We start from the raw sequence: 56,211 nt of genomic DNA, 5'->3' as shown, positions 1-56,211 counted from the left end.
GCCGCCTGGATCGTGGACGCCGTCAAGGTGTGGCCTATCGAGTCGTGCAACTCCTGAGCCAGCCGGTTCCGTTGCGCCAGCAGGTTCATCTGCGCCTCGGCGGCGGCCAGCCGCTCGCCGGGCCGGTGGCCGAGGAACACCGGCGCGAGCGGCCGGAGTACGGCCGCGCCGCCGAGAGTGACCGCGACCGCCAGCGCCAGACACCCCACGGCCGGCAGCAACGCCCATGCTCCCCGCCATCCCTCCCCGATTCGCAGGGACAGCCCGAACACGGCCATGCGCTCCTCACCGCCCAGCCAGACCGAGGGAAACGCAACGACTCCGAACGCGGCCGAGCACGAGATCGCCGTCACCACCCCGCCGAGCGCCATGTGCGGCACCAGCCACACCGACGTGCGCAGCCGGTTGACCCAGTGCCGCCCCATCGTGTCCACCGGCGCGGGCAGAGCGGCCCCCAGCAGCCCGTTGGCCAGCCGCACGCTCGCGCGCCTGGCCGTCAGAGGAGCGCCCATGGCCACGGTCACCACGGCGAACGCGAGCACGAAGCCCAGCACACGGAGCCCCGCCGGCCACCTCGGCGGTGCGAACAGCACCGCCACCGTCAGCGGCGGAAGGCTCATGGCCGCGCCCAGGGCCGCGTAAACCCAGTCCCGGAAGATAGACCCGCGCGAAGGCGGGCGAATTGATTTGCGCACGGTCGGACCGTACCTCCGCGCCTCGCCCGGTCGCCTCCCCCGAAAGAGCCAGAACGCATCCCTGCAACGAGGGAAAAGTAATTCACTCATGGTGGGGATACGCATCCTGTTGCCGGATGCAAGGGTTGGGAACCGTAATCCCCACGTGGGCACCGCAGTTGCAGAAGTCGAAAGGCGAACACGTTTGTGCTCTCCAACAACTCGAAACCTGTCGCCCGTAAAGGCGTGACGGCCTTCCTCATCATCTCCTTCGCCGGGACGTGGCTGTGGCTGTTGTTCGCGCGAGCGGTCCTGGGCCTGTCCCCGTTGAACCCACTCCTGCAACTCCCCAGCTTCTGTATGCCCGGCATTGCCGCGGTGGCCGTCCGCCGCTGGATCACAAAGGAGGGGTTCGCCGACGCCGGACTAAAACTCCGCCTCAAGGGTGCCTGGCGCTATTACGTCACAGCCTTGCTGGGGCCGCCGCTCATCGTGGCGGCCACCCTCGCTCTTGCCGCGGCGACAGGCCTCTGGGACCCGGACATGTCCGGCCCGGGAGGGATACCCGGAACGAAAGAACTGGCCTCCGTTTTCGGCCTCATGGTTGTGGCCCTGATCCTCAGCCCTCTCTACGCGGGCGAGGAATTCGGCTGGACCAGCTATCTCAGGCCGCGCCTTTTCGGCGGCCGCACGGTGCCGTCCGTCATCGCCACGGGTCTCATCTGGGCGGTGTGGCACTTTCCACTGGCCTTCATCGGCTACGTCGAATTCACGAACGTGGTGATCGGCCTGGCGGTATGGACACTTTCATTCCAGCTCCAGGAAATCATGCTCATGTGGCTGTACCAGCGCAGCGGCAGCGTCTGGGTCGCGAGCCTGGCCCACGCGGGGAACAACATGGTCCTCTTCCTGATCCTCGGTGAAGTGCTGGACGAAACGGACGGCTTGGGAGCAGCCACCCCCATGCTGCTCGCCCTCGTCCCCATGGCCGCCATCTGCCTGTGCATCGTCGGCGGCCGAAAGCTGACACGTGAACGCCGGATCATTCCGGACCCGATGCCCGCGGGGCACGGCGGCGGAACGGACTGAGGGCAATCGCGGACGCGCGCCACCGGTACTCGCCACCGCCGAGCTCGCCGAGCCGCGGGGCCTGGCGCCCGAGGACCGACGGAGTGTGACGAGACATCTCGATCGGACATGTCTCGTGCGCGGCTGTCTCGCGTTCCCGGACCCGGCCGGCGAGGAGGGGGCACCGGTCGGGTCCGGGGGTGATGAGCAGCCGCAGTGGTCCGGGCGGCTTGGGCGGTCTCGTCTGCTTACCGGATGCGGTAGCCGTGGCTCCTCCTCGGCCGCTCAGTGACTTCTCTCGCCGCCGTGCCAGGGGTAAGCCCGGTCGCGGTGGGCTCGGAGGGTGCGGAGGGCTCGGAGGGTCGAGCCTGGGCCGGTCGGGCTCAGCAGGTGGCCAGCATGTCCTTCAGGGCGGCCTTCTCCTCCGTGGTGACCGTCAGCTTGTAGTGGTGCTTCACTTCGATCCAGTCCGTCGAGTACTGGCACCAGTACGACTTCAGTGGCGGACGCCACTTGTCCGGTGCCTTGTCGCTCTTCGACTGGTTCACGTTGTCCGTAACCGCGAACAGTTGGGGGTTCGTCAGGTCGTTGGCGAACGCCTGACGTTCCGCGTTCGTCCATTTCTTCGCTCCGCTGACCCAGGAATTTCCGAGCGGCACCATGTGGTCGATGTCGACATCGGACGGGTCCGTCCACGTCGCACCGTCGTACGGACTCTTCCAGGTGCCGCTGGTCGGGTAGCAGTCGCTGCCCGTCTTGACGTCCTTGCCGTCGCGTTTGAGGACGGCTTCCCGCGTGTTGCAGCTGTCGCCCTGATCGATCCAGTGGGGGTACTTGTCGCGGCTGTAACCGTCCATCGATCCGCGAGCCGCCACGGTCAGTTCGTCCAGTTGCTCACCCGGACCGGCGGCCGCCTCCACCGCTGAAATGGAGTCCGCGGGCGGCTGCTTGTCGTCGGTGGAGCTGGTGGCCGAACTGCTGCATGCGACCAGCGCCGAGAGGGCGACGGCGGCCGTGGGAAGTACACGCTTCATTTCTTGTCTTCCTCCGAATGGTCGTTCAGGGGAGTCGCGCGCCGCCATGTCACCGGTATGTCGGTGACGGAGCTGTCGGCGGACAGGCCCGACTACGCCGTCGCAGGTGCAGACAGCACGTGGTCGATGTCCAGATCGGATGCGGCGGTCCAGGTGGCGCTGTCGTACTCCGAGTGCCGACTGCCGCTGACCGCGGCGCGGCTGGAGTCCTGCGGCTTGCCCCTGCCGTAACCGCTGGGCGGGCCCTCGGCGTTGACGTTCGGCCGGCTCAGATGCGTGCGGGCGGCGGATACGGCGAGTACGGCTGTGCGACGCGCGTAGACACCTGGCATGCGAACTCCCTTGATGTGGGGGGATGGTGGACGGGCTGTCCGGGGCGGCCCGGCCATCGTGAGGGCGCCCGGTTTCCGTGGGGTGGGCGCCAGGTAACAGCGTGGCGGCATGGGCACGTCACATCAAGGGGTCCGGAGGTGAGGCCGGTCGTACGGGGGGCGTGCGCAGCCGTGTGCGCGGGCGCAGAGAGCCGAGAGGGCGCCAGTTCCGGGGCGCGGTAAGGGTTCCGGCCTGCGCGGGAGCACATGCGTACGGCCCCCACCCGGTGCGGGTGGGGGCCGTACGGCCGTTCGTGGTGCGGGTGTGCGGTGGGGCGTCAGCCGCCCCGGCGGGTGGTTACCGCGCGTCGATGTGCAGGGTGATCGCGCCGTCGGCCGCCGCTTCCACCCGGAGGTGGGTCAGGTCCTCGACGTGTGCGTCGGGGGAGAGGGCCGACGCGCGCGGGCCGACGCCGACGACGCGCATGCCGGCCGCCCGGCCCGCCGCGATGCCCGCCTCGGAGTCCTCGAAGACGATGCAGTCCGCCGGTGCGAAGCCGAGTCCGGCCGCGCCCTTGAGGAAGCCCTCCGGGTCCGGCTTGCTGGCGCCGACGCCCTCGGCGGTGACGCGGAAGTCGGGCATCCGCAGTCCGGCCGCGGTCATCCGGGCCGTCGCCAGCTTCAGGTCGGCCGAGGTGACCAGGGCGTGCGGGAGGGCGGCGATGGCGTCCATGAAGGCGGGGGCGCCGCCGATCGGGACCACGCCGTCGGTGTCGGCGGTCTCCTCGGCGAGCATCACCCGGTTGTCCGCGTAGTTCTGCTCCATCGGGCGCTCGGGCAGCAGGACCGCCATCGTGGCGTACCCCTGGCGGCCGTGGACCACCTTCAGCGCCTCCTCCGGGTCCAGGCCGTGCCGCAGCGCCCAGCGCCGCCAGCAGCGTTCCACGACGGCGTCGGAGTTCACCAGGGTGCCGTCCATGTCGAGCAGGAGGGCGCGGGCGGTGAGGGCGGTGGCCGGCATGGGCGGGCTCCAGAACGGGGAAGCGAACGCCGCCGGGGAGAGCGGCGCGGGAAGAGATCAAGCGGCCCCCGCCCGCCGGTCAGGGTGTGCGCGCGGAGGCCACTTTGTTCCTCCACGATACAAAAACCGGCCCATGAAAGCGAATCACCCCGGCGCCCGGAGTGTGCAGGTCCGGATGTCGGGAGCATTCGCGCAGGTCAGCGCGTGGTCGACATGGGTCAGCGGCGACCACGCCCTGTCGTGACCGCCTCAAGCCTGCGCCGGGTGCTCGGGCCGTAGACCCCTTCCGGGTCGCCCGTGATGTTCCACCAGGTCTGGAGATCGCGTACGGCCTGCTCCACCCGGTCCGAGTAGTCGGAGTCGACCGCGGCGTTGTACACCCAGACCTCCCGGAGGCGGTTCTGCAGCTCGGCCACCTCCGGGCCGTGGTCGCCGCGCCGCAGCGTCGAGGAGTCGCCCGGCGACTCGGGGGGCGGGGCCACGCCCTGCGGCGGACCGCTGCTCTCCGCCGTGGCCACCGGGGACGAGGGGGCGCCCGCGCCCGACGCCGATGCGGAGGCCGTGGCGGAGGGGGGCGTGGAGGCGGTCGCCGAGGGGGACGCGGACACCGAGGCGGAGGCGGACGCGGAAGCGGAGGGGGAGAACGAGCGGGACGGCGTGGCGGAGGCGGAGGACGTCGTGGACGGCGAGGGCTCGGGGCTCTCCTCGGGGAGGCTGGTCACCGTCGAGGGCAGGGCCTGGTCGAGGTCGACCTCCCCCTTGTCGTCCCCGTTGAACAGCCCGCCGATGAAGGCCGCCGTGCCGACCACCGTGACCACGGCCGCCCCCGCGACCAGGGCGGCGAACGGCTTGCGGCGGCGCGGCGACACGGGGTCCCGGCCGGTGAGGAGGAGCGCGGTGGGCGAGGCGTCGGCCGGGTCCTTCGCGTCCGGCACGGGGCCCGCCGGGTTCAGGAGGAGCGGCATCGTGGTGGCGGCGTCGCCCTCGGGTCCGGGTCCGGGCCCGGGTTCGTAGCCCTGCGGGCCGTGCGGGCCGTCCGGTGCGGGAGGCGTGGGCGCCGCCGCGGTGTCGTCGCCCAGGGTCACGTACGGGCGGATGCGCAGCGGGTCGAAGTCCTCCGCCGCAGCCATCTCCGCCGACCGGCCGGCGTGGTGCGCCTCGGTGATGCGCTGCTGTTCGGCGGCCCGCTCCCGGTCGGTGGCGTACCGCGGCGCGCGGTTCGCGCAGGCGCAGCCCGGACCGGTGCCCGATCTGCTGTCCGTACCGCACTCCGGGCATATATGTCCGGCCATGGTCGGTCCCCTCCCCTTGAACTGGTTGCGATTATGCAGCCCGCCGCTGAGAAGCCCAATCATGTGGCCCCTCGGCAGGCCATAACGGGACAGAGCAGACAGGATGGGGGTGTAGCGGATCATCCGAGGAGATGTTTCATGGCCCAGCAGCTGAGCCCGACGGCCCAGGCCCCCGGCGGGGGCCGCTCCACACGGTCGGTCCTGGTGGCGATCGGCGCACTGCTTCTCGGCATGCTGCTCGCCGCGCTCGACCAGACCATCGTCTCCACCGCGCTGCCCACCATCGTCAGCGACCTCGGCGGGCTCGAACACCTGTCGTGGGTGGTGACGGCCTATCTGCTGGCCTCCACCGCCGCGACCCCGCTCTGGGGCAAGCTCGGCGACCAGTACGGGCGCAAAAGGCTGTTCCAGATCGCGATCGTCATCTTCCTGATCGGTTCCGCGCTCTGCGGCGTCGCCCAGAACATGCCGCAGCTGATCGGCTTCCGCGCCCTCCAGGGGCTCGGTGGTGGCGGTCTGATGGTGTTGTCCATGGCGATCGTCGGTGACATCGTCCCGCCGCGCGAACGTGGCAAGTACCAGGGCCTCTTCGGTGCCGTGTTCGGCGCGACGAGCGTCCTCGGCCCGCTGCTCGGCGGCTTCTTCACCCAGCACCTCAGCTGGCGCTGGGTCTTCTACATCAACCTCCCCATCGGGGTCGTCGCCCTCGTCGTGATCGCCGCCGTGCTGCACATCCCGGTCCGCCGGACGAAGCACACCATCGACTACCTGGGCACCTTCCTCATCGCCTCGGTCGCCACCTGCCTGGTCCTCGTCGCCTCACTCGGCGGCACCACCTGGCCCTGGGGCTCGGGGCAGCTCATCGGCCTCGCGGTGCTGGCGGTGCTGCTCCTGCTCGCCTTCGTGTACGTGGAGCGGCGCGCCGTCGAACCCGTCCTGCCGCTGAAGCTGTTCCGGATCAGGACCTTCACCCTCGTCGCGGTGATCAGCTTCGTCATCGGCTTCGCGATGTTCGGCGCGATGACCTATCTGCCGACCTTCCTCCAGGTGGTCCACGGCATCACCCCGACGATGTCCGGTGTCCACATGCTGCCCATGGTGTTCGGGCTGCTCATCACCTCGACGGCGTCCGGGCAGATCGTCAGCCGGACCGGCCGCTGGAAGGTGTTCCCGATCGCCGGCACCGGCATCACCGCCATCGGCCTGCTGCTCCTGCACCGGCTCACGGTGTCCAGCGGCACCTGGGAGATGAGCGCCTACTTCTTCGTCTTCGGCGCCGGGCTCGGCCTGGTGATGCAGGTCCTCATCCTGGTCGTGCAGAACGCCGTCTCCTACCAGGACCTCGGCGTGGCGACCTCGGGGGCGACGTTCTTCCGGTCCATCGGCGCCTCGTTCGGCGTAGCGATCTTCGGCACCATCTTCACCAACCGGCTCACCTCCGAACTCGGCGCGGCGCTCGCCGGCCGGTCGCTGCCGCCCGGTGCCGACGCGAAGGGCCTGGCCGCCGACCCGCGCGCCATCGGCCAGCTGCCGCCCGCCGTACGGGGGCCCGTGCTCCAGGCGTACTCGACGTCGATCACCGACGTGTTCCTGTACGCGGCGCCCGTCGTCGTGGTCGCCTTCCTCTTCGCCTGGTTCCTCAAGGAGGACAAGCTGCGCGGTTCGGTGACGGCGCCCGATACCAGCGAGACCCTGGCGCCGAACCCGGTCGAGCGGTCCTCGTACGACGAGTGCGCGCGGGCCCTGTCCGTCCTGGCCACCCGGGAGGGGCGGCGCGAGGTCTACGTCAAGATCACCGAGAAGGCGGGCTTCGACCTGCTTCCGGCCGCCGGCTGGCTACTGCTGCGCATCAAACGGCACGGCACCGTCGAGCCCGCCCGGCTCGCCGAGGTGGCCCCCGTACCGCTGCAGGTGATCAACGAGGCGGCCCGGCAGCTGGAAGGGCGCGGCCTCGTCCGGCGGGTCGGGGTGCAGATGGTGCTGACCGAGCCGGGCGCGGAAGCCGTGGTGAAGCTCGCGCAGGCCCGCGAGGACTCGCTGGCCGAGCTGCTGGGCGACTGGTGGGGGCCGGACCGGCCGACCGACCTGGTCGCGCTGGTCTCCGAGCTGACGGCGGAGACGAGCGGTTCGAGCAAGGAGCGCCCGCACAGCCCGGAGCCGAAGCGCGACCACGCGGCCCGCCACCCGCGCCGGGCGGAGTGACGGGGCGTTACGCCGCCCCCAGCTCCTTCGCGAACCAGCGCTCGGCGTACGGGGAGCGGTGGTGGAAGGCCGGGACCTCGCGGTAGCCGTGCTTCGCGTACAGGCCGCGCGCCTCGACCAGGTCGTGACGGGTGTCCAGGCGCAGCAGGCTCAGGCCCAGGGCCCGCGCCCGGGACTCGACCGCCGCGAGCAGCAGCCCGCCGCCGCCCGTGCCCCGGAGCTCCGGGCGTACGAACACCCGGGTCAGCTCCGCGACCTCCGCTTCCACGAGGACCAGCCCCGCGCAGGCGGCCGCCCGGCCCCCGAAGCGGCCGACGACGAAGTCACCGGTCGGGGCCGTGAGCAGCTCGGCGCCGTCGTCGGTGAGCCCGTCCTCGATCTCCTCGGCCGTCGCCGGACGCCCCCAGTAGCGGCCGGCCACCTCGGCGTAGTAGTCCCGCCGCAGCCGGGCGGCGTCCGCGGAGTCGAAGGGTTCGGGCGTCACGGTCCAGGTCATTGGGCCATTCTGGCTACCGCACACGTGTGTGAACCAAGCGATTTTTGAGGGGGCGGCGCGGTGGCGCAGGAGAACGGGGCCGGGGCGGTCCAGCGGCTGGGCGAGCGGTGGATACGGGAGCTGGCGCGGCCGGGCGGCGGGAGCTTCGTCTGCTCGCCCGCCGGGCTGTGGCTGGCCCTGGCGGCGCTCGCGGCGGGGGCGCGCAAGGAGACCGCCGACGAGCTGCGGGCCGTACTCGGGGTGGCCGAGTGGGAGGCGGCCCGGGCCGCGACGGCCGCGGCGCGCGAGCTGGCGGCCACGGACGGGCTGGGGGTGGCGACGCGGGTGTGGACCCGGACGCCCGTGTACCGGGAGTGCCGGGAGGCGCTGCCGGACATCGGCTTCGGCCCCGTGGACCCCGACGGGATCGACGCGTGGGTGCGGGAGGCGACCGGCGGGCTCATCGAGCGGCTGCCGCTGGCCGTCGACGACGACATGCTGCTGGTGCTCGTCAACGTCCTGGCGCTCACGGCGTGCTGGGAGGAGCCGTTCGACCCCGCGGAGACCCGGGAGCGGCCGTTCACCGACGCGGCCGGGGTCGGCCGCGACGTACCGACCATGCACGGGACGCCCGCGCCGTGGGACGTCTGGATGGTCCGGGGCGCGTTCGTGGTCGAGCTGCGCTGCCGTACGGGTCGGGACGGGCGGACCCCGGCCCGGGTCCGGCTGGTGCTGGGGAGGCCCGGCGAGGGGGCGGCGGACGTGCTGCCCGCGGCCTGGGCCCCGGCGGCGGCGCGGGTCTCGCTGGACGCGGACGCCGTGACCGTCGCGGTTCCGCGCCTCACCCTTCGTACGCGCATCCTGGCCACCGCCCACTTGCAGGCGCTTGGGATTCGCCTCTCCACGACCCCCGCCGCCGACTTCTCCGGGCTCTCGCCGACCCCGCTCATGCTCTCCCAGGTGGTGCAGGAGGCCGTGGTGAAGGTGGCGGAGGAGGGCGTGGAGGCCGCGGCCGTGACGGTGCTGCCCGCCCCGGCCGGGGCGGCGCCCGCACCGCCCCGCCGCGTCCTGCACCTCGCCTTCGACCGCCCCTTCGGCATCGTCGTCCTGGACGGCGGCGGAGAGGTCCCGCTCTTCACGGCCTGGCAGGCGGACATCCCGGCCGAGGAGTGAGGACGGGCGGGGGAGCCCGCCCCCGGGCCTCGGCCCCGGGCCCCCGGGCCCGGGCCCCCGGGCCCGGGCCCCCGCCTCCGCGCTCACCGCATCCACCTGGTCCGCGTACGCGACCTCCGGGGGCCGCCCCGCCGATCGCGCCGCGCGGTTCCATGCGGTGGTCCGCCAGCACGTACGGGCCCAGCGACTGCGGGGCGGCGGCGAGCCCGGACAGGCGCATCGGGTAGACCGGCCGGTCACTGGCGAACATCAGGGCCGGTGAGAGCGCACGCGCCGCCCCTCCGCGCCCACTACTCCCCGCCCCGCGTTCTCCCCCCGCGCGCCGCATGCCCCGTTCCTCCCGTCGTCGCTGGTCACGGGCTCAGACGAGAGCGGGCCCCGCCGGCCCGTACGGGACGGCAGGGCGGGCAGGCTTTCGGGCAAAGCAGGATGACAGTCAGGCGAAGAGCGGGTTGATTGGGTCTACCTCATAGCGCAATGCGAAGGTTTCACACATGCCGGACAACTGGCCGGCGACAGTTCTTGGGAGGGTCGGCGCAGGGTGGCGAACGCGGAGCACAGTGGGAGCGGAAGCACGACGGCGGGAGCGAGGACCGGAACGGCACGGGCGGTGCTCTGGCTGGTCGTCGCCGCGCTGGCCGTCCGGCAGATGGCGGTGGTGCTGCGGCAGCCGCCGGGCGAACGGCTCACCGATCTGGAGACCTGGATCGGTGACAACGGTGTGCTCCATGTGACCGGCTCGCTCTACGACACCGACCGGTTCACCGGCACCCCCTTCGCCGGACTGGTCCTGAAGCCACTGACCCGCACCGCCGAGCAGAGCCTCGGCGTGGCCTGGACCTTCGGCTCGCTGCTCCTCGTCGCGGCCCTCGGCGTCGTCGCGGCCCGCGCCCTGCCGGGGCCCGTCGGGCGGCGCACGGCCCTGTTCGCCGCGCCCGTCGCGATCAGCCTGCTCATGCTCTCGCTGCCGGTGCGCAACGCCCTCCACCTCGGCCAGGTCAGCATCCTGCCCGTCCTCCTGGTCCTCGTCGGCCTCTTCGTCGTCCGGGGAGAACGCAAGGCCGGCGTCCTCATCGGGGTGGCCGCCGCTCTCCAGCCGACCGTGCTGCTGTTCGCCGCGCTGCTCTGGCTGACCGGCAGACGCCGGGCGGCCCTGACCGGCGGCGCCGCGTTCGCCGCCTGCACGGCCCTGGCCTGGGTCGCGATGCCGCACGACTCGTGGACGTACTGGGTGCACCACGTCGCCGGGTCCGGCCTCGGCGACCAGGCGGACAGCCTCGCCAACCAGTCCCTGCACGGCGCGCTGCTGCGCCTCGGCCTGGAGGGGCCGCCGGAGATCGTGCTCTTCCTGGTGCTGGCCGCCGCCGTCTGCTTCGTGGGCCTGCGCCGCGCCGTGCGGTACGCGCGCGACGGGCAGCTGCTGCTCGCGGTGGCCGTGACCGGCTGCGTGGCCGTCGCCGTGTCGCCGACCGCCTGGCAGCACCAGCTGCTGTGGGTGCTGTTCGCCGTGGTCGGCCGGGCCGGCCGACGGGCGTCGGACCGGCTGGTGTGGCCGGCCGTCGTGGTCCTCGTGACCACGTTGCCGGGCACGATGCTGCTGCCGAACGTCGGGGCGGTGTTCCCGGTACGCGACAACGTGCTGCTGATCGCCGCGCTCGGGGCCGCCTGCGCCGCCCCGTTCCTGCCGCGCACCTCCCCGTACTGGCAGCGGCCCGTGCCCACCGACTACGCGGTGCCGGTTCCGGCGCGCTGGAGCCGGGTGCCGCTGCTGCCGCTGTGGCGGCGGGTGCTCAGCCGGCCCAACCTGCTGCTGGAACTCCTGCTGATCCGGGTCGTCTACTCGGCGTACGCGCACGTCAGGCTGGCCGCGACGGCGGGGCGGGCCACCGCCGAGCGGCACGGCCGGCAGATCCACTCGATCGAGCAGTGGCTGCACATCGACGTCGAGCACCGGGTCAACCACGCGGTCGCCGGTGTCGGCCGGCTGCGGGACTTCTTCGACTACTACTACTCGACGTTCCACTTCATCGTGCCGCTGGCGATCCTCGCCGTGCTCTACGTACGCCGCCCCGCCGACTACCGCTGGGCGCGCAGCACCCTCGGCTTCGCCACGCTCCTGGCCCTGGTCGGCTTCTGGCTCTACCCGCTGGCCCCGCCGAGGCTGATGCCCGGGCTCGGGTTCATCGACACGGTGCACGGGGTCCAGGACTTCGCCAAGCCGGACTACGGGGCGCTGACGGCGATGACCAACCAGTACGCGGCGATGCCGTCGCTGCACTTCGGCTGGTCCCTGTGGTGCGGGGTGGTCATCGTGATGCTCGCCCCGAAGGTGTGGATGAAGGTGCTCGGGGTGCTGCATCCGCTGTTCACGGTCTCCGCGATCGTCGCGACCGCCAATCACTGGGTGCTGGACGCGGTGGGCGGGGCGACGGTCGTCGCGCTCGGCTTCCTCATCGCGTACGTGCTCGCCGGGCCGCGCAGGCTGCGGGCGTCGGAGAAGGAGCCGGAGGCGGGGGCGCCGGAAGAACCGGGGGCGGACGGCGGGGCGTTGCGGGGGAAGGCGGCCCGGGTGCCCGGCCCGGCACCGGCTCCCGCCGCCGAGGCGGACGGCGAGGCGGTGGCGGGCAAACCGTAGCCGTCGGCGTACGGACACGACCGAAGGGGTGCGGAGACGTGAAAACGTCTCCGCACCCCTTCGGCCTGTGGATCGTCGCCCCTCCAGCATCCGTCCGCCGCACCCGCCCCGCCACCCGAACGGCTCACGGCCCCAGCGCCCGGGTGGCCACGGAAGGCGTGACCGCCGACACCAGGGTGGACACCACGATCGCCCGCCGCGATTCTCGAACCTCTGTCCGATATGTGCACGGGGGTGGGAGGGTCATGGGGGGATCATGGCGTCCTCAGCCGGCCGACGTGGTCACCTGGAGCTGCTTGATGCCGTTGAGCCAGGCCGAGCGGAGCCGTCGCGGCTCGCCGGCCGGCCGCAGGCCGGGGAGCACGTCCGCGATCGCGTTGAAGATCAGGTCGATCTCCATCACGGCCAGGGACTTGCCCAGGCAGAAGTGCGGGCCGCCGCCGCCGAAGCCGAGGTGCGGGTTGGGGTCGCGGGTGATGTCGAAGTCCTCCGGCCGCTCGAAGACCTCGGGGTCGTTGTTGGCCGAGGAGTAGAACAGGCCGACCCGGTCGCCCTTCCTGATCCGCTGCCCGCCCAGCTCGGTGTCCTGGGTCGCGGTCCGCTGGAAGGAGACCACCGGGGTCGCCCAGCGGACGATCTCCTCGGCGGTCGTCCCCGGCCGCTCGCGCTTGTAGAGCTCCCACTGCTCGGGGTGGGTGAGGAAGGCGTGCATGCCGTGGCTGATCGCGTTGCGCGTGGTCTCGTTGCCGGCCACCGCGAGCAGGATCACGAAGAAGCCGAACTCGTCGGAGGAGAGGTTGCCCTCGCCCTCGGCGGCGACGAGCTGCGAGACGATGTCCTTGGCCGGGCACTCCTTGCGCGCCGCCGCCAGGTTCATCGAGTACGAGACGATCTCCATGGCCGCCTCGGTGCCGACCTCCTCGGTGATCGCGTACTCCGGATCGTCGTACGCGGCCATCTTGTTCGACCAGTCGAAGATCTTGGCCCGGTCCTCCTGCGGTACGCCGATCAGCTCCGCGATGGCCTGGAGCGGCAGTTCGACGGCGATGTTGGTGACGAAGTCGAACGAGCCGTCCTCGCCGGCCGCGGCGAGCGCCGTCTCCACGATCGAGCGCGCCCGGGTCCGCAGCGCCTGCTCCAGGGAGCGCACGGCGCGGGGGGTGAAGCCGCGCTGGACGATCTGGCGGACCCGGGTGTGCTCGGGCGGGTCCATGTTCAGCATGATCAGCTTCTGGACGTCGATCTGGTCCCGGCTGATCGACTCGTTGAAGCGGATGACCGCGGTGTTGAGGTGCGAGGAGAACAACTCCGGGTGCGTCGATACGTACTTGACGTCCGCGTGCCGGGTGACGGCCCAGTAGCCGTCGTCCTGGAAGCCGGAGATGCCGGTGGGCTGGCTGCACCACCAGACCGGCGCGGTCTCCCGCATCCGGGCGAACTCCGGGTGCGGCACCCGGGATTGGAGCAGGTCGGGGTCGGTGAAGTCGAACCCTTCGGGCAGATGGGGGCAGGGCATCGGCAGCTCCAGGTCGAAGACTCCGGGTCGGTCCGAGAGCCGCCGCACGGCATCTGACGACACCACAGCTGACGACCCATCAGAAGATGCCCGAAAGGTAGTAACGAGTTCTACAACTCACAAGGGGCACGCCCCGATCTGTTGCGCGCCGCGCCTGTGCCAATGGCCGATTCCTGTCGGTTGTGGGGCATCTTGTGCGGCCGCCGTGGGTGCACGACCCTTGCGTACCGGGGGTAAGCCTCATAAGACTGCTTGCAGAACTAGAACGTGTACTAGTTCCTTCCGCGGGGCGCCGGGACGCCTCTGCGGGAGCGCGAGGAGAGGACGAGCTCATGGCCGCGGAACCCGTCATCGTCGAAGCCGTACGCACTCCCATCGGCAAGCGTGGAGGCGCGCTCGCCAATCTGCACCCCGCCTACCTGCTGGGCGAGACCTACCGTGAACTTCTCGGCCGGACCGGCATCCACGCCGACTGCGTCGAACAGATCGTCGGCGGCACCGTCACCCACGCCGGCGAGCAGTCCATGAACCCCGCACGCAACGCCTGGCTCACCGTCGGACTTCCCTACGAGACGGCCGCGACCACCGTCGACTGCCAGTGCGGTTCCTCGCAGCAGGCCTCGCACATGGTGGCCAACATGATCGCGGCCGGTGTGATCGACGTCGGCATCAGCTGCGGCGTCGAGGCCATGTCGCGGGTGCCGCTGGGCAGCGGCTCCAAGCACGGACCCGGCAAGCCCTGGCCCGACGAGTGGAACGTCGACCTGCCCAACCAGTTCGAGGCCGCCGAACGCATCGCCCGCAGGCGCGGCCTCACCCGCGAACGCGTCGACGCGCTCGGCCTGCGCTCCCAGCGACAGGCGGCCGCCGCCTGGGCCGAGGAGCGGTTCAAACGGGAGACGTACGCCGTCCAAGTGCCGACCACCGAGGAGGAACAGGCCGCGGGGCAGGGCATGTGGCGGCTCGTCGACCACGACGAGGGGCTGCGCGACACCACGATGGAGGGGCTCGCCGGCCTCAAACCGGTGATGCCCACCGCCGTGCACACCGCCGGCAACTCCTCCCAGATATCGGACGGCGCCTGCGCGATCATGTGGTCCTCCAAGCGGATGGCCCGCGCCCTCGGGCTCAGGCCGCGGGCCCGGATCGTGGCCCAGGCGCTCGTCGGCTCCGACCCGCACTTCCACCTCGACGGACCCGTCGACGCCACCCGCGCGGTGCTCGGCAAGGCGGGGATGTCGCTCAAGGACATCGACCTGGTGGAGATCAACGAGGCGTTCGCGTCCGTGGTGCTGAGCTGGGCCCAGGTCTTCGAGGACGACCTCGACGGCCTCGCGAAGGTCAACGTCAACGGCGGCGCCATCGCGCTGGGCCACCCGGTCGGCGCCACCGGGGCCCGGCTGATCACCACCGCCCTGCACGAACTGGAGCGCTCCGACAAGGAGTTCGCCCTGATCACCATGTGCGCGGGCGGCGCGCTGGCCACCGGCACGATCATCCAGCGGCTCTAGTCCCCCGACCAGGGATGAGCCCCCGGCCGTAGGCGGCATCCGCGTGCGCCCCCGGCCGGGGGCGCACGCGGATGCCGGCGCGAACCGGCCACGGGGGGCGCGCTCCGGGTACGCCGAAGCCCCGGCCGCGGCGCGGTCGGGGCTTCGGTGCTCACTGGCTGACGGGAGTCGGCTCAGTACCAGCTGTTGGCCTGCCAGAAGGACCAGGCGGCACAGGGGCTGCCGTAGCGGGAGTTCATGTAGTCCATGCCCCACTTGATCTGGGTGCCGGGGTTGGTCTTCCAGTCGGAACCGGCGGACGCCATCTTCGAGCCGGGCAGCGCCTGGACCAGGCCGTAGGCACCGGAGGAGGCGTTGGTCGCGCTCGGGTTCCAGCCGCTCTCGTGGCTGACGATGTTGCTGAAGCACTGGAACTGGGCGTCGTCACCGATCATCTGCTTCGCCGTGGCCTGGGCACTCGCGGTGGCGGACGTCGGCGCGGCGGACGGGGCCGCCATGGCCGGGGAGACACCCAGGCCCAGGCCGGTGGCGCCCAGCAGTACGGCGGCGCCGGCGACGACGGTCTTGCGACGGGCGGTGCGGGGCTGGGCGAGGAGGTTACGGGCGAACGACACAGGGAACCTAACGGTCGGGTACGGGGGAGTCGCGGGCTCGGTCCGAATCCTGCGTGGACCGGCGCTCGTTGACCGCGATCCGTGCGATGGACCCTGCGGTGCTCGGCGACGGGTTCCAGTCTTAGCGGCGCCGATCAGCCGTGGCAACGACCCCCGATACGACCCCGCCTCGCACCCAGGGCCGAAGGTCCCGAACCGTCCCAAAACGCGTCATAGCAGGTCGGAGGGGTTGGAGCGGGGGGCCGCGGGCCGCCCGTGCGGCTCCTATTCCGCTTCGTAGGGGACCAAAGACCTGTGGGTGCCCTCACTCCCCACGGGCGTCGAATGTGACCTGGGCCTCGAAGGCGGCCCGCCTGGTGGCCCTCCGCAGCGCCTTCAGCAGCGGCGCCCCGACCGTCAGCGTCAGCACGACGGTGAGCACGGCCCGGCCCAGGTCCCAGCCGAGCGACGTCGTCGCGCAGTACACGAGGAACCGCACCAGGTTCTCGCCCAGCGGGTCGCCGGGGTGGAAGGAGATGCCGGAGGCGAGGCCCGGCACGATCGTCCACCCGTACAGGTTCATGACCGTCCCGTACGCGAACGACGCCACCGCCCCGTACGCCGCGAGCATCAGCAGCTCGCCGCGCCCGCGCAGCCGGTCCGGGCCCGGCAGCAGGCCCGCGCCCATCGCGAACCAGCTCATCGACAGCATCTGGAACGGCATCCACGGCCCCACCCCGCCGGTCAGCAGCGCGGAGGCGAACATCGTCACGGAACCGAGCACGAAGCCGAAGCCCGGCCCGAGCACCCGGCCGCTCAGCACCATCAGGAAGAACATCGGCTCCAGCCCCGCCGTACCCGCCCCCAGCGGGCGCAGCGCGGCCCCGACCGCCGCCAGCACCCCGAGCATCGCCACCGCCTTCGCGTCGAGCCCGGCGTCCGCGATCATCGCGACCACCACCCCGACCAGCAGCGGCAGCAGCGCGGCGAACAGCCACGGCGCGTCCTGCGCGTGCGCGAGCCCCGAGTCCGGGCCCGCCAGCAGCGGCCAGCCGAAGGCGGCCACCCCGATCGCGCTGATCAGCACCAGCGCGGCGATCGCACGCGGGCCGAGCCGGACCGGACCGCCGCCGCGCCCCGTCGTGCCGCTCACACGCCACCCCCGAGCGCCGCGCGCACCTGGGAGACGGTGAGCCATTCCTGCGGGGCGAGGATCTTCGCGGTCTGCGGGGCGAAGGCGGGCGAGGACACCACGACCTCGGCGGTCGGCCCGTCCGCGACGACCTCCCCGTCGGCGAGGATCACCACCCGGTGGGCCAGCTCGGCGGCCAGCTCCACGTCATGGGTGGCCAGCACGACGGCGTGCCCCTCGGCGGCCAGCGCGCGCAGCACCCGGACGAGCCGGGCCTTCGCCGCGTAGTCCAGCCCCCGGGTCGGCTCGTCCAGGAGCAGCAGCGGGGGCCGGGCGGTGAGCACGAGGGCGAGCGCCAGCGCGAGGCGCTGCCCCTCGGACAGATCGCGGGGGTGGGTGTCGTCCGCCACCCCGGGTAGCAGCTCGGAGACCAGCGCCCGGCAGCTGCCCGGCTCGGCCTCCGCGTCGGCGTCGGCCGTCGCGCACTCGGCGGCGACCGTGTCCGCGTACAGCAGATCGCGCGGCTCCTGCGGTACGAGGCCGACCCGGCGCACCATCTCGCGCGGCGGGGTGCGGTGCGGGGTCCGGCCGCCGGTCAGGACGGTGCCGGAGGTGGGCTCGACCATGCCGACGAGGGCGCCGAGCAGGGTCGACTTGCCGGCGCCGTTGCGCCCCATCAGCGCCACGGTCTCGCCGGCGCCGACGGTCAGCGACACCCGGCGCAGCGCCTCGATCCGGCCGCGCCGCACCCCCAGCCGCTCGACCCGGGCGGCCGCGTCGGCGACGGGCTCCGGGGCCGGGGCCTCCTGCGGGGCGCGGCCGAACAGCCGGGCGAGGACGCCCCGGCGCGGCGTGCGAAGAGGGGGCGGCGGCGGGAGAAGCTTCTGGTTCTCGCCACCGCCGACCGGGCCGGGAGTCGTGTCCGCCAGCCTTTCGCGCAGCCCGGACGCCCGCCGCCGGGCGTCCCGGACCGAGAGCGGCAACGGCTCCCAGCCCGCCAGCCGCCCGAGCGCCACGACCGGCGGGTGCACCGGGGAGACCGCCATGACGTCGGCGGGCGCCCCCATCACCGGGGCGGCGCCCGGCGACGGCAGCAGGACGACCTGGTCCGCGTACTGCACCACGCGCTCCAGCCGGTGTTCCGCCATCAGGACCGTCGTACCCAGGTCGTGGACGAGCCGCTGGAGCACGGCCAGGACCTCCTCGGCCGCCGCCGGGTCCAGCGCGGACGTCGGCTCGTCCAGCACCAGGACCCGGGGGTGCGGGGTGAGGACCGAGCCGATCGCGACCCGCTGCTGCTGGCCGCCGGACAGGGTGGCGATCGGGCGGTCGCGCAGCCCGGCCAGGCCCAGCAGGTCAAGGGTCTCCTCGACCCGCCGCCGCATCACGTCCGGGGCCAGCCCCAGCGACTCCATGCCGTAGGCGAGCTCGTCCTCGACCGTGTCCGTCACGAAGTGCGACAGCGGGTCCTGGCCCACCGTGCCCACCAGATCGGCCAGCTCCCGGGGCTTGTGCGTCCGCGTGTCGCGCCCGTCCACGGTGACCCGCCCGGTCAGCCGGCCGCCCGTGAAGTGCGGTACGAGCCCCGAGACGGCACCCAGCAGCGTCGACTTGCCGACCCCGGACGGCCCGACGAGCAGCACCAGCTCGCCTTCCGGGACCGTCAGATCGACCCCCGACAGGGTGGGGCGCTCCACACCCTCGTACCGCACCGAAACATCGTCGAACCGGATCACACCTGCTCCTCGAAGCCTGTGGGGGAAGGCGGGACGGGCGCGACCAGTGCCGGCAGCAGCCCGAGCAGCACGGCGGCGGCCGGCCAGAGCGGCAGCACGGGAGCGGTGAGCGGTACGACCCCGGGGTGCAGCGCCGCAGGATCGGCGCTCCCGGCCCGGATCATCGCCGCCGCGACCACCGCGCCCGACCCCGCGACCAGCCAGGCCCGCGCCCCCCACCGGTCGGGCCGGTAGCGGGTGCGCACCGAACGCGCCCCGCCGAGCCGCAGCCCCGCCAGCGCGGCGGCCACCCCGGCGACCAGCAGCGGGAGCCCGTATCCCGCGCCCTCGGCCGCCAGCAGCCCGTACGTACCGGCGCACACGCCGAGCAGCCCGCCGAGCGTGAGGACGTTCGTGGTGTGCCGGACGGCGGCCGGAACCCGGGCGGTCCGCCCGTAGCCGCGCGCGTCCATCGACGCCGCCACGGCGACCGACCGCTCCAGCGCGCCCTCCAGGACGGGAAGGCCGATCTGGAGCACGGCCCGCACCCCGCCGGTCGGCCGGCCGCGCAGCCGCCGGGCGGTGCGCAGCCGCAGCACGTCGGCCACCATGTTCGGCGCGAACGTCATCGCGACGACGACGGCGACGCCGGCCTCGTACAGCGCGCCGGGCAGCGACTTCAGGAGCCGGGCCGGGTTGGCGAGGGAGTTCGCCGCGCCGACGCAGATCAGCAGGGCCGCCAGCTTCGCCCCGTCGTACAGCGCGAACAGCAGCTGCTCGGCGGTGACCCGGCCGCCGATCCGGACGCCCTTCGCCCAGTCGGGCAGCGGCACCTCCGGCAGCGTGCACACGACGTGCGTGCCCGGGATCGGGGAGCCGAGGAAGGCGGAGAAGAGCAGCCGCACCGCGATGACGAACAGCCCGATCCGGATGAACATCCCGTACGACCGGGCCCACGGCGCGTCGGTGCGGCGCGCGGCCACCACGTACCCCGCGACCCCGACCAGCAGGCCGAGCAGCAGCGGGTTGGTGGTCCGGGAGGCGGCGGTGGCGAGGCCGATCGCCCACAGCCACCAGGCCCCGGCGGGCAGTGCGTTGCTGCGGGTGGCGGCGGGGGCGCGCCAGGCGGGGAGCCGGTCCGTCGCGGGGTCCGTGCGGCCGGCCGTCGAGCCGGTCATCCGCGGCGGCGGCGGCGGGCCTGCGCGACTGCGGCGATGCCGAGGAGCAGGACGGCGCCGATCCCGACGAGGACCCCGGCGGACGGGCCGCCGCCGTTGCCGGAGGAGGAGCCGGCGGCGGACGCCGAGGTGGGCGCCCGGCTGCCGCCGCTGTCCGAGCCGCCGTCCCCGTTGCCGGAGACCTGCTCGCCGCAGCCGGCGGCCGGGTAGCCGGAGATCGCGCAGAGCATCGCACTCGTGTCGTAGCGCAGCGGCTTGGCCACCGCCGCCAGCGCCTCCGCGCTGCTCGCGTCCTTCGGGACGCGGGCGCAGGCGGTGCGCGGCGCGGGCGGGGTCTCCCCGTTCGGCGCGTCGGCCGCGACACCCGGGTCGATCACGACCGCGACCCGCTTGCTGCCGTCCTCGGCGGGTGTGTCCGCGCAGACCTTCGCGAAGTCGGGGGAGCGGCGCGGCTTCGACGCGTCTTCGGAGTCCGCGCTCACCGCGAACCGGAAGCCCTGCACCGAGCCGTCATCGGGCCGCACGAGCGACGGCCCCTGGGTGGCGTACGTCCAGCCGCTCGCCGAGCCCTCCCAGAACGACCAGTAGCGGTAGCCCGCCGCCTGGGCCGTGCCCGCGCCGAGCACGGCCAGCACGGCGGCGACCAGCAGCAGCGCGGTGGCCCGTGCGGTGCGGCTCACAGCTGCTGGTTCTTGCGGCGGCCGCTGATCAGGAAGCCGACGCCCGCGCCGACGGCGAGGCCGATCCCGACGAACCACCAGAGGCCGCCGATGCCGTCGCCGTCGCCGCTGTCCTTCTTCTCCTCGTCCTCGGTGGCCGTCGCCTTCGGCTCCTTCACGGCGGCGGGCTCCGGACCGGTCGCGTTCAGCTGGGCGACCAGGTCGGCGCCGCCGAAGTCGTGGACGTCGGTGCCGGTGGCGTGGGCGGCCAGGATCAGCTGGGCGTAGGCGGCGGGGCCGTTCTCCTTGGCCCAGTCGGCGGAGTTCTTCTCCAGCCAGGTGACGGAGGCGGCGGCCTTGTCCTTGTGGCCGGAGGCGGACAGGGCGACGACCGCGTCGGCGGTGTTGCCGAAGTCGGGCTGCGGGTCGCTGTCCTCCGCGCCGGGCATCGGCGCCGAGTCGAGGTGGCCGCTCTTCGCGAGGGCCGTGGCGAGGTAGGAGGCGCCGTTCTGCGCGGCCTGCTCGGGTTCGAGCGCGGAGCCCTTGTGGCAGGTGGGGTCCTTGACCGCCGCGTTGTTCCCGACGACGAGCCCCTTGCCGAGCGCGCCGAGGACTCCGGCCGCGGTGGCGTCGGCGTTGGCGGCGAGCTTGCCGGCCTTGTCGGGCTGGTAGGCGAAGGCGCCGCCGTCCTTGCCGCCGCAGGGGATGGCGAAGGTGAGCAGCGCGGCGTACGGGGTCCTGCCGCCGTGCGTCGTCACGTCCCCGAGCTTCTCGCCGGCCCGCGCGAGGGCGCCGATCACGATGGACGTGGAGTTCGCGTCGCTGGGGCTGCCCGCGGTGTAGCCCCAGCCGCCGTCCTCGTTCTGGACGGACTTGAGCCAGCTGACGGCGTTCGCGACGGCGTCCTGGTGCCCGCCGACGTCGCGCAGGGCCTGGGCGGCGGCGGCCGTCGCGTTCGTGTCGACCATCGTCTTGTCGGTGCAGGGCGCGGAGGAGTCCTCGCGGTACGCGGGGAACGCGCCGCTGTCGCACTGCTGACCGGTGAGCCAGTCCACCGCCTTCGCGGCGGGCGTGACACCCACGGCGCGCTGCGCGAGGAACGCCAGCGACTGCCGCCACACCCCGTCGTACGTCGGGTCCTTCGTGCCGTAGAGACCCGAGGGCAGTGCCGCGGAGGGGGAGGGGGACGGCGCGGCGACGGCGGCCGGGGCTGCGGCCGCGCAGAGCACGGCGGCGGTGGCGGCGAGCGCAGCGGCGCTGCGGCGTACGGTCATGGCGGCGGGGGCCTCTCCTGGGGGAACCGGGCACAGGCACACACAGGCACCAGGCTCCGGCTCCGTATACCTCGACGGTGCCGGCCGCCGGGGGTTCCCGACGGCACGAGCCGGTCACGACACGGACAGGGCATTCCGACTTCCGCCGGTGGCGGCGGTTCACGGAATGGGGTCTCCCCCTGCTCGAGCGAAGTCGAGAGCTCGGGGAACGGTCAGTGCCGGATTCGCACCGGCTTCCCCCTGAACGGGCATGATGACGACTCGCACACTCTACCGGGCGGGTCCTCGGGCGGCCCTGCCCGGGCGCCGCCGCCGGGGGAGAATGCGGGCGGACGGCGAGGCGGGACGGCCGGGACGGCCGGGGCGGCCGGGGCGGCCGGGAAGGGCGGGGGGTCGGGATGGATACGACGACGAGCGGCGGACCGAGGACACCGGAGCGTTGGAGGCTGCTGCTGCCGGCGTGGATCGGCCTGCTGTGCGTGCTGGCCGGTGCGGTGCTGCTGGCGCTGGTCCCGGGCACGGTCGACGACGTGGACGCGTACGCCGCCGCGCCCGCGTGCCGGGCCGGGCAGCCCCGGTCGGCCGGGTGCACGACGGCGGTGCCGGCGACGGTGCGGGCCACGGAGAACGTGTCCACCGGCCGGGGCGTCCGCTACTGGCTGACGGCCGCGGAACGGGACGCGGCGCCGGGCGCGGACGCGGTGCACCGCATCCACATGGTCGGCACGAAACCGGTGTACTCGGCCGTGCGCCCGGGCGACGAGGTGACCCTCGTGTACTGGCGGGGCGAGATCCGTACGGTGCGGTTCGGCGCGGTCACCCAGGAGACCAAGGCGTCGCCGTCCGAGGACTGGCGCTTCCCGGTGGCCTTCGGCCTGCTCCTCGTGCCCTTCGGCCTCGTCCTGCTGCACGCCGCCTGGTGGTACCGCTACCGCTACCCGTCCGCGACGCACATGGCGCCCATGCGGTTCATGGTGTGGCCCCTGACGTTCACGCTCGTGGCGGTCACCGGGTTCACGGCCGGCCTGGTGGGCAGCGGCATCGGGAACGCGTTCACGGTCACGGCGTTCGCCGTCGTGCCGTTGTTCGCGCTGTCCGCCGTCTGCGCGTGGTGGTTGCAGCGCCGTTCGACGCGCGCGGCCGACACGAGCGACATCGTGCCGGTGGCGGTGGAGGGCGTGCGGTGCGTGAGCGCGTCCGTCCACGGCGACGTCCCGTACAGCGTGGCCGGCTTCGGCACCCTGGTCCTCGGCGACGGCCGCCCGGCGGCGACCCCGGACCCGACGGGCCGCGTCGCCCGCAGGCCGCTGCCCGGGACGCTGACCGTGCGGGGCGTACGGGGGCTGCGGCCGGGCGACCCGGAGGCCTGGTACAGCGCCTACAAGTACGACGCGGCCGTCATCGAGTGCCGCGACGGTGACCGTACGGTCCTCATCGGCGCACCGCGCGAGGAGGCCGGGCTGATACTCGGAGCGCTGGCCCGGGCGGACTGACGCCGCCTCCCACAGCCGTTGGTTTTAGACTCGCTGCCGTGAGCAGTGAGGATGCCGCCCTTGAGGCGTTGGCCGTGCTGGCGGACCCGGTGCGGCGCGGGCTGTACCGCCATGTCACCGGCACCCCGGGCGAGGTGGGCCGGGACGCGGCGGCCGAGGCGGTCGGGGTCTCGCGGTCGCTGGCCGCGTTCCACCTGGACAAGCTGGTGGAGGCCGGGCTGCTGGAGGTGAGCTTCCGGCGGCTCTCCGGGCGCAGCGGACCGGGGGCCGGGCGGCCCTCGAAGCTGTACCGGCGGGCCGAGGCCGAGCATGCCGTCTCGGTACCGCCGCGCTCCTACGACACCGCGAGCAAGCTGCTCGCCGAGGTGGTCGAACGGGCCGGGCTCGACACGGAGTTGCAGACGGCGGCGCGGGCGGCCGGGGAGGCCGACGGCGGCGCGTCCGAGGACGCGGCGGACCCGGTCGAGGCGTTGCGGGCGCGCGGCTACGAGCCGTTCTGGGACTGCGACAAGCTCCGCCTCAACAACTGCCCCTTCCACGCGCTGGCGGACCAATTCCCCGCGCTGGTCTGCGGGATGAACCTGGCCGGTATCGAGGGCCTGCTCGCCGGGCTGCCCGGGGCGGAGGGCTGGAGCGCGGCGATGGACCCCCTCCCGGACGGCTGCTGCGTCGCGATCGAGGCACCCGAAGTCTAAAAAAGAATCCGTTGACTTTAGAAGGTTCACCCGGCCATGCTTGGGCCCGTGAACGACTTCCACCTTGCCCAGGTCAACGTCGGGCGCATCCTCGCCCCGATCGACAGTCCCCAGCTGGCCGGCTTCGTCGCACAGCTCCCCGAGATCAACGCCCTCGCCGACCGAGCCCCCGGCTTCGTCTGGCGCATGGTCGACGACGGCGGAGCCGACGCGACGAGCCTCCGCCCCAAGAACGAGGACGACCTCTTCCTGATCAACTGCTCGGTCTGGGAATCGGTCGAGGCGCTGCGCGACTACACCTACCGCAGCGACCACCTCCGGGTCCTCGCCCGCCGCCGCGAGTGGTTCGAGCGGCTTTCCGACCACCACCACGCGCTGTGGTGGGTGCCGGCCGGTCACCGCCCGAGCGTCCAGGAGGCGATGGACCGCGTCGCCCTGCTCCGCGAGCGGGGCGAGAGCCCCGACGCCTTCACCTTCCGCGCCCCGCACCCGCCGCCGACGGGGGCGGCGGTGGGATGACCGGGGGAGTGCCGCCCCGGCCGCACGCCGGCCGGGGCCTCTCCCGCCCCCGCACCTGACCGGGCTCGGGCACCGGGGCGCCGCGCGCGGGACCGGCCCGGGGCTCGGGCCCCGGGAGAGGAGGAGGCGGCGTCCCTCACACCGCCGCGTACGTCACCGGCTCGCTCCCCGCCACCGCCTCCGCGCGGCCCAGCTTCACCAGCCGGCGCAGATGCGCCTCGGCCTCCGACACGGCGATGTTCCGGGAGCCGTGGGGGATCTGCTCCCAGGGGCGGTTCCACTCCATGCGTTCCGCCAGCTGCCACGGCGTGAGGGGTTCGGCGAGGAGGGCGAGCAGGCCCGTCAGGCGCTCCTCGTGGTGGTCCAGGAGTTCGCGGACCCGGCCCGCCGCGTCCGCGAACGCGTGCTGGTGGGCCGGCAGCACCTCGGCCACGCCCAGGCGGCCGATGCGTTCCAGCGAGTCGAGGTAGTCGCCGAGCGGGTCGGTGGCCGTCGCGTCGTCCGGGTCCTCGTACAGGCCCACGTGCGGGCTGATGCCGGGCAGCAGGTGGTCGCCGGAGAAGAGGCGGCCCCGGCCGGGGAGGTTCGCCGGGTGGTCCTCCTCCAGGTGCAGGCAGACGTGGCCCGGGGTGTGGCCCGGGGTCCAGATCGCGCGCAGCGAACGGCCCGCCAGGTCCAGGAGTTCGCCCGGCACGATCTCGCGGTCCGGGAGGGCGGCCCGCAGGCCGGGCAGGGTGCGCATGCGGCCGCCCTGCTCGCGGGCGGCCAGCAGCGGGGCGATGTGGTCCTCGGGGGCGCCGACCGCCGTCAGCTTCGCCGCCAGGTACGACAGCCAGCTGCCGGGCTCCGACTCGCGGGTGCGGCGCACGATCGCCGTGTCCGCCGCGTGCATCGCGATCCAGGCCCCGGACGCCTCGCGGACCTGTCCGGAGAGGCCGTGGTGGTCGGGGTGGTGGTGGGTGATCACCACGCCGTGGATGTCCGCGACGCCCACACCCACCGCGGTCAGTCCCGCCGTCAGGGTGTCCCAGGCATCCGGGTCGTCCCAGCCGGTGTCGATCAGGACCGGGCCGCGGCCGGTGTCCAGGAGGTGGACCAGGGTGTGGCCCAGCGGGTTGTCCGGGATGGGGACCTTGATGCTGTGGACACCGCCACCGTGGTTGATCACCTGCGTCATGGACTCCCCATCTCTGCGCGGTATCGGCGGCGTCCGGGGTACGGCCACGACGCGCCGCGTCCACTCTAACGAGAACTTGTTCCAGTGGTAGCCCGGTCGACCACCCCGTCGTCTGCGGTGGTGCACGGGGTGGACTCCTGCAACGGGAACTGGTATCAGTTCTGACTACCAGTCAGATTCGGCCGCGGGGCGGGACGCCGAGCCGGATCACGTGCCGCGTCGCGGAAGGCAGCAGCCATGAGCGAGCTTGTCGAACACGGAAAACTGTTCATCGGCGGGGAGTGGGCCGATCCGCTCGGGCGGGACGTCATCGAGGTCGTCTCCCCCCACACCGAGCAGGTCATCGGCCGCGTGCCGCACGCCGCGGAGGCGGACGTGGACCGGGCCGTCGCCGCCGCCCGGCAGGCCTTCGACCACGGCCCCTGGCCCCGGACGAGCCTGGACGAGCGGATCGCCGTCGTCACCCGCATCAAGGACGCCTTCGCCGCCCGGTACGAGGAGATGGCCCGGGTCATCAGCGCGCAGAACGGCACCCCGTACACCTCCAGCGTCATGGTGCAGGCCCTCGCCGCGATGATGGTGTGGGACGCCGCCCTCACCGTCGCCCGCTCCTTCCCGTACGAGGAGCGCCGGGACGGGGCGCTCGGGCCGCTGCTCGTACGGCGGGAGCCGGTCGGGGTCGTCGCCGCCGTCGTGCCGTGGAACGTGCCCCAGTTCACCGCCGCCGCCAAACTCGCGCCCGCGCTCCTCGCCGGGTGCACGGCGGTCCTCAAGGTGTCGCCCGAAACACCCCTGGACGCCTACCTCCTGGCCGAGATCGCCGCCGAGGCCGGGCTGCCCGAGGGCGTGCTGTCGATCCTGCCCGCCGACCGCGGGGTCAGCGAATACCTGGTGGGGCACCCGGGCGTCGACAAGGTGTCCTTCACCGGGTCCGTCGCCGCCGGCCGCCGCGTCATGGAGGTCGCCTCCCGCAACCTCACCCGCGTCACGCTGGAGCTGGGCGGGAAGTCCGCCGCCGTGATCCTCCCCGACGCCGACCTGGACGCCGCAGTCGCCGGCATCGTGCCCTTCGCCTGGATGATCAACGGGCAGGCGTGCGTGGCCCAGACCCGCATCCTCGTACCGCGCTCCCGCTACGAGGAGAGCGCCGAGGCCTTCGCCGCCGCGGCCGGCGCGCTCAGGATCGGCGACCCGCTCGACCCCGCCACCGAACTGGGCCCGCTCGTCGCCCGCCGCCAGCAGCAGCGCTCCCTGGACTACATCCGCATCGGCCAGGAGGAGGGCGCCAAACTCCTGACCGGCGGCGGCCGCCCTGCCTCGCAGGAACGCGGCTGGTACGTCGAGCCCACGCTCCTCGGGGACGTCGACAACTCCATGCGCGTCGCCCGCGAGGAGATCTTCGGCCCGGTCATCTGCCTGCTGCCGTACGGGGACGAGGAGGAGGCCGTACGGATCGCCGACGACTCCGAGTACGGGCTCAGCGGCAGCGTCTGGACCGCCGACACCGAGCGCGGCATCGACGTCGCCCGCCGGGTCAGGACGGGCACGTACAGCGTCAACACCTTCAGCCTCGACATGCTCGGCCCGTTCGGCGGCTACAAGAACTCCGGCCTGGGCCGCGAGTTCGGGCCCGAGGGGTACGGCGAGTTCTTCGAGCACAAGATGATCCATCTGCCCGCCGGGTACGGGAGCGAGGGCTGATGGGGGACCGCTGGAGCGTCGAGGTCGACCGTGGTGTCTGCATCGGCTCGGGGATGTGCGTCAACCACGCGCCGGACGGCTTCCGGCTGGACTCCGCCCGCCAGTCCCACCCCGTCGACGCGGAGGCCGACGCCAACGAACGCGTGCTCGCCGCCGCCGAGGGCTGCCCGGTCGAAGCGATCACGCTCACCCTGGCCGGCACCGGAGAGGTGGTGTTCCCACCGGAGGAGTAGAGGCCCTAACGGCCGGCCCCCGACAGCAGATGCAGCCGCAGAGCCAGTTGCAGTTCCAGCGCCCGGTCCGGTCCGTTCCGGTCGCGGCCCAGCGGCACCCGGATGCCGTCCAGGCGCTGCACCACCGTGTTCACGTGCACGTGCGGCTCGTCCTCGGCCCGGATCGGGCTGCCGCCAGGCCCGCCGGGTCGCGGCCGGTGTCGGTGAGCAGGTCGGCGGTCAGCTCGCCGCGTATCCGGTTCTGCGTCTCGGATACGGTGCAGGGCACCCCACCTCGCCCCCGGGGCGTGTGGGCGCAGCACATGGGCAGCCGCCCGCCGGTGTCAGGCCGCCTGTGTCGGACCGCTGGCGCAGGCCGCCGGTGTCAGGCCGCCTGTGTCGGACCGCTGGCGCAGGCCGCCGGTGTCAGGCCGCCGGTGTCAGGGGGTCGCCTCCGGCGCCGACAGGTCGATGAGCCGGCACACCGTCTCGATGTCCGTGCGCACCTGCGCGATCGACGCCCGGCCCGAGAGCCAGGTGATCAGCGCGGAGTGCCAGGTGTGCTCGATCACCCGGACGGCCGAGAGCTGTTCCGGCGTCGGGTGGCCGGTCCCCATCGCGTCCAGGATGATCGCGGTCGTGAGCCGCGAGACGGTGTCCACCTCGGGGCTCACGCTGCGGTCCGCGAACGTCAGCGCCCGGACCATCGCGTCCGCGAGGTGCGGTTCCCGCTGCATCGCGCGGAAGGCCCGCATCAGGGTGTCGGTGACCCGGGCCGCCGCGTCGTCCCCGGCCGGGGGGCGCTTGCGGAGGGTCGTGTGCATGTGCTGGAGCTGGTCCTGCATGGTGGCGACGAGGAGATGGACCTTGGACGGGAAGTACCGGTACAGGGTGCCGAGGGCGACCCCGGCGGCCTCCGCCACCTCGCGCATCTGGACGGCCTCGAAACCGCCCTTGCCGGCGAGCTGGGCGCTGGCGTGCAGGATGCGGCGACGGCGGGCCTCCTGGCGTTCCGTCAGGGGCGGCGATGCCGGTCTGGCTTCCGCTGTCATGTGTCCCATCCCCGTGGCTTCTGTCCGCGTCCGCGAGGACGCGGCGGCCGGTCCGGCGGCGCACAGCATGCCAGGGTGTGTGCCGTGGCGCGAATCACCTGATCCGGCCGTTGCACCGACGCTACCTGCCGGTAGATTCGTAGCTCATTGAACGATCCAGTCTGAAACTTGTTCTAGATTAGCGTGAGCGGTTACGCTCCGGCGAACACGCAGTGAGAAGGGGGCCGAGTGTGACCGCTGAGGCCATAGAGTCGGGCCCCGGTGCGTCGGGCGCGGGCGACGGTGACGGCCCCCTGCGCATCGCGCTCCTCACGTACAAGGGCAACCCCTTCTGCGGCGGACAGGGCGTCTACGTACGCCACCTCGCCCGTGAACTCGCCCGCCTCGGCCACAGCGTCGAGGTCATCGGCGCCCAGCCCTACCCCGTGCTCGACGAGGGCGTCCCGCTCACCGAACTGCCGAGCCTGGACCTCTACCGGCAGCCCGACCCGTTCCGCACCCCGGGGCGCGGCGAGTACCGGGACTGGATCGACGCCGCCGAGGTCGCCACCATGTGGACCGGCGGCTTCCCCGAACCGCTCACCTTCAGCCTGCGGGTCCGGCGCCACCTCGCCGCCCGGCGCGGCGAGTTCGACGTCATCCACGACAACCAGACGCTCGGCTACGGGCTCCTCGCCGACCTCGGCGCCCCCCTCGTCACCACGATCCACCACCCCATCACCGTCGACCGGCAGCTCGACCTGGACGCGGCCCCCACCCGCCGCCGCCGCGCCTCCGTACGCCGCTGGTACGCCTTCACCCGCATGCAGAAGCGGGTCGCGCGCCGGCTGCCGTCCGTGCTCACCGTCTCCGGCTCCTCCAAGGACGAGATCGTGGACCACCTCGGGGTGGACCCCCGCCGCGTCCACGTGGTCCACATCGGCGCCGACACCGACCTGTGGTCGCCCGACCCCTCGGTCGCCGAGGTCCCCGGACGGATCGTCACCACCTCCAGCGCCGACGTCCCGCTCAAGGGCCTCGTGCACCTGGTCGAAGCGCTCGCCAAGCTCCGTACCGGCAACCCCGCCGCCCACCTCGTCGTCGTCGGCCGCCGCGCCGAGGACGGGCCGGTCGCCCGGGCCATCGAGCGGCACGGGCTCGCGGACGCCGTCGAGTTCGTCAAGGGCATCAGCGACACCGAGCTGGTCGACCTGGTGCGCGGCGCCCAGATCGCCTGCGTGCCCTCGCTGTACGAGGGCTTCTCGCTGCCCGCCGCCGAGGCCATGGCCACCGGCACCCCGCTCGTCGCCACCACCGGAGGGGCGATCCCCGAGGTGGCGGGCCCGGACGGGGAGACCTGCCTCGCGGTGCCGCCGGCCGACCCCGGCGCCCTCGCCGACGCGCTCGGCCGGCTGCTCGGCGACGCGGAGCTGCGCGCCCGGCTCGGGGCCGCCGGCCGCGAACGGGTGCTCGCCCGGTTCACCTGGAAGCAGGCCGCGATCGGCACCGCCGCCCTCTACCGGCAGGCGATCGCCGCCCGCGCCGCCACCGGCCCCGGCGGCCGGCGATGAACCCGGCCCGCCCGCCGGGCCCCTGACCATCCGCCCCCCTCCCGACCCCGACCGCGAAAGCAGGCACTCGTGCTGACCGTGGACTTCACCCGCTTCCCGCTCGCCGCAGGCGACCGAGTGCTCGACCTGGGCTGCGGCGCCGGACGCCACGCCTTCGAGTGCTACCGGCGCGGCGCCCAGGTGGTGGCCCTCGACCAGAACGGCGAGGAGATCCGCGAGGTCGCCAAGTGGTTCGCCGCGATGAAGGAGGCCGGGGAGGCCCCCGAGGGCGCCACCGCCACCGCGATGGAGGGCGACGCGCTGAACCTGCCCTTCCCCGACGAGTCCTTCGACGTCGTGATCATCTCCGAGGTCATGGAGCACATCCCCGACGACAAGGGCGTGCTCGCCGAGATGGTCCGGGTCCTCAGGCCCGGCGGCCGGATCGCCGTCACCGTCCCGCGCTACGGCCCCGAGAAGGTCTGCTGGGCCCTCTCCGACGCCTACCACGAGGTCGAGGGCGGCCACATCCGCATCTACAAGGCCGACGAACTCCTCGGCAAGATGCGCGGCGCCGGACTCAAGCCGTACGGCACCCACCACGCCCACGCCCTGCACGCGCCGTACTGGTGGCTCAAGTGCGCCTTCGGGGTCGACAACGAGAAGGCGCTGCCGGTGCGGGCGTACCACAAGCTGCTGGTCTGGGACATCATGAAGAAGCCGCTGGCCACCCGGGTCACCGAGCAACTGCTGAACCCGGTCGTCGGCAAGAGTTTCGTGGCCTACGCGACCAAGCCGCACCTGCCCGTCGCCGCGGCAGACGGGGCCGAGGCGTGAGCCTTCCCGAGCGGACCGAACACCTCGTCCTGCCCGGAGTCCTCACCGCCGCGCAGGCCGCCGAGACCGTCGCCGCGGTGCTCGCCGTGCAGCGCGAGGACGGCGCGATCCCGTGGTTCCGCGGCCACCACCTCGACCCGTGGGACCACACCGAGGCCGCCATGGCCCTGGACGCGGCCGGCGAGCACGCCGCCGCGGAACGCGCGTACGAGTGGCTGGCCCGCCACCAGAACGAGGACGGCTCCTGGTACGCCGCCTACCACGACGGCGACCCGCGCCGGCCGACCGACCGCGGCCTGGAGACCAACTTCTGCGCCTACGTGGCCGTCGGCGTCTGGCACCACTACCTCGCCACCGGCGACGACGCCTTCGTCGACCGGATGTGGCCGACGGTCTTCGCGGCCGTCGAGTTCGTCCTGCGGCTCCAGCAGCCCGGCGGCCAGATCGGCTGGAAGCGGGAGGCCGACGGCACCCCGGTGACGGACGCGCTGCTGACCGGCTCCTCCTCCATCCACCAGGCCCTGCGCTGCGCCCTGGCCATCGCCGAACGCCGCGAGGAGCCCCAGCCGGACTGGGAGCTGGCGACCGGCGCGCTGGCCCACGCGATCCGCAGCCACCCGGAGCGCTTCCTCGACAAGGGCCAGTACTCGATGGACTGGTACTACCCGGTCCTCGGCGGCGCCGTCACCGGCGCGGCGGCCAAGGAGCGGATCGAGGAGGGCTGGGACCGCTTCGTCGTCCCGGACCTCGGGGTGCGCTGCGTGCTGCCCAACCCGTGGGTGACCGGCGGCGAGAGCTGCGAACTGGCCCTCGCCCTCTGGGTGATGGGCGAGTCCGACCGGGCCCTGGAGATCCTTCAGTCCATCCAGCACCTGCGGGCCGAGGGCGGCATGTACTGGACGGGGTACGTCTTCGAGGGCAACCGGGCGTTCTGGCCCGAGGAGCACACCTCGTGGACCGCCGGTTCGCTCCTGCTGGCGGTGGCCGCGCTCGGAGGGGACGAGGCGACCACCGCCGTCTTCAGCGGGGAGCGGCTGCCGAAGGGACTGGAGCCGGACTGCTGCGGCTGAGCGGCGCCCCCGGCGTCCTCAGCCGCCTCAGCGCCGGACGCGGCCTGCCACGGCGTGCCCGATGAACAGGTACACCAGGGCGGCGAGGCCGTAGCCGGCGACGACATTGGCCCACGCCCGGTCGAACGTGAACAGGTCGTACGACCAGCCCGCGAGCCACCGTGCGGTGTGCCGCACGAACTCGACCAGGTCGTTGCCCCGGTTCGCGTCGAGCAGGTACATCAGAATCCACAGGCCGATGATGAAGGCCATGACGTCGGCCACTACGGCGATGACACGCGCTGCGGTGATGCTTCCGTTGCCTCTGCTGTAGGACATGCGGTTCGCGTTGCCTCTTTCGCCCGGCCGAAACCCGGACGGCGGCGCAGGGGTGAAGGACTAAGGGCCGTCCACCTCGCAGACCGGCGGATAACCGCATGTGGAGGAGGCGACGCTCGCACTAGGGCCTGTCTTCAAACTGCCGTCTGCCGGGCGACGCCATGCACGCACTCTCGCCGCACCGGTCCCAGACCCCGGTACGTCCAGTACAGGGGCCTGGGGCCGGCACGCCGAGGAGTGGGGTCTCCCCTGTTCGAGCGAAGCCGAGAACTTGGGGAAGCACCTGACGCCGCCCGGCCGCCCTTCGGGCGACGACGGCAGTTTGAAGACAGGCCCTAGGGTGCGGCTATGGGTCTTCTCACGCATGAGCGCTACTGCGACGAAATCGTCCGGCTGACCGACGAGTTGAGGGCGGTGGTCAAGGGCGCCGACCTCGACGCGACCGTACCGACCTGCCCCGACTGGACACTGCGCGAGCTCGCCCTGCACGTCGGCCGCGCCCACCGCTGGGCCGGCGAGATCGTCCGCACCCGGGCCACCGAGGCGGTGGCGGAGGACAAGGTGCCCGCGACCAGTCCCGAGGGCGACGACCCGGACGCGCTCGACGCCTGGCTCGCGGACGGGGCGGCCGGGACCGCCGCCGCGCTGCGGGAAGCGGGGCCGGAGGCCGAGGTGTGGTCCTGGGCCTGGGAGCAGCGCGCCGGCTTCTGGTCGCGGCGCATGACGCTGGAGACCGTCGTCCACCTCGCGGACGCGGCCCTCACCGCGAAGGTCCCGTACACGATGTCCCCCGAGCTGGCCGCCGACACGATCGACGAGTGGCTCCAGATCGTCGCCTTCGCCCAGGCCCAGGGCGACCGCCAGATGGCCGAGCTGCGCGGTGCCGAGCGCTCCCTCCACCTGCACGCCACCGACGTGCCCGACGCCGAATGGCTGATCGAGCTGGGCGAGGACGGTTTCACCTGGCGCCGGGCGCACGGGAAGGCGACCGTGGCCCTGCGGGGGCCGCTCACCGACCTGATGCTGGTCTTCAACCGGCGCCTCGCCCCGGACAGCGACCGGGTGGAGGTGCTGGGCGACGCCGGGCTGCTGGACTTCTGGCTGGCGCGCACGTCCTTCGGCTGAGCACGGGAGGCCGCCGGTGTGCGGGCCGGGCGGTGCTGGGCCAAGCTGGACGGGGCGCCCGGAACCGTCCCGCCCCTTACGTCACGTCCCGTTCCGTTCCGTTCTGCGAGGAGGTGCCGATGGACCCGGTCAGGGCTCTGGAGCGGATCGCCTTCCTGCTGGAGCGCGGCAAGGCGGTCACCTACCGCGTCCAGGCCTTCCGCACCGCCGCACGCACCCTCGCCGCGATGGACGACGGCGAGGTGGACCGGCGCGTGGCGGACGGCTCGCTGGAACGCGTCAAGGGCATCGGCCCCCGCACCGCCCAGGTCATCCGCGAGGCGGTGGCCGGTGAGACGCCCGGGTACCTGGACCGGCTGGAGTCCGAGGCGCGCAGCGCCGGGCCGCTCGCCGAGGGCGGTGAACACCTGCTCTCCCTGCTGCGCGGCGACTGCCATCTGCACTCCGACTGGTCGGACGGCGGCAGCCCCATCGAGGAGATGGGCCGCGCCGCCGCCGAGCTGGGCCACGACTGGGCGGTGCTCACCGACCACTCGCCCCGGCTCACCGTCGCGAACGGGCTCTCGCCCGAGCGGCTGCGCCGGCAGCTCGCCGAGATCGCCGAACTCAACGAGCGGTGGGCGCCGTTCAGGCTGCTCACCGGCATCGAGTGCGACATCCACCTCGACGGCACCCTCGACCAGGAGGAGGAGCTGCTGGAGCAGGTGGACCTCGTGGTGGTGTCCGTCCACTCCAAACTCCGCATGGACCCCGCCCCGATGACCCGGCGCATGGTCGCCGCCGTCCGCCACCCGCAGGCCAACGTCCTCGGCCACTGCACCGGCCGCCTGGTCACGGGCCGGGGCCGCCCCGAGTCCACGTTCGACGCGGACGAGGTCTTCGCCGCCTGCGCCGAGTCGGGCACGGCCGTGGAGATCAACAGCAGGCCCGAACGGCTGGACCCGCCCCGCAGGCTGCTGCGCCGGGCCGTGGCGGCGGGCACCCTGTTCGCCGTCGACACCGACGCCCACGCGCCGGGCCAGCTGGACTGGCAGGCGTACGGCTGCGCCCGCGCCGAGGAGTGCGAGGTTCCGCCGGAACGCGTCGTCACCACCTGGTCGGCGGACGAACTGCTGCGCTGGACCCGTAAGGGCAAAGTCCCCGAGCGAGCGGCTAGTTGAGTTCCGCCAGGACCCGCAGCGTGTGCGGGTCCGGCGCCGTCACCAGCAGATCCGTGACCGGGCCGGCGCGCCACGCCTCCAGCCGCTCCGCGATCCGCTCCCTCGGCCCGATCAGCGAGATCTCGTCGGCGAAGGCGTCCGGCACGGCCATGACCGCCTCCTCCTTGCGGCCCTGGAGGAACAGCCGCTGAATGTGGCGCGCCTCCTCCTCGTAGCCCATCCGCGCCATCAGGTCCGCGTGGAAGTTGCGCGCGGCCGCGCCCATGCCGCCGATGTAGAAGCCGAGCATCGCCTTCACCGGCAGCAGTCCCTCGGCCACGTCGTCGCAGACCCGGGCGCGGGCCATCGGCGCGATCACGAACCCCTCGGGCAGGCCGTCGAGCGCGGCCTCGTACACACCGGTGCGCGTCGGTGACCAGTACAGCGGCAGCCAGCCGTCCGCGATCCGGGTGGTCTGCGCGATGTTCCTCGGCCCCTCCGCGCCCAGCAGCACCGGGAGCGAGGCGCGCAGTGGATGCGTGATCGGTTTCAGCGCCTTGCCGAGCCCGGTGGCGTCCGGGCCCCGGTACGGGTGCGGGTGGAAGCGGCCGTCGAGTTCGACGGGGGCCTGGCGGCGCAGGACCTGGCGCACCACGTCCACGTACTCGCGGGTCGCGGTGAGCGGGCTCGCCGGGAACGGCCGCCCGTACCAGCCCTCCACGACCTGCGGCCCGGAAAGACCGAGGCCGAGCATCATCCGGCCGCCGGAGAGGTGGTCGAGGGTCAGCGCGTGCATGGCGGTCGCGGTGGGGGAGCGGGCCGCCATCTGCGCGATGGCCGTGCCCAGGCGAATGCGGGAGGTGTGGGCGGCGATCCAGGTCAGCGGGGTGAAGGCGTCCGAACCCCAGGCCTCCGCCGTCCACACCGAGGCGTAGCCCAGGTCCTCCGCCGCGCGGGCGAGCTCCAGATGGGCCGCGTCCGGGCCGCGGCCCCAGTATCCGAGAGCCAGTCCGAGCCGCATTGCGTTGCCTCCCCGGTTTTCTGACGTCGCATCAGGTATGCCGGGGAGGGTACGGCAGCGGCCCCCCGCCCGGAAGGGGCGGAGGGCCGCTGTCCTGCGTGCGTGGCGTCAGCCGCGCTGGATGCCCGTGGTGTCCTGGAGCACGCCGCGACGGCCGTCCTGCGTCTGGGCGATCAGCGCCGCACCGCGCTGCTCGACCGCCAGGTACCAGGTGCCCGGCGCCAGTTCGGCGATCGGGGCCTGCGAACCGTCCTCGTTGTACAGCTGGCGGGCCACCGGCACCGCGAACCAGAACGGGGTGAAGTCACCGGACTGCCCGCCGCCGGCCGCCGGAGCCTGCGGCGTCGCCTGCGCCTGCTGGGCGTCGGGCTGACCGGGCTGCTGCGGGGCGCCGTACGGCTGGGGCTGACCCGGCTGACCGCCGAAGGCGGCCTGCGGGCCGCCCGGGTAGCCGTAGCCCTGGCCGGGCTGGCCACCGTACGGCGGATGCACGGCCTGCGGCTTCGGGGCACCCGCGAGCGGGGCCTTGAGGGCCGGGACCAGCGGGGAGGCGACCGCTCCCGCGGCCAGCACCAGGGAGGCGATGAAGCCGAGGATCAGACCGGCACCGGCGTCGATCTGGCCGAGATCGATGATCGTCCAGAACATGTTCCACGCGGTGAAGACCGTGGCGGCGACGCCGAACTGGGCCAGGTCGAGGCCGAGGACCTTGCGCGGCTGCGGCTGCGAACGGGAGAGCACGATCAGTGCTGCGCCGATCACCCCGACCATGTAGACGCCGATGCCATTGCCCAGGGAGTCCCAGGAGTTGGGCGGGTCGACGCTGGTGCTTCCGTAGTCGAAGTAGTCGAGGAAAGAGGCGATGAACAGCACGACCGCTGCTCCGATCACCACGCCATCGCCTCGAGTGAGGGAGCGGATATTCACGTGAAGGTCCTTAGTCGGTCGTCTCGTCGGGGCGGTCGTCACTGGCACCGCGTCTACGGCGGGCTCGGCACGAAGCTCGGGAACGGCTCCCCATCGTACGGATGAATGTATCGTCTGCCCGGGCGGGTTGTGTTCCTGCCCGGTTGGTGCGCGGACATCCTCCCGAATTCATCGCAGAATCACCCCTTGCTTACCCCTCGAGGTAGCTGCTGATGCCGTCGGCGATGCCCTGGGCGGCCTTCTGGCGCCAGCCCGCGCTGGTGAGCTGGGCGGCGTCCTCGGGGTCACGCATATTGCCGCATTCGATGAAGACTTTGGGCACGGTCGACAAATTCAGTCCGCCGAGATCCTTGCGGACGTCCAAACCGGTATTGCCGCCCACGTAATTGGAAGGGGAACTTCCGGTACTGCGTACGAACAGTCCGGCGATACGGGTGCCGAGGTCGCGCGAGGCCGCGACGATCTTCGAGGTGTCCGCACCCCCGCCGCGCACCGACGCGGGAAGGATCACATGGAACCCCCGGTTGCCGACGGCCGATCCGTCCGCGTGGATCGAGACCACCGCGTCCGCGTGGGCCTTGTTGCCGATGCGCGCCCGCTCGTCCACGCACGGCCCGAACTCCCGGTCGCCGTCGTACGTCAGGATCACCGTCGCGCCCTGGGCCCGCAGCAGCGTCCGCAGCCGGTGCGACACGTCAAGGGTGAACTCGGCCTCCGCGTAACCCCCGTTGGTGGCGGTGCCGGTGGTGTCGCACTCCTTGTGCCCGGTCCCGATGTCCACCTGGCGGTTGATCTCGGCGGTGTGCAGGTGGTTGCGGGGATTGTGCCCGGGGTCGATGACGACCGTCCTGCCGGACAGCGGCCCGGAGGGGGCGGGCGGCGGCTTCGCGGGCGACGCGGACGGGGACGCGCTCGTGCGCGACGGCGACGGCGAGGGGGAGCGGGACGGGGAGGGCGGGGCCGGGGCGGCGGACGGGGTGATGGCACCGGTGGCGCTCGGTCCCGGCCGGGCCTGCGCGGTGCCGTCGCCGCCGCCGCAGCCGGCGAGGCCCAGGCACATCAGGGCCGCCGCGGCGGCGAGCAGGACCGGGCGGCGCGGGGTGGGGGGAACGCTCTCGTCGTGACGCACCCGGCGATGCTATCCGCCGGGCCCGGCGGCGTCCGGGGCGTTCACGGACACCCCGCGGGGCCGCTCCCCCTCAGATCCCCGGCCCGGTGCGCCGCAGGACGCGCAGCGAGTCCGTGACGGAGACCTCCGTGAACGCCCCCGACTCCAGCGCCCGCAGATACACCCGGTACGGGGCCCGGCCGCCGTGCGCGGGGTCCGGGAACACGTCGTGGATCACCAGCAGCCCGCCCTCGGCGACATGCGGCGCCCAGCCCTCGTAGTCACCGTTCGCGTGCTCGTCGGTGTGGCCGCCGTCGATGAAGACGAAGCCGAGCTTGCCGCCCCACACCGCCGCGACCTGCGGCGAGCGCCCCACGAGCGCCACCACGTGCTCCTCCAGGCCCACCGCGTGCAGCGTCCTGCGGAAGGTGGGGAGCGTGTCCATCCGGCCGACCTCGGGGTCCACCACCGTCGGGTCGTGGTACTCCCAGCCGGGCTGCTGCTCCTCGCTGCCCCGGTGGTGGTCGACGGTGAGCGCGGTGACGCCCGCCGCCCGCGCCGCGTCGGCCAGCAGGATCGTGGAACGCCCGCAGTAGGTGCCGACCTCCAGCAGCGGCAGGCCCAGCTCCGCGGCCCCGGCGGCGGCGTCGTACAGCGCGAGCCCCTCGACCACCGGCATGAAGCCCTTGGCGGCCTGGAACGCGGCGAGAATCTCCGGCTTGGGCTCGGCGGCCACGGGGTTCCTCCTGGTGGGACGGGTGGTGCGACGACGGGCGGTGCGACGGCGCCATCGTGCCGTACGCCCCCACCGAAGGTACCGGCGGGGGCGTACGGGAGGGGCGTACATCAGGGGTGTGCGGGCCCGGGTCGGGGTCAGCAGCTCTGCCAGAGCCGGGTCATGACGCGGACGCCGAAGCGCAGTCCCTCCAGCGGGACGCGCTCGTCCACCCCGTGGAAGAGCCGGCCGTAGTCCAGGTCGTGCGGGAGCTTCAGGCCCTTGAAGCCGAAGCAGCGGATGCCCAGGTGGGTGAAGGCCTTGGCGTCCGTGCCGCCCGGGTTGCAGTACGGCACCGGGTGGCCGTCCGGGTCCTCGGCGCGCACCGCCTCGCACATGGCGTCCACGAGCGGGCCGTCGAACGTCGTCTCCATCGCGATGTCGTGGTTGACCCACTCACGGCTGACCGAGGGCAGCAGCAGCCGGTCGATCGTGTCGATCAGCTCCTGCTCGTGGCCGGGCAGGAAGCGGCCGTCGACGCGGGCGGTGGCCTTTCCCGGGATCACGTTGGTCTGGTAGCCGGCGTTGAACATGGTGGGGTTCGCCGAGTTGCGCAGGACCACCTGCATGAAGTCGGCGACCGGGCCCAGCCGGGCGAGACTGCCCTCGATGTCGTGCTCGTCGAACTCGACCCCGTAGAGCCGGGCGGCCTCTTCGAGCAGTGCGCGGACCGGTTCGATCAGCCGGATCGGGAAGGTCTCGCGGCCGATCCGGGTCAGCGACTCGGCGAGGTCGGTGACCGCGTTCTCGTCGTTCGGGGACGAGCCGTGGCCGGCCCGGCCGGTGGCGGTCAGCTCCATCCAGGCCATGCCGCGCTGGGCGTTCTCGATCGGGTACAGGCGGCGGGTGTCGTCGATGGCGAAGGAGAACCCGCCGCCCTCGCCGATCGCCTCGGTGACCCCGGCGAACAGTTCGGGGCGGTGCTCGACCAGCCAGTGGGCGCCGAACTTGCCGCCCGCCTCCTCGTCGGCGAGGAAGGCGAGGACCAGGTCGCGCGAGGGCTTCGTACCGGTGCGGGCGAAGTGCCGGGCGGTGGCCAGCATCACGGCCACCGTGTCCTTCATGTCGATCGCGCCCCGGCCCCACAGGTAGCCGTCCCGGATCTCGCCGGAGAAGGGCGGCACCTGCCACTCGGAGGCGTCCGCCGGGACCACGTCCAGGTGGCCGTGGACCAGCAGGGCGCCGCGGTCCGGGTCGCGCCCGGCGATCCGCGCGATGACGCTGGCGCGGCCGGGCGCGGACTCGATCAGCTCCGAGGCGATGCCCGCATCGGCGAGGCGGGCCACCACCCACTCGGCGCTCGCGCGCTCGTCGCTCGTGGGGTTGGAGGTGTCGAACCTGATCAGTTCGGCGCAGAGTTCGATGACCTCGGCCTGGGCCTCGTCGGAGGCCGGGACCAGGGCGGGGGATTCGGATGCGGTGCTCATGCTGCTCCCACGGGGGTGGTGGTGCGGGCGGCGGGGGCGGTGCCGTCCTCGTCGTCCAGGGCGGAGGTGCCGTAGGGCCTGATCCAGCCCAGCAGGCCCAGGACGCTGTACAGGACGAAGGCGGTGGCCAGCGAGTTCAGGGCCGGGATGCCGCCGTCGTAGAACTTGCCGACGCAGAACGCCGCGACCCAGATGGCGAGGGAGGCGGGTACCCAGGTCGGAGAGGTCGCCGGCAGGGTCTCGGAGGCCCGGGTCTCGTCCAGCGGCCTGCGCATCCGCTTCACGATCCAGTACTCGGCCACGATGATGCCGCCGATGGGCGGGATCGCGACGCCGAGGATCGTGAGGAACTCGGTGAAGTGGCTCATGATCCCGACCGCGGACAGGAGCGTGCCGGCGATGCCGAGGACGATGGTGACCGCGCCGCGGTGGACACGCTTGCCGAAGACGACCTGGAAGAAGTTCACGACGCCGAGCGAGGAGCCGTACAGGTTCCAGTCGTTGATCTTCGCCGTGGACATCAGGACGACGAGCACACCGAAGGCGCCGGAGGTGGACAGGACGATGTGCGAGACCTCGCTGCTCTTGACCAGGTGGCCGAGGAGCACACCGGTCAGGCCCACTATGTACTCGGAAAGGATCATGGACGACGCGCTCTGCAGGAAGACGTGCGAGCCCTTGCGGTTGTAGCGGGTCATCTCCGGGGAGACGATCGCGCCCGTCATGTAGCCGCCCGCGATGGCGGTGGCGGCGACGGCCAGCGGGATCGTGTCGCCCGGCGGTGGCGAGTGGACCAGCTCGCTCAGCGAGTGGTCGTTCAGGGTGCGGATGACGGAGAAGGCGACCATGGCGAAGAAGAGCGGGGTGACGACCTTCGCGAAGTTCGCCATGTACTTGAACCCGAAGATCACCAGGGCGGTGATGGCGATGCCCGCGAGCACGCACCACATCCAGGACGGCCCGCCGACCAGCGCCGAGACGCTGTCGCCGAAGATCGTGTTCTGGACCCCGAACCAGCCGACCAGGCTGACCGCGATCACGAAGCTTACGAGCGCGGAGCCGTTGCGGCCGAAGCCCGCCCAGCGGGTCAGCATCGGGGTGGCCAGACCCTCGCGCATCCCGGCCAGGCCGATGGCGAAGATCACGATCTCCAGGATCACCGCGCCCAGCGTGAAGGCCCAGAAGGCGTTGCCGAAGGTCATCCCGACGCCGATGGTGGCGCCGAGCGTGAACTGCGAGATCGAACCGGACTGGGCCAGCCACTGGAGGAGCATCGACCAGAAGCCGAACCGCTTGTCGCGCGGGACGCGTGAGAGCGCGTAGTCGTCGCTGCCGATGCTCTTGGTCTCACGCGCCACGGCACCGGACTGCGGGGTGGCTGCCATCAGGACTCCTGGGGTGTACGGCCGAAGGTCTGCAGGTGGGTCAGCGAGCCGTAGCGGCTGACGAGGTTGTCGAACTCCACCGCGTCGTGGAAGTCCAGCCGGCCGCCGCCGAAGGCCTTGGCGACCTCCACGGCGTAGCGGGCGGCCGACGCGATGTCGCTCTCGTGACTCGCGCCCGTCCCGCAGCCCGGCACCGCGGCGGCCGAGGTGATGGCCAGGCCGACCACGGGGGCGGCCGTGGCGGTGGAGGGCTGGAGGATCGAATTGATGTGGTGTGCACCATTACCGTACGGGGTGATGTCCTGGGTGGTCACCGGGTACGTGACCAACGGCTCACCGGTCACCACGGCCAGCAGCTCGCCCAGCTGCTCGCTCACCCGGAGCACCCAGCCCTCCTTGACGGTGGGCGACAGGGCGAGGCCCTTGTGGTTGATGATCCGGTTGCCCTTGGTGGTGTCGATGGAGAGCACCGCCTCCATCTCGCCGGTCACCTCGTGCCGGTTCATGGTGGCGATGTCCACCGGCGAGCCCATGAACGGCACCGGGTCGTGCGGCTCGGTCGGCGCGTTCGGGCAGATGTGGGTGGCGACGATCACATCGCCGGGCAGCACATCGCCGCGGCGGCGCATGTCGAGCAGCTTCGCTGCGGCGGCGAGCGCCGAGACGGCGCCGTCGGCGTCGGAGACCAGACCGGCCACCTCGGGCCGGGCGCCGATGCCGCCGAGCCGGCCGACGACGCCCAGGGTGCGGGCGTCGCCCCCGGCCGTACGGCCCCGGGAACCGGGGATGCGGACGGTCACGAAGTCCGTCGAGCCCCGCTCACCGGCGACCGTGGTGACCTGTGCGGACGAGCCCTCGGCCCCAGCCGCGGAGTCCAGGTACTCGACGACCGTCCTGCCCTTGGCCTGGGGATCGTCGAGCAGACCGACGAGGTCCAGTACGTACTTCAACATGGGGGGCCTTTCTCGCGCATCCGTCACACCCGTCCGGAGCCCGGCAGGGAGTCGGGGCGCCGGACGGGGTGCTGAGAGCAGATTCGGGATCGGATAGCGTTGAGCGCAATGATTTCCCGTTATCTGCAATTCAGGTCTGAATGGTGAGATGGCTATGACGGAGTTCGATCTGGACCGGCGCACCCCCGCCGGAGCCCTGCAGACCGTCGACCGGGCGCTGCTCGTCCTGCTCGCCTTCGAGCGCACCCGGCCCGACTGGGGCGTCACCGAGGTCGCGGCGGAGTTCGGCTGGGACACCTCGGTGGCGCAGCGCCTCCTCGCGACCCTCGCGGGGCGCGGCTTCCTGGTCTCCGACCCGGCCACCCGCCGCTACCGCATCGGCCCCGCCGTGCTGCGCCTGGGCAGGCTCTGGGAGCGCTCCGGGTCACTGGAGCTGCTGGCCGGACCGGTCCTGGAGGAGCTGCGCCGCGTCACGGGCGACACCGTGCTGTTCTGCCTGCCCGACAGCTTCCACATGCGGTGCGTGGCCGCCGAGGAGGGCGAGACCGGACCGCTGCGCTACTACCCCCTGGTCGGTGAGCTCTATCCGGCGCACGCCGGGGCGACAGCCAAGTCCTTCTACGCCTATCTGCCCGACGAACAGCGCCACCGGCTGTTCCGGGGGCGCCCGATGGCCCGCTTCACCGACCGGACGGTCACCGATCCGGACGCGCTGGAGCAGGAGTTCCTGAAGGTCCGCGCCCAGGGCTACGCGTGGACGGTCGGCGAGTACGACACCGGCATCGCGACCGTGGCCGTGCCCGTCTTCCTGGGCCGCGAACCGTACGGCAGCCTCAGCCTGGGCGGGGCCGAGGGGCGGTTCCAGGGGGCGCCGGAGAACCGCCTCGAAGCGCTGCGGCACGCCGCCGGGCTGCTGGAGAAGCGCCTCACCCACCCGCCGCAGCGCACCAAGCCCCGCACGCGCCGCACCCCCACGGCCTGACCCGAAGAGAAACGATGAGGAAGAACCCCGTGAATCTGCTCCTGCTCTCCAACTCCACCCAGCACGGCCGCGGTTACCTGGAACACGCCCTGGACACGGTCACCGCCTTCCTGCCCGCCGGCGCCCGGCTGGCCTTCGTGCCCTACGCGCTCGCCGACCACGCCACGTACACCGCACGCGTCCGGGACGCCCTCGAACCGGCGGGGATCGGGGTGCACGGCGTCCACGAGCACGCCGACCCGGTCGCCGCGCTCGACGCCGCCGACGCGGTGTTCATCGGCGGCGGCAACTCCTTCCGGCTGCTGAGCGCGCTGCACCGGACCGGGCTGCGGGACGCGGTGAGCGGGGCGGTGCGCGCGGGTCTGCCGTACATGGGGGCGAGCGCCGGGACGAACATGGCGGCGCCCACCCTGCGCACGACCAACGACATGCCCATCGTGCAGCCGCCGTCGTTCGAGGCGCTGGGCCTCGTCCCGTTCCAGATCAACCCGCACTACCTCGACCCGGACCCGGACAGCACCCACAAGGGCGAGACCCGCGAGGAGCGGCTCGCCGAATTCCTGGAGGAGAACGACGTGCCGGTGCTCGGCCTGCGCGAGGGGTCGTGGCTGCGGGTCGAGGGCGAGGCGGCCCGGGTCGAGGGCGTCAGGGCCCGTCCGGCGGATCTTGGTGGGCCCGCGAAGATCCGCCGGACAGGCCCTGGCCCCGCCCGGCTGTTCACGCGGGGCGCGGCGCCCCGGGAACTCGCGGCGGGGACGGACGTCTCCTACCTGCTCACGACCGCAGCGCGGTTCGACGCTCCGGCACGCTGACCGTCAGCACCAGGTCCGTGTCCACCGGACCGCCGTCCGCCGGGCAGACCGCCGGCCAGGCGCGCGGCGCGTAACCGGTGGCCGACGCGGCCAGCACGAAGGTGCCGGTGCCCGGCGCCGTGAGCGCCCAGCGGCCCGAGGCGTCGGTGGTGGTGAGCCCGGCCTGCCGGCCCTGCCGGTCGATCAGGGTCACATTGGCCCCGGCCACCGGCGCCCCGCCTGCCTCCAGCACCCGGCCCCGGAAGCCCCGGGGGCCGGGCAGCGGGAGCGGTGTGACGCTCTCGGCACCGGCGCGCCGGGCCGCCGCGTCGCCCTCGCTGCTCGCCAGGAGCACCGGGGCGGTGGCGGTGCGCCGCGACGGCAGGAACGAGGCCAGGACGAGGCCGGCCACCACCGCGCCCGTCGCGATGAGGAACGAGATGCGGAACCCCTGCATGGTGGGCACCGCGACCGGTCCCATCTGCGTCGAGGTGTGGGCCAGGACCATGCCGATCACGGCGCTCGACACGGAGGTGCCGATCGACCGCATCAGGGTGTTCAGCCCGTTGGCCGCGCCGGTCTCGGAGGCGTCGACGGCCCCGATGATCAGGGCGGGCAGCGAGGAGTACGCGAGCCCGATGCCGGCGCCGAGCAGTACGGCGATCAGCACGGTCTGCCAGGCGGCGCTCATCAGGCCGAGCCCGGCCCCGTAGCCGACGGCGATGATCAGCATGCCGAGGATCAGGGAGACCTTCGGGCCGCGGCGGGCGGAGATCCGGGCGTACAGCGGGGCGACGCACATCATGGTCAGGCCGAGCGGGGCGACGCACAGCCCGGCGACCACCATCGACTGGCCGAGGCCGTAACCGGTGGACTTCGGCAGTTGGAGCAGCTGGGGCAGGACCAGCGAGACGGCGTAGAAGGCGACCCCGACCATGATCGAGGTCAGGTTGGTCAGCAGCACCTCGCGGCGGGCCGAGGTCCGCAGGTCGACCAGCGGGGCGTCGCTGCGCAGCTCGAACAGCCCCCACAGCACCAGCACCACCAGGGACGCGGCGATCAGCCCGAGCGTGGTGGGTGAGGCCCAGCCCCAGTCGCCGCCCTTGGTGACGGGCAGCAGCAGGAGGACCAGGCCGAGCGAGAGGCCGAGCGCGCCGACGACGTCGAACCGGCCGGGGGCGCGCAGCGAGGTCTCGGGCACGGCCAGCACGGTCAGCGCCATGGCGAGCACGCCGAGGCCGGCGGAGCCGAAGAAGAGGGTGTGCCAGTCGGTGTGCTGGGCGACGAGCGCGGCGGCGGGCAGCGCGAGTCCGCCGCCCACCCCGATCGACGAGCTCATCAGGGCCATGGCCGAACCCAGCTTCTCGCGCGGCAGCTCGTCGCGCATGATGCCGATGCCCAGCGGGATCGCGCCCATGGCGAAGCCCTGGAGCGCGCGGCCCACGATCATGATCACGAGATCGTCGGTGAAGGCGCATATCAGTGAACCGACGACCATCACGGCGAGGCTGGCCAGCAGCATCCTGCGCTTGCCGTTCAGGTCCCCGAGCCGGCCCATGATCGGGGTGGAGACGGCTCCGGCGAGCAGGGTCGCCGTCATCACCCAGGTGGCGTTCGACGGGTCGGTGTGCAGAAGGGCGGGCAGATCCTTGATGACGGGGACGAGCAGGGTCTGCATCACCGCGACGGTGATGCCCGCGAAGGCGAGCACGGGGATGATCCCCCGGCCCGCCCTCGCGCGCGGATCAGGAAGCTCCGCGGTGGGCTGTTCGTGCGTCGTCTGTGGCATACGTGCGGCCTCCGGGCAGCGGTAGGAGCGGCAAAGAGTGGGGCGGACGGTCGTGCGTCCCGGTCGCGGACAGCACCGACCGCCAAGTCTGTGCAGGGTGAACCTTCCTCGGCTACGGCGTATTCCGGTGAAGGAGGGGCGAACAGGGCGCGCTCGTCGGCCGGCGCACACAACCGTCGAGATCCAGCCTGCGTCTGACCTTCCGTCAGATTGCAACGTGTTCTACTCTTGCGCCGTTCCAATGGCTGCGACCGGCGAGGATGCGCATGGGTATCGGGATCACCGAAGAACACAGGGCGCTCGCACAGGCGGTACGAGGTTGGCTGGCCCGAGCCGTACCCCCCGGCGACATCCGCGCACTGCTCGACGCGGACGCACCCACCCCCACCGGCGCACGCCCCGCGTACTGGGACGGCCTCGCCGGACAGGGCCTGCTCTCCATCCATCTGCCCGAGGCGTACGGGGGCGGAGGCGGCGACCTCCTCGACCTCGCCGTCGTCCTCGAAGAGGCCGGCCGGGCCGCGCTGCCCGGCCCGTACCTGGCGAACGCCCTCACCTCCGCCGTCCTGCACGCCGCCGGCGCCGACGCGCTGCTCCGGGACCTCGCCACGGGCCGGTGCGCCGGCGCCGCCGCCCTCGACCCCGGCAGCCTCACCGCCGCCCCGCACGGCGACGGCCACCTGCTCGAAGGAGTGGCGCCCCCCGTCCTGTCCGGGGCCGAGGCCGGGCTGCTGCTGCTCCCCGCCGCCTGCGAGGGCGATGTCCGCTGGTTCGCCGTGGACGCCGACGCACCGGGGCTCACCGTGCGCCCCCACCGCGGCGCCGACCCGACCCGGCCCACCGCCGAGGTCCGGGCCGGCCGCGTCCCCGTCCCCGCCGGGCGGCAGCTGCGCATCGGCCCGGACCTCGTAACCGACCTCGCCGCCGTCCTGTTCGCCGCCGAGGCGTGCGGAACCGCCGCCCGCGCCCTGGACACCGCCACCGAACACGCCAAGGTCCGCGAACAGTTCGGCCGGCCCATCGGGCAGTTCCAGGGCGTCAAGCACCTGTGCGCCGACATGCTCGTACGCGTCGAACAGGCCCGCGCCCTGACCTGGGACGCCGCCCGCGCGGCCGGCGACCCGCAGCAGCCGGAGGAGGTGCGCGCCCTGGCCGCCGCCCTCGCCGCGGCCACCGCGCTCGACGCCGCGTACACCTGCGCCAAGGACGCCATCCAGATCCTCGGCGGCATCGGCTTCACCTGGGAACACGACGCCCACCTGTACCTGCGCCGGGCCCTGGTAGCCCGCCAGTTGCTCGGGCCCGGCGACACCCACCGGCAGCGGGCCGTCCGGCTCGCCTCCGCCGGGGCCCGCCGCGAACTCGCCCTGGAACTCCCGCCGGAGGCCGAGGCCCACCGCGCCGCGGCCCGCGAGGCCGTCGCCGCCGCCCGGGGCCTCGACCCGAAGGCCGCCCGCCGCGCCCTCGCCCCCACCGGCTACGCCGCCCCCCATCTGCCCGCACCCCACGGGCTGGACGCGGGTGCCGTACAACAGCTCGCGATACAACAGGAGTTACGCGCCCAGGGCGTCAAGCTGAGCGACCTCCAGATCGCCACCTGGGTGGTGCCCTCGCTCCTCGCCCACGGGACGGCCGAACAGCAGGAGCGCTACCTCCCGCCGACCCTGCGCGGCGACCTCCTGTGGTGCCAGCTGTTCTCCGAACCCGGCGCCGGGTCCGACCTCGCCTCGCTGCGCACCCGGGCCGAACGCGCCCCCGAGGGCTGGCGGATCAACGGCCAGAAGGTGTGGACGAGCGCCGCCCAGTGGGCCGACCACGGGATTCTCCTCGCCAGGACCGACCCGGACGCGCCCAAGCATCAGGGCCTCGGCTACTTCGTGGTCGACATGAAGCACACCGAGGGCATCGACATCCGCCCGCTCCGGGAGATCACCGGCGACGCCCTCTTCAACGAGGTGTACTTCGACGACGTACTCCTGCCGCCCGACGCACTCGTCGGCGAGGCCGGCGGCGGCTGGCAGGTCGCCCGCAACACCCTGGGCAACGAACGCGTCCACATGGCCGACCAGATGACCTTCGACACCGGCCTGGAGGCGCTGATCGGCCGCGCCGCCGGACTCGACGGCGCCGAACGCGCCCGGATCGGCGCCCTCGCCGCCGAGGCCCACGCCCTGGCCTGCATCGGCCTGCGCACCACGCTCCAGCAGGTCTCCGGGCTCGAACCGGGCGCCGGCGCCTCCGTACGCAAGCTCGTCCAGACCACACACCAGCAGAAGACCGCCGAACTCGCCCTCGAACTCCTCGGCCCGGACGGGGCGGTGTGCGAAGGGGCCGGGGAGCGGGCGGTGCACGGCTTCCTGATGTCCCGCTGCCTGACCATCGCGGGCGGCACCACACAGGTACAGCTCAACGTCGTCGCCGAGCGCATCCTCGGCCTCCCCCGGGACTGAAGGGAAACCGTGATCATGATGAGGTCCTACATCGTCGGCGTCGGGATGACGAAGTTCGAGAAGCCCGAGACCCGTGACTGGCAGTACTGGGACATGGCCAAGGAGGCCGGAACCGCCGCGCTCGTCGACGCCGGTGTGACGTACGAGGACATCCAGCAGGCCGTCGTCGGCTACTGCTTCCAGCCCTCCACCGCCGGACAGCGCGCCGTCTACGGGCTCGGGCTGACCGGGGTGCCCGTCTACAACGTCAACAACAACTGCGCCACCGGCTCGACCGCCCTGATGATGGCCCGGCAGTTCGTGGAGGGCGGCGGCAGCGACTGCGTCCTCGCGCTCGGCTTCGAGAAGATGGCGCGCGGCTCGCTCGGCGGCGGCGGGGCGGACGGCGGCGCGGGCGATTTCAAGACGTCCCCGGTCGCCCGCCACTACGCGATCATGGCCGCCGCCCACGGCTTCGAGATGACCCCGCCCACCGCCCAGATCTTCGGCAACGCCGCCCGCGAACACATGGAGCGCCACGGCACGACGGAGGCGCAGCTCGCCGCCGTCGCCGCCAAGAACCACCGCCACTCCACCGGCAACCCGTACGCCCAGTTCCAGGACCCGTACACCGTCGAGGAAGTCCTCGCCGCCAAACCCGTCCACCTCCCCCTCACCCGGCTCCAGTGCTCCCCGACCTCCGACGGGGCGGCCGCCGCCGTCGTCGTCTCGGAGCGCTTCGTGGAGCGGCACGGGCTCGGCGCACGGGCCGTCGAGATCGCCGCCCAGGCCATGACCACCGACACCGAGGCATCCTTCGCCTCCGGAACCTGCATCGACGCGGTCGGCCTGCCCATGTCCCGGGAGGCGGCCCGACAGGTGTACGAGGCGTCCGGCACCGGCCCCGACGACCTCGACGTCATCGAGCTCCACGACTGCTTCTCCCTCAACGAACTCCTCACCTACGAGGCGCTCGGACTGTGCGGCGAGGGGGAGTCCGGGGCGCTCGTCGAGTCCGGCGCCACCACCCACGGCGGGCGCTGGGTGGTCAACCCGTCCGGCGGCCTGATCTCCAAGGGGCACCCGCTCGGCGCCACCGGCATCGCCCAGGCCGCCGAACTCACCTGGCAGCTCAGGGGCGAGGCCGGGGCCCGCCAGGTGCCCGGCGCCCGGACCGCCCTCGCCCACAACATCGGCCTCGGAGGAGCGGCGGTGGTGACCCTGCTGCGCCGCTGAGAAGGACCCGTGGCCGAGCCCCGGTCCTACGCCGCTGGACCGAGGCCGACCGGACCGGAAACAGATGTACGGGGCGTACGGCGGCTGCGAGTATGACACCCATGGTTGACGTCTCCACGCCCGCACCGCCCACCGGCCGGACCAGGACCCGCACCTGGGCGGTGGTCCTCGCCGCCTGTGTGGGCCAGTTCCTGGTGGTGCTCGACGTGTCCGTCGTCAACGTCGCCCTCCCGTCCATGCGCACCGACCTGGGACTCAGCTCCGCCGGGCTGCAATGGGTGCTCAACGCGTACTCGATCGCGTTCGCCGGGTTCATGCTGCTCGGCGGGCGGGCCGCCGACCTCTACGGCCGCAAGCGGATGTTCCTCGTCGGCCTCGGCCTGTTCACCGCCGCCTCACTGGCCGGCGGCCTCGCCCAGGAGGGCTGGCAGCTGCTCGCCGCCCGCGCCGCACAGGGGCTCGGCGCGGCCGTCCTCGCCCCCGCCACCCTCACCCTCCTCACCGCCGCCGTCCCCGAGGGCCCCGCCCGGGCCAAGGCCATCGGCACCTGGATGGCGGTCGGCGCGGGCGGCGGCGCCGCCGGCGGACTGGTCGGCGGGGTGCTCACCGAAACCCTGTCCTGGCGGTGGGTCCTCCTGATCAACGTGCCCATCGGGGTGCTCGTCCTCATCGGCGCCGCCCTGTGGCTCGCCGAGGGCCGCACGGGTGGCCGAAGCCGCGTCGACCTCCTGGGCGCCGTCCTCGTCACGGCGGGCCTGGCCTCCGTGGCGTACGGCATCGTGCAGACCGAGGAGTCCGGCTGGACCACCGCCGCGACCCTCGTACCGCTGGTCGGCGGCCCCGTGCTGCTCGCCCTGTTCGCCCTCGTGGAGATCCGCACGGCGAAGCCCCTGATGCCGCTGCGGGTGCTCGGGGCGCGGGCGGTGGCCTCCGCGAACGTCGCCATGCTGGTCATCGGCTCGGCCACGTTCTCCATGTGGTACTTCATGACGGTGTACGCGCAGAACGTCCTGGGCTACAGCGCGCTGGAGGCCGGACTCGCCCTGATGCCCTCCTCGTTCGCCGTGGTGCTCGGCTCCAAGGCCGCGCCCCGGCTGATGGCCCGCGTCGGCGCGAAGAACCTCGCGCTCGTCGGCACCGCCGTCGCCGCGACCGGCTTCTGCTGGCAGTCCACGATGTCCGTGCACGGCTCCTACCTCACCGCCGTCTGCCTGCCGGGGGTGCTCATGATGGCGGGCGCCGGACTCGCCTCCACCCCGCTCGCCTCCCTCGCCACCTCCGGCGCGGCGCCCGGCGAGGCCGGACTCGTCTCCGGCCTCGTCAACACCTCCCGCACCATGGGCGGCGCCCTCGGCCTCGCCGTGCTCTCCACGGTCGCCGCCGCCCGCACGGGGGACGGGGCCGACCCGGTCGAGCTGACCGCCGGCTACGCACTGGCCTTTCGCACGGCGGGCGGGGTCCTGCTCGCCGGGCTCCTCGTGATGGTCCTCTGGCTCCCGCGCCACCGGCCGGCCGTGCGGCTCTGATCCGGTGGCGGGGCCGCGCGTACCGGCGTCACTTCCGCTCGTACAGCGCCACCCGCCGCCCGCGCACCCGCGCGTCCGCGACCACGGTGAAGTGGTCCCTGAGCACGGCGGCCTTCACCTTCTCCCGCCGTTCCGCCTCCGGCCGGGCCGCCTACGGCGTGTCCGTGACCAGCAGTATCCGGGGCTGCGCCAGCATCGCGTCCCGTATCAGGGCCGGCTCCGCCTCCACCCCGTTCAGTGCCCCGGACTCCAGCGGGCCCCGGACCAGCGCTATGTCCCGCAGCCCCGTGAACGCGCCGGGGGTGACCAGCTTCGCGTCCCGCCGGGCGCTCGGCAGGAACACCACCGCCGTCCCCGGCACCTTCAGCCGCCGTATGTCCGCCGTCGTGGCCAGCACATCGACCACCCGGCTCGCCGGGGACCGCTTGGACAGCGACTGCGGCAGCAGCGCCGCCACCGCTGCGGCGAGCAGCACCGGGACCAGCCACTTCGACGCCGCCGGGAACCGGGGCGCCGCCGCCCGCACCGCCGCCCCGAGCCCGGGCCCCGTCAGCAGCGCCAGGCCCAGCAGGCTGAACAGCACGTACCGGTCCAGGAACAGCGGCTTGACCAACGAAAGTGCGACCAGGTCCAGTTGGGGGACCGCCAGCAGCGGCAGCCCCACCGAGGCCAGGGACAGCCGGCAGGTGGTGACGGTACGGACGGTCGCGCTCAGAGCCAGCCCTGCTGCCGGGCGGCGCGGACCGCCTCCATCCGGTTGCGGGTGCCGGTCTTGCCGATCGCCGACGAGAGGTAGTTGCGGACCGTCGACTCCGAGAGATGCAGCTTCGCCGCGATGTCGGCGACCGTCGCCCCGTCCGCCGAGGCGACCAGCGCGTCGCGTTCCCGCGCGGTCAGCGGGCTCGGCCCGGAACTCAGCGCGGCGGCGGCCAGCGCCGGATCGACGACCGTCTCCCCGGCCAGCACCCGGCGGATCGCCTCCGCCAGCTCCTCGACCGGGCCGTCCTTCACCAGGAAGCCCGCCGCCCCGGCCTCCATGGCTCGGCGCAGATAGCCGGGCCGGCCGAAGGTGGTGAGGATCAGCACCCGGCAGTCCGGCACCTCCTGGCGCAGATCGGCCGCCGCGTCCAGGCCGCTGCGGCCCGGGAGTTCGATGTCGAGCAGCGCCACATCGGGCCGGGACGCCAGCGCGGCGGCCACGATCTCGTCGCCCGCGCCGACCTGGGCGACCACCTCGATGTCCGGCTCCAGACCGAGCAGCAGGGCGAGCGCGCCGCGCATCATCCCCTGGTCCTCGGCCAGCAGTACGCGTACGGATGTGGCCGGCGGGTGCTCCTGTGGCATCTCGTTCACCGGCCCAGAGTAGGCGAGTTGTCCGCGCCGGCCCCCGCACCCGGCAGGGCCGCGTCGCCGTCGCCGTCCTCACCGTCGCTCGCGTCCGCCGGGAGTTCGGCGGTGACCACGAAACCGCCGTCCGGGCCCGGGCCCGCCTCCAGGGAGCCGCCGGCCGCGGCGAGCCGTTCGGTGAGCCCCTTCAGCCCGGTGCCGCCGATGCCCGGGGCCGGCGTGGGCCCCTCGGGCCTGCCCCGGCCGTCGTCGGTGACCGTCAACCGGACCCTCTCTCCGGTGCCGCCGAGCTCGAAGACGCAGCGGGCGGCGGTGGAGTGGCGTACGACGTTGGTGACGGCCTCCCGCACCACCCAGCCCAGCAGCGCCTCGGTCTGCGGCGCGAGCGGCGGCCCCGAGCGCCGGACGACCGGTTCGATCCCGGCGGCGGTCAGCGCGGACCTGGCCCGGTCCAGCTCGGTGGCGAGGCTGCCCTCGCGGTAGCCGGTCACCGCCTCGCGGATCTCGGTGAGCGCCTGGCGCCCGACGGACTCGATGTCGGCGACCTGGGACAGCGCCGCGTCCATGTCGCGCGGGGCGAGCCTGCGCGCGGCCTCCGACTTCACGACGATGACGGAGAGCGTGTGGCCCAGCAGGTCGTGCAGATCGCGGGAGAACCGCAGCCGCTCCCGCTCGACGGCGGTACGGGCCAGCTCCTGCCGGGTGTCGCGCAGCTCCATCACGGTCTCCGACAGGGTGAGGATCGCCGCCGTCACCGCCCCGGAGATGAACGTCCCGTACCCCAGCGTCCACGGGGTCGAGGCGCTGTCCCCGCGCCAGACGGCGATCCAGCACGCGGTGACCGCGAGGCAGAGCAGCCCGAGCATCAGCCGGCGGCGGCGCAGGACCGTACCGCAGGCCAGCGAGAGCAGCGGGAAGAACAGCAGCCAGCTGCCGCCGTAGCCGATGGCCAGGGCGAAGGTGACCGCGGCCAGCCCGCCCAGCAGCACGTACGTCACCGGGCTCTCGCGCCTCTCCTTGACGAAGCCGCGGAACACCACCGAGATGTAAAGGGAGTTGAAGGCGAGCAGGCCGACAGCCCCGACCCACGGGTTGGGGGTCTCGCCCTGGAAGAGGTTGGAGAAGGCGCCCAGGCCCATCAGCAGCCAGGGCAGCAGCGCGTACGGGCCCGGAGGGCCGGGGCGGCGGCCCTCCTTCCGCAGCCGGCGCCGCTCCCTGCGTGATGGTCTTGCGTTCCGTGGCATGTTCGCTCCCGTCACACGGTCCTGGCGGACCGACGGTACGAGATCCGGGCGTACACACCGAACAGCAGGAGCCACGCGGCGAGCACACCCAGTGTCGTCGCGCCCGGCGCGTGTCCGTCGGTGGTCGCCCAGCCGAGGTCGGCGAACCGGTTGGCGGGGGTGAACCGGCCGACCGAGCGCAGCCATTCGGGCAGCATCTCCAGCGGGAACCACAGCCCGCCGACGACCCCGAAGCCCATCAGGCAGGCGACGTTGACGACGCCGGTGCCCTGCGGGGTGAGCCGGTAGCCGTTGCCCAGGCCGAGCAGGGTGAAGGGCAGCGCGCCGGCCCACAGCACCAGCACCAGCACCGCCCACTGCCAGGCCGCCATCCGCACCCCGTTGACCAGGGCGCCGGCCAGCAGCACGGTCAGGATCACCGGCAGCACGGTCACCGAACCGCTGACCGCCCGGCCCACCACCGCCTGCGAGGCGGAGAGCGGGGTGATCCTCAACTGCTGGAGCCAGCCCAGCGACTTGTCGGAGGCGACACCCGTGCCGATCGACATGGCCGAGCCGAGCGCCCCGTACGCGGCCATGCCGACCATGGAGGCGGTCTTCCAGCCGTCGGCGCCGTCGTCGGAGCCGATGTTGGTGAAGATCAGGTACATCAGCACCGGCATCCCCGTGCCGAAGACGAGGAAGGCGCCGTCGCGCAGGGTCCGGCGGGTCTCCAGCAGGATGTAGTGGAACATCAGACGGTCTCCTTCTCGTCCTTGAGCGTGGTGCCCCCGGACTCGGTGAGCGCGAGGAAGGCGGTCTCCAGCGTGGCCAGGGAGACCTGGAGGCCGCGGACCATGCCGAGCCGGGCCAGCTCCATGACGGTGGCGTCCGAGTCGTCGGTGTGCAGCAGGGCGCGGTCCCCGGTCACCTCCACGGTGGCGACCCCGGGCAGCAGCTCCAGGCCCTCGGTGGAGCGGCCCGCGAGGTCGAAGGAGACCTGGCTGCGGCCGGCCGAGCCCTTGATGGTCTCGCCGCTGCCGTCCGCGACGATCCGGCCCCGGTCGATGACGACGATCCGGTCGGCGTTCTCGTCGGCCTCCTCCAGGTAGTGGGTGGAGAAGAGCACGGTGTTGCCGCGCCGGGCGTAGGCCCGCATCGAGTCCCAGAACGCGCGCCGCCCCTCCACGTCGAGGGCGGCGGTCGGCTCGTCCAGCACGATCAGCTCGGGGTTGCCGGCCAGCGCGACGGCGAACCGGACGCGCTGGATCTGGCCGCCCGAGAGCTTGTCGATGCGCCGGTCCGCGTACTCCGTCACCCCGGCCAGGACCAGCGCCTCGGCCACCGGCAGCGGGCGCGGGTAGGTGGAGGCGACGAAGGCGACCAGCTCGCGCACGGTCACCCGGGGGATCGGGCGCCCGTCCTGGAGCATGGCGCCGACCAGTCCCGCCCGCACCGCCTGCTCGGGGGAGCGGCCCAGGACCCGTACGGTCCCGGTGTCCGGCTCGTCCAGCCCTAGCAGCAGCGAGATGGCGGTGGACTTGCCCGCCCCGTTGCGTCCGAGCAGGGCCACGGTCTCGCCGCGCCCGATCGTCAGTCCGATCCCGTCGACGGCCCGTACGCTCCGCCCGGCCCGCCCGAAGGTCTTCACCGCCCCGGTGAAGACCACCGCGGCCTCGTCGTCCCTTGTCTGCGTCATGTCTCCGAGATTACGGAGCGTGAGCAGGTCGCGGCAGAGGCACATGTACGCGGTCCGGACTGACAAATGTCACTGCCGCCACGGACGGAACGCATGCCCTCCAAGGGAACTGACGGGACGTCAGCACTCTTCACAACTTCCGTGCGCTGCGTTATACAAGGGGGCAACCGGCTAGAACGCGTTCTAGAACAGGCGCGGTCCCGGTCCCCGCACGACCTCGGTGCGGCCGACGGTGCGGACGGCCGTGCCGAGGTCTTCCACCGTCGAGGAGCAGTCGAGGAGCAGCTTCCCCATGCCCATTGATGCCGAGAAAGCTCTCGCCGCCGAACCCCGGACCAGCCGGATCGGATGGGACCACAAGGACGTCCAGCTCTACCACCTCGGCATCGGCGCGGGCGCCCGCCCCGGCTCGGCCGACCCCGCCGTGGACCCCGGGGAGCTGCGCTACACGCTGGAGTCCCGGCTCCAGGTGCTGCCCTCCTTCGCCACGGTCGCGGGCGCGGGTACGGGCATGGCGGGGCTCGCCTCGCCCGGCATCGACGTGGACCTCGCCGCCGTCCTGCACGGCGGGCAGAGCGTACGCGTGCACCGGCCGATCCCCGTGAAGGGCGACGCCGTACAGACCTCGAAGGTCGCCGCCGTGTACGACAAGGGCAAGGCGGCCGTGCTGGTGCTGCGGACCGAGGCGGCGGACGACGACGGCCCGCTGTGGACCAACGACTCCGAGATCTTCGTACGCGGCGAGGGCGGCTTCGGCGGCGAGCGCGGCCCGTCCGGGCGCACCGCCCGCCCGGCCACCGCCCCCCGCCATGTGGTCGAGCGGCCCGTCCGACCCGACCAGGCGCTGCTGTACCGGCTGTCCGGGGACTGGAACCCGCTGCACGCCGACCCCGAGTTCGCCGCACGGGCCGGCTTCGACCGGCCGATCCTGCACGGACTGTGCACCTACGGCATGACGCTCAAGGCCGTCACCGACACGCTGCTCGACGGCGACGCGAGTCGCGTCCGCGCCTACCGCGCCCGGTTCGCCGGAGTGGTCTTCCCCGGCGAGACCCTTCGCATCCGGATGTGGACCGCCGAGCACGAGGTGCGGGTGGAGGTGAGTGCCGTGGAGCGCGACGACGCCGTGGTCCTCGGCGACACCTTCGTCGAACACTCCTGAACGCAACCCACGACCCGTGAGGGGAGCCGCACCATGCGCGCAGCCGTACTGCACGAGATAGGCCAGGACAAGCTCGAAGTCCTCGACGACGTCGAGGCCGT

51 protein-coding genes and 3 pseudogenes (2 of these 54 only partly in view) are annotated in these 56,211 nt (G+C 73.0%); 22 read left to right on the top strand and 32 right to left on the bottom strand.

Translation table 11 applies throughout. The annotated features are described in order from the left end of the window. On the bottom strand, positions 1-620 hold the 5' portion of the coding sequence (locus tag E6P78_RS21125; protein WP_240799308.1) for a histidine kinase. The gene continues 556 nt to the left of window position 1, outside the view; 620 of the gene's 1,176 nt are visible here — the first part of the coding sequence; its start codon is at positions 618-620; its stop codon lies off the left edge, out of view. Between the two features lie 261 nt (positions 621-881). Here E6P78_RS21125 and E6P78_RS21120 point away from each other — a divergent pair, with 261 nt between their 5' ends. Further along, positions 882-1,763: a type II CAAX endopeptidase family protein gene (locus tag E6P78_RS21120; RefSeq protein WP_240799307.1), complete on the top strand. Its 882-nt coding sequence runs from the start codon at positions 882-884 to the stop codon at positions 1,761-1,763. A gap of 362 nt (positions 1,764-2,125) precedes the next feature. Here E6P78_RS21120 and E6P78_RS21115 read toward each other — a convergent pair whose 3' ends face one another. The 4 genes and pseudogenes from E6P78_RS21115 to E6P78_RS21100 form a co-directional block, all read right to left on the bottom strand. Further along, on the bottom strand, positions 2,126-2,776 hold the full coding sequence (locus E6P78_RS21115) for an HNH endonuclease family protein (RefSeq protein ID WP_136205188.1): 651 nt from the start codon (positions 2,774-2,776) through the stop codon (positions 2,126-2,128). 113 nt (positions 2,777-2,889) lie between these two features. Beyond that, positions 2,890-3,108, bottom strand: a pseudogene (locus tag E6P78_RS21110) (hypothetical protein); the annotation flags it as partial. Between the two features lie 337 nt (positions 3,109-3,445). Continuing rightward, positions 3,446-4,108 carry an HAD-IA family hydrolase gene (locus E6P78_RS21105; protein WP_136205186.1) on the bottom strand — a complete coding sequence of 221 codons (663 nt, stop codon included), beginning with the start codon at positions 4,106-4,108 and terminating at the stop codon, positions 3,446-3,448. A gap of 218 nt (positions 4,109-4,326) precedes the next feature. Then, positions 4,327-5,400: a peptidoglycan-binding domain-containing protein gene (locus E6P78_RS21100; protein ID WP_136205185.1), complete on the bottom strand. Its 1,074-nt coding sequence runs from the start codon at positions 5,398-5,400 to the stop codon at positions 4,327-4,329. Between the two features lie 138 nt (positions 5,401-5,538). Between E6P78_RS21100 and E6P78_RS21095 the strand changes: the two genes are divergently transcribed. Further along, entirely contained in the window at positions 5,539-7,602 is a 2,064-nt protein-coding gene (locus E6P78_RS21095) for an MDR family MFS transporter (RefSeq protein ID WP_136205184.1), read from the top strand. Positions 7,603-7,609: 7 nt separating this feature from the next. Here the strand turns inward: E6P78_RS21095 and E6P78_RS21090 are convergent, their stop codons facing one another. Next, the gene (locus tag E6P78_RS21090) at positions 7,610-8,098 is read right to left on the bottom strand and encodes a GNAT family N-acetyltransferase (RefSeq protein ID WP_136205210.1); all 489 of its coding nucleotides are present in this window, start codon (positions 8,096-8,098) and stop codon (positions 7,610-7,612) included. Positions 8,099-8,158: 60 nt separating this feature from the next. On the opposite strand from E6P78_RS21090, the gene E6P78_RS21085 reads away from it, so the two are divergent. Continuing rightward, positions 8,159-9,250 carry a serpin family protein gene (locus E6P78_RS21085; protein ID WP_136205183.1) on the top strand — a complete coding sequence of 364 codons (1,092 nt, stop codon included), beginning with the start codon at positions 8,159-8,161 and terminating at the stop codon, positions 9,248-9,250. Between the two features lie 90 nt (positions 9,251-9,340). Here the strand turns inward: E6P78_RS21085 and E6P78_RS21080 are convergent. Further along, positions 9,341-9,503 (bottom strand): annotated as a pseudogene (locus E6P78_RS21080) (DUF2330 domain-containing protein); the annotation flags it as partial. Between the two features lie 357 nt (positions 9,504-9,860). Between E6P78_RS21080 and E6P78_RS21075 the strand changes: the two are divergent. After that, positions 9,861-11,885 (top strand): bifunctional glycosyltransferase 87/phosphatase PAP2 family protein, encoded by a 2,025-nt coding sequence (locus E6P78_RS21075; RefSeq protein ID WP_136205182.1) that lies wholly within the window; start codon positions 9,861-9,863, stop codon positions 11,883-11,885. A 265-nt stretch (positions 11,886-12,150) separates the two neighbouring features. Here the strand turns inward: E6P78_RS21075 and E6P78_RS21070 are convergent, their stop codons facing one another. Further along, positions 12,151-13,401 carry a cytochrome P450 gene (locus tag E6P78_RS21070; protein ID WP_136205209.1) on the bottom strand — a complete coding sequence of 417 codons (1,251 nt, stop codon included), beginning with the start codon at positions 13,399-13,401 and terminating at the stop codon, positions 12,151-12,153. A 332-nt stretch (positions 13,402-13,733) separates the two neighbouring features. On the opposite strand from E6P78_RS21070, the gene E6P78_RS21065 reads away from it, so the two are divergent. Next, on the top strand, positions 13,734-14,912 hold the full coding sequence (locus tag E6P78_RS21065; protein WP_136205181.1) for a steroid 3-ketoacyl-CoA thiolase: 1,179 nt from the start codon (positions 13,734-13,736) through the stop codon (positions 14,910-14,912). 173 nt (positions 14,913-15,085) lie between these two features. Here the strand turns inward: E6P78_RS21065 and E6P78_RS21060 are convergent, their stop codons facing one another. The 6 genes from E6P78_RS21060 to E6P78_RS21035 form a co-directional block, all read right to left on the bottom strand. Beyond that, positions 15,086-15,526, bottom strand: a complete 441-nt coding sequence (locus E6P78_RS21060; RefSeq protein ID WP_136205180.1) for a transglycosylase SLT domain-containing protein — start codon at positions 15,524-15,526, stop codon at positions 15,086-15,088. 304 nt (positions 15,527-15,830) lie between these two features. Next, a complete protein-coding gene (locus tag E6P78_RS21055) occupies positions 15,831-16,658 on the bottom strand; it encodes an ECF transporter S component (protein ID WP_136205179.1) in 828 nt (275 codons plus the stop codon). Next, complete coding sequence (locus E6P78_RS21050; protein ID WP_136205178.1) at positions 16,655-18,373, bottom strand: ABC transporter ATP-binding protein; 1,719 nt, start codon at positions 18,371-18,373, stop codon at positions 16,655-16,657. Before E6P78_RS21050 ends, E6P78_RS21055 begins: the two co-directional genes overlap by 4 nt. Continuing rightward, positions 18,370-19,530 carry an energy-coupling factor transporter transmembrane protein EcfT gene (locus tag E6P78_RS21045; protein WP_136205177.1) on the bottom strand — a complete coding sequence of 387 codons (1,161 nt, stop codon included), beginning with the start codon at positions 19,528-19,530 and terminating at the stop codon, positions 18,370-18,372. The genes E6P78_RS21050 and E6P78_RS21045 overlap by 4 nt, the downstream gene beginning before the upstream one ends. Next, a complete protein-coding gene (locus E6P78_RS21040) occupies positions 19,527-20,210 on the bottom strand; it encodes an SCO2322 family protein (RefSeq protein ID WP_136205176.1) in 684 nt (227 codons plus the stop codon). The genes E6P78_RS21045 and E6P78_RS21040 overlap by 4 nt, the downstream gene beginning before the upstream one ends. Beyond that, entirely contained in the window at positions 20,207-21,463 is a 1,257-nt protein-coding gene (locus E6P78_RS21035; protein WP_136205175.1) for a prenyltransferase/squalene oxidase repeat-containing protein, read from the bottom strand. The genes E6P78_RS21040 and E6P78_RS21035 overlap by 4 nt, the downstream gene beginning before the upstream one ends. Before the next feature lie 398 nt (positions 21,464-21,861). Here E6P78_RS21035 and E6P78_RS21030 point away from each other — a divergent pair, with 398 nt between their 5' ends. From E6P78_RS21030 to E6P78_RS21020, 3 genes are read left to right on the top strand one after another with little or no spacing between them, the layout of a single operon-like run. Then, positions 21,862-22,956, top strand: a complete 1,095-nt coding sequence (locus E6P78_RS21030; protein ID WP_240799306.1) for a hypothetical protein — start codon at positions 21,862-21,864, stop codon at positions 22,954-22,956. Between the two features lie 38 nt (positions 22,957-22,994). Then, entirely contained in the window at positions 22,995-23,651 is a 657-nt protein-coding gene (locus E6P78_RS21025; RefSeq protein WP_136205174.1) for a helix-turn-helix domain-containing protein, read from the top strand. A gap of 48 nt (positions 23,652-23,699) precedes the next feature. After that, positions 23,700-24,170, top strand: coding sequence for a DUF3291 domain-containing protein (locus E6P78_RS21020; protein ID WP_136205173.1), 471 nt, complete (start codon positions 23,700-23,702; stop codon positions 24,168-24,170). A 136-nt stretch (positions 24,171-24,306) separates the two neighbouring features. Here the strand turns inward: E6P78_RS21020 and E6P78_RS21015 are convergent, their stop codons facing one another. Beyond that, the gene (locus E6P78_RS21015) at positions 24,307-25,347 is read right to left on the bottom strand and encodes an MBL fold metallo-hydrolase (RefSeq protein WP_136205172.1); all 1,041 of its coding nucleotides are present in this window, start codon (positions 25,345-25,347) and stop codon (positions 24,307-24,309) included. A 237-nt stretch (positions 25,348-25,584) separates the two neighbouring features. On the opposite strand from E6P78_RS21015, the gene E6P78_RS21010 reads away from it, so the two are divergent. Beyond that, positions 25,585-27,048, top strand: a complete 1,464-nt coding sequence (locus E6P78_RS21010; protein ID WP_136205171.1) for an aldehyde dehydrogenase — start codon at positions 25,585-25,587, stop codon at positions 27,046-27,048. After that, positions 27,048-27,281: a ferredoxin gene (locus tag E6P78_RS21005; protein ID WP_018556398.1), complete on the top strand. Its 234-nt coding sequence runs from the start codon at positions 27,048-27,050 to the stop codon at positions 27,279-27,281. The genes E6P78_RS21010 and E6P78_RS21005 overlap by 1 nt, the downstream gene beginning before the upstream one ends. A 5-nt stretch (positions 27,282-27,286) precedes the next feature. On the opposite strand, the pseudogene E6P78_RS21000 reads toward E6P78_RS21005, so the two are convergent. The 3 genes and pseudogenes from E6P78_RS21000 to E6P78_RS20995 all read right to left on the bottom strand — a co-directional run. Beyond that, positions 27,287-27,463: pseudogene (locus tag E6P78_RS21000) on the bottom strand (helix-turn-helix domain-containing protein); the annotation flags it as partial. Beyond that, positions 27,412-27,549 carry a hypothetical protein gene (locus E6P78_RS32860; protein WP_168712661.1) on the bottom strand — a complete coding sequence of 46 codons (138 nt, stop codon included), beginning with the start codon at positions 27,547-27,549 and terminating at the stop codon, positions 27,412-27,414. The pseudogene E6P78_RS21000 and the gene E6P78_RS32860, both read right to left, overlap by 52 nt. Before the next feature lie 151 nt (positions 27,550-27,700). Then, the gene (locus tag E6P78_RS20995; RefSeq protein WP_136205170.1) at positions 27,701-28,312 is read right to left on the bottom strand and encodes a TetR family transcriptional regulator; all 612 of its coding nucleotides are present in this window, start codon (positions 28,310-28,312) and stop codon (positions 27,701-27,703) included. Positions 28,313-28,542: 230 nt separating this feature from the next. On the opposite strand from E6P78_RS20995, the gene E6P78_RS20990 reads away from it, so the two are divergent. The 3 genes from E6P78_RS20990 to E6P78_RS20980 all read left to right on the top strand — a co-directional run bounded on the left by E6P78_RS20990 (position 28,543) and on the right by E6P78_RS20980 (position 31,748). Then, positions 28,543-29,862, top strand: coding sequence for a glycosyltransferase family 4 protein (locus tag E6P78_RS20990; protein WP_136205169.1), 1,320 nt, complete (start codon positions 28,543-28,545; stop codon positions 29,860-29,862). A gap of 69 nt (positions 29,863-29,931) precedes the next feature. Beyond that, a complete protein-coding gene (locus E6P78_RS20985; protein WP_136205168.1) occupies positions 29,932-30,678 on the top strand; it encodes a class I SAM-dependent methyltransferase in 747 nt (248 codons plus the stop codon). Beyond that, on the top strand, positions 30,675-31,748 hold the full coding sequence (locus E6P78_RS20980) for a prenyltransferase/squalene oxidase repeat-containing protein (protein WP_136205167.1): 1,074 nt from the start codon (positions 30,675-30,677) through the stop codon (positions 31,746-31,748). Before E6P78_RS20985 ends, E6P78_RS20980 begins: the two co-directional genes overlap by 4 nt. Positions 31,749-31,775: 27 nt before the next feature. Here E6P78_RS20980 and E6P78_RS20975 read toward each other — a convergent pair whose 3' ends face one another. Then, complete coding sequence (locus tag E6P78_RS20975) at positions 31,776-32,066, bottom strand: hypothetical protein (protein ID WP_136205166.1); 291 nt, start codon at positions 32,064-32,066, stop codon at positions 31,776-31,778. 348 nt (positions 32,067-32,414) lie between these two features. On the opposite strand from E6P78_RS20975, the gene E6P78_RS20965 reads away from it, so the two are divergent. Both E6P78_RS20965 and E6P78_RS20960 read left to right on the top strand, forming a co-directional pair. Then, positions 32,415-33,191 (top strand): maleylpyruvate isomerase family mycothiol-dependent enzyme, encoded by a 777-nt coding sequence (locus tag E6P78_RS20965; RefSeq protein ID WP_136205165.1) that lies wholly within the window; start codon positions 32,415-32,417, stop codon positions 33,189-33,191. A 119-nt stretch (positions 33,192-33,310) separates the two neighbouring features. After that, complete coding sequence (locus E6P78_RS20960) at positions 33,311-34,351, top strand: PHP domain-containing protein (protein ID WP_136205164.1); 1,041 nt, start codon at positions 33,311-33,313, stop codon at positions 34,349-34,351. Here E6P78_RS20960 and E6P78_RS20955 read toward each other — a convergent pair. The 7 genes from E6P78_RS20955 to E6P78_RS20925 all read right to left on the bottom strand — a co-directional run bounded on the left by E6P78_RS20955 (position 34,344) and on the right by E6P78_RS20925 (position 41,926). Continuing rightward, positions 34,344-35,351: an LLM class F420-dependent oxidoreductase gene (locus tag E6P78_RS20955; protein WP_136205163.1), complete on the bottom strand. Its 1,008-nt coding sequence runs from the start codon at positions 35,349-35,351 to the stop codon at positions 34,344-34,346. The genes E6P78_RS20960 and E6P78_RS20955 overlap by 8 nt on opposite strands. A 108-nt stretch (positions 35,352-35,459) precedes the next feature. Further along, on the bottom strand, positions 35,460-36,245 hold the full coding sequence (locus tag E6P78_RS20950) for a DUF5336 domain-containing protein (RefSeq protein ID WP_136205162.1): 786 nt from the start codon (positions 36,243-36,245) through the stop codon (positions 35,460-35,462). Between the two features lie 223 nt (positions 36,246-36,468). Then, complete coding sequence (locus tag E6P78_RS20945) at positions 36,469-37,407, bottom strand: N-acetylmuramoyl-L-alanine amidase (RefSeq protein ID WP_136205161.1); 939 nt, start codon at positions 37,405-37,407, stop codon at positions 36,469-36,471. Positions 37,408-37,477: 70 nt separating this feature from the next. Next, complete coding sequence (locus tag E6P78_RS20940) at positions 37,478-38,122, bottom strand: class I SAM-dependent methyltransferase (protein ID WP_136205160.1); 645 nt, start codon at positions 38,120-38,122, stop codon at positions 37,478-37,480. 137 nt (positions 38,123-38,259) lie between these two features. Continuing rightward, complete coding sequence (locus E6P78_RS20935; RefSeq protein WP_136205159.1) at positions 38,260-39,588, bottom strand: M20/M25/M40 family metallo-hydrolase; 1,329 nt, start codon at positions 39,586-39,588, stop codon at positions 38,260-38,262. Then, complete coding sequence (locus tag E6P78_RS20930) at positions 39,585-40,973, bottom strand: cytosine permease (RefSeq protein WP_136205158.1); 1,389 nt, start codon at positions 40,971-40,973, stop codon at positions 39,585-39,587. Before E6P78_RS20930 ends, E6P78_RS20935 begins: the two co-directional genes overlap by 4 nt. Then, positions 40,973-41,926, bottom strand: coding sequence for a DUF1177 domain-containing protein (locus tag E6P78_RS20925; RefSeq protein ID WP_136205157.1), 954 nt, complete (start codon positions 41,924-41,926; stop codon positions 40,973-40,975). Before E6P78_RS20925 ends, E6P78_RS20930 begins: the two co-directional genes overlap by 1 nt. 148 nt (positions 41,927-42,074) lie before the next feature. On the opposite strand from E6P78_RS20925, the gene E6P78_RS20920 reads away from it, so the two are divergent. Next, the gene (locus E6P78_RS20920; RefSeq protein ID WP_136205156.1) at positions 42,075-42,908 is read left to right on the top strand and encodes an IclR family transcriptional regulator; all 834 of its coding nucleotides are present in this window, start codon (positions 42,075-42,077) and stop codon (positions 42,906-42,908) included. Positions 42,909-42,937: 29 nt separating this feature from the next. Then, positions 42,938-43,720: a dipeptidase PepE gene (pepE, locus tag E6P78_RS20915; RefSeq protein ID WP_136205207.1), complete on the top strand. Its 783-nt coding sequence runs from the start codon at positions 42,938-42,940 to the stop codon at positions 43,718-43,720. Here the strand turns inward: pepE and E6P78_RS20910 are convergent. Further along, on the bottom strand, positions 43,683-45,488 hold the full coding sequence (locus E6P78_RS20910; protein ID WP_136205155.1) for an MFS transporter: 1,806 nt from the start codon (positions 45,486-45,488) through the stop codon (positions 43,683-43,685). The genes pepE and E6P78_RS20910 overlap by 38 nt on opposite strands. A 266-nt stretch (positions 45,489-45,754) precedes the next feature. Here E6P78_RS20910 and E6P78_RS20905 point away from each other — a divergent pair, with 266 nt between their 5' ends. The 3 genes from E6P78_RS20905 (at position 45,755) to E6P78_RS20895 (ending at position 50,679) form a co-directional block, all read left to right on the top strand. Beyond that, positions 45,755-47,938, top strand: coding sequence for an acyl-CoA dehydrogenase (locus tag E6P78_RS20905; protein WP_136205154.1), 2,184 nt, complete (start codon positions 45,755-45,757; stop codon positions 47,936-47,938). Between the two features lie 18 nt (positions 47,939-47,956). Continuing rightward, a complete protein-coding gene (locus E6P78_RS20900; RefSeq protein WP_136205206.1) occupies positions 47,957-49,153 on the top strand; it encodes a lipid-transfer protein in 1,197 nt (398 codons plus the stop codon). Positions 49,154-49,245: 92 nt separating this feature from the next. Beyond that, positions 49,246-50,679 (top strand): MFS transporter, encoded by a 1,434-nt coding sequence (locus E6P78_RS20895; protein WP_168712665.1) that lies wholly within the window; start codon positions 49,246-49,248, stop codon positions 50,677-50,679. A 151-nt stretch (positions 50,680-50,830) separates the two neighbouring features. Here E6P78_RS20895 and E6P78_RS20890 read toward each other — a convergent pair whose 3' ends face one another. The 5 genes from E6P78_RS20890 to E6P78_RS20870 are packed head-to-tail and all read right to left on the bottom strand — an operon-like array spanning position 50,831 to position 54,948. After that, positions 50,831-51,343 (bottom strand): hypothetical protein, encoded by a 513-nt coding sequence (locus E6P78_RS20890; protein WP_240799305.1) that lies wholly within the window; start codon positions 51,341-51,343, stop codon positions 50,831-50,833. Positions 51,344-51,390: 47 nt separating this feature from the next. Beyond that, positions 51,391-52,023, bottom strand: a complete 633-nt coding sequence (locus E6P78_RS20885; protein WP_136205205.1) for a response regulator transcription factor — start codon at positions 52,021-52,023, stop codon at positions 51,391-51,393. A 5-nt stretch (positions 52,024-52,028) separates the two neighbouring features. Next, positions 52,029-53,270, bottom strand: coding sequence for a sensor histidine kinase (locus E6P78_RS20880; RefSeq protein ID WP_136205152.1), 1,242 nt, complete (start codon positions 53,268-53,270; stop codon positions 52,029-52,031). A gap of 11 nt (positions 53,271-53,281) precedes the next feature. Further along, complete coding sequence (locus E6P78_RS20875) at positions 53,282-54,004, bottom strand: ABC transporter permease (protein ID WP_136205151.1); 723 nt, start codon at positions 54,002-54,004, stop codon at positions 53,282-53,284. After that, complete coding sequence (locus E6P78_RS20870; protein ID WP_240799304.1) at positions 54,004-54,948, bottom strand: ABC transporter ATP-binding protein; 945 nt, start codon at positions 54,946-54,948, stop codon at positions 54,004-54,006. Before E6P78_RS20870 ends, E6P78_RS20875 begins: the two co-directional genes overlap by 1 nt. A 292-nt stretch (positions 54,949-55,240) precedes the next feature. Here E6P78_RS20870 and E6P78_RS20865 point away from each other — a divergent pair, with 292 nt between their 5' ends. Both E6P78_RS20865 and E6P78_RS20860 read left to right on the top strand, forming a co-directional pair. After that, the gene (locus E6P78_RS20865) at positions 55,241-56,110 is read left to right on the top strand and encodes a MaoC/PaaZ C-terminal domain-containing protein (protein WP_136205150.1); all 870 of its coding nucleotides are present in this window, start codon (positions 55,241-55,243) and stop codon (positions 56,108-56,110) included. A gap of 33 nt (positions 56,111-56,143) precedes the next feature. After that, a protein-coding gene (locus tag E6P78_RS20860) for a Zn-dependent alcohol dehydrogenase (RefSeq protein ID WP_136205149.1) crosses the window boundary here: on the top strand, positions 56,144-56,211 show its 5' portion. The gene runs 1,009 nt beyond the window's last position; only the first 68 of its 1,077 coding nucleotides appear in the window; it begins with the start codon at positions 56,144-56,146; its stop codon lies beyond the right edge, outside the window.

The organism is Streptomyces sp. A0958 (genome assembly GCF_004795035.1).
In the GTDB taxonomy this organism is placed as follows: Bacteria; Actinomycetota; Actinomycetes; order Streptomycetales; family Streptomycetaceae; genus Streptomyces.
This window is presented reverse-complemented; position numbering and strand designations above follow the sequence as displayed.

Coding starts and splice junctions, on each gene's coding strand:
- E6P78_RS21115 (WP_136205188.1), bottom strand. CDS start 2,776: ATGAAGCGTGTACTTCCCACGGCCGCCGTCGCCCTCTCGGCGCTGGTC.
- E6P78_RS21105 (WP_136205186.1), bottom strand. CDS start 4,108: ATGCCGGCCACCGCCCTCACCGCCCGCGCCCTCCTGCTCGACATGGAC.
- E6P78_RS21100 (WP_136205185.1), bottom strand. CDS start 5,400: ATGGCCGGACATATATGCCCGGAGTGCGGTACGGACAGCAGATCGGGC.
- E6P78_RS21095 (WP_136205184.1), top strand. CDS start 5,539: ATGGCCCAGCAGCTGAGCCCGACGGCCCAGGCCCCCGGCGGGGGCCGC.
- E6P78_RS21090 (WP_136205210.1), bottom strand. CDS start 8,098: ATGACCTGGACCGTGACGCCCGAACCCTTCGACTCCGCGGACGCCGCC.
- E6P78_RS21070 (WP_136205209.1), bottom strand. CDS start 13,401: ATGCCCTGCCCCCATCTGCCCGAAGGGTTCGACTTCACCGACCCCGAC.
- E6P78_RS21065 (WP_136205181.1), top strand. CDS start 13,734: ATGGCCGCGGAACCCGTCATCGTCGAAGCCGTACGCACTCCCATCGGC.
- E6P78_RS21045 (WP_136205177.1), bottom strand. CDS start 19,530: ATGACCGGCTCGACGGCCGGCCGCACGGACCCCGCGACGGACCGGCTC.
- E6P78_RS21035 (WP_136205175.1), bottom strand. CDS start 21,463: ATGACCGTACGCCGCAGCGCCGCTGCGCTCGCCGCCACCGCCGCCGTG.
- E6P78_RS21030 (WP_240799306.1), top strand. CDS start 21,862: ATGGATACGACGACGAGCGGCGGACCGAGGACACCGGAGCGTTGGAGG.
- E6P78_RS21015 (WP_136205172.1), bottom strand. CDS start 25,347: ATGACGCAGGTGATCAACCACGGTGGCGGTGTCCACAGCATCAAGGTC.
- E6P78_RS21010 (WP_136205171.1), top strand. CDS start 25,585: ATGAGCGAGCTTGTCGAACACGGAAAACTGTTCATCGGCGGGGAGTGG.
- E6P78_RS21005 (WP_018556398.1), top strand. CDS start 27,048: ATGGGGGACCGCTGGAGCGTCGAGGTCGACCGTGGTGTCTGCATCGGC.
- E6P78_RS20995 (WP_136205170.1), bottom strand. CDS start 28,312: ATGACAGCGGAAGCCAGACCGGCATCGCCGCCCCTGACGGAACGCCAG.
- E6P78_RS20975 (WP_136205166.1), bottom strand. CDS start 32,066: ATGTCCTACAGCAGAGGCAACGGAAGCATCACCGCAGCGCGTGTCATC.
- E6P78_RS20965 (WP_136205165.1), top strand. CDS start 32,415: ATGGGTCTTCTCACGCATGAGCGCTACTGCGACGAAATCGTCCGGCTG.
- E6P78_RS20960 (WP_136205164.1), top strand. CDS start 33,311: ATGGACCCGGTCAGGGCTCTGGAGCGGATCGCCTTCCTGCTGGAGCGC.
- E6P78_RS20955 (WP_136205163.1), bottom strand. CDS start 35,351: ATGCGGCTCGGACTGGCTCTCGGATACTGGGGCCGCGGCCCGGACGCG.
- E6P78_RS20935 (WP_136205159.1), bottom strand. CDS start 39,588: ATGAGCACCGCATCCGAATCCCCCGCCCTGGTCCCGGCCTCCGACGAG.
- E6P78_RS20930 (WP_136205158.1), bottom strand. CDS start 40,973: ATGGCAGCCACCCCGCAGTCCGGTGCCGTGGCGCGTGAGACCAAGAGC.
- E6P78_RS20925 (WP_136205157.1), bottom strand. CDS start 41,926: ATGTTGAAGTACGTACTGGACCTCGTCGGTCTGCTCGACGATCCCCAG.
- E6P78_RS20920 (WP_136205156.1), top strand. CDS start 42,075: ATGGCTATGACGGAGTTCGATCTGGACCGGCGCACCCCCGCCGGAGCC.
- E6P78_RS20910 (WP_136205155.1), bottom strand. CDS start 45,488: ATGCCACAGACGACGCACGAACAGCCCACCGCGGAGCTTCCTGATCCG.
- E6P78_RS20905 (WP_136205154.1), top strand. CDS start 45,755: ATGGGTATCGGGATCACCGAAGAACACAGGGCGCTCGCACAGGCGGTA.
- E6P78_RS20900 (WP_136205206.1), top strand. CDS start 47,957: ATGAGGTCCTACATCGTCGGCGTCGGGATGACGAAGTTCGAGAAGCCC.
- E6P78_RS20895 (WP_168712665.1), top strand. CDS start 49,246: ATGACACCCATGGTTGACGTCTCCACGCCCGCACCGCCCACCGGCCGG.
- E6P78_RS20885 (WP_136205205.1), bottom strand. CDS start 52,023: ATGCCACAGGAGCACCCGCCGGCCACATCCGTACGCGTACTGCTGGCC.
- E6P78_RS20880 (WP_136205152.1), bottom strand. CDS start 53,270: ATGCCACGGAACGCAAGACCATCACGCAGGGAGCGGCGCCGGCTGCGG.
- E6P78_RS20875 (WP_136205151.1), bottom strand. CDS start 54,004: ATGTTCCACTACATCCTGCTGGAGACCCGCCGGACCCTGCGCGACGGC.
- E6P78_RS20870 (WP_240799304.1), bottom strand. CDS start 54,948: ATGACGCAGACAAGGGACGACGAGGCCGCGGTGGTCTTCACCGGGGCG.
- E6P78_RS20865 (WP_136205150.1), top strand. CDS start 55,241: ATGCCCATTGATGCCGAGAAAGCTCTCGCCGCCGAACCCCGGACCAGC.